Below are 57457 nucleotides of genomic sequence, written 5' to 3' on the forward strand. Positions count from 1 at the left end.
AGGCATGGCCCAAAACCCGCTCGGGATTGGTCGGCGGGGGCATGACAACCGCGTTCAGACGCGCAAACCCAAAGCGACCGTAATAGGGGGCATCACCGATCAACAGCACCCGCTCCCATCCTTCAGACGCCGCCGCCGCCATCGAAGTTTCGATCAAAACGGCCCCCAACCCTTCGCCCTGATGGGTCGGGTGCACGGCCACAGGGCCCAGCAGCAAGGCACGAGCCGCCCCAATACGAACCGGCCAAAACCGGATAGCACCACCGACAGTGCCGTCTGCATCACGGGCGACAAGGCTCAGGCTGGTCACCGAATCGACTCCATCACGAAGGCGGTACGACGACAACGCTTCGCGCCCGGGGGCAAAGCACAGGTCATACAGGGCCTCGACCTCCCACCAGTCGTCCGGGGTTTCTGTGGTCAAATGGAACATATGGTGCCGGATCGCAGGTCTCGTCAGGGGTGGTTGTCGCCCTAGCATGGGGGTAGTCCTTGCGCAAACCACCGATCAGGAGATTCCATGTTCTACCGCCCCGCCGATGGCCACGGCCTGCCCCACAACCCCTTCAACGCCATCGTCACGCCGCGCCCCATCGGCTGGATCTCGACACGCGGCGCGGACGGGTCGGACAATCTGGCCCCCTATTCGTTCTTTAACGGCGTGGCCTATGTGCCCCCACAGGTCATGTTTTCGTCGACCGGAACCAAAGATGACCGGGACGGCACCAAGGATTCCGTCTCCAACATCCGCGAAACCGGCGTATTTTGCGTGAACATCGTGGAATACGCGATGAAGGACGCGATGAACCAAACCTCAGGCCCATGGGAGGCCAGCACAGACGAATTCGAACTGGCCGAGATCGAAAAGGCCGAGTGCGGAGAGATCAACTGCGCCCGCGTTGGCGCAGCCCCAGCGTCCCTAGAGTGCAAGGTGACGCAAATCGTGCAAATCGAAGGGCCCTCGAACTATGTGGTCTTTGGCGAAGTGGTGGGCGTGCATATGCGCGACGACTGCCTTGTGGACGGCATTTTCGACGTGCTGCAATACCAGCCCCTGACGCGGCTAGGATATCGCGATTACGGGGTGATCCGGGACAAATTCAGCCTCAAACGCCCGGGCGAGTAAAGCTGCTTTGCAGCCATGATACGCGCCGGTCGCATCCGTCTTTGCACCGGGCTATCACACACGCAAGAGGTTGCCTACAATATGACCCCTCAGGACGCAAAGGAGCAAAGCTGCTACCGTATTATTCATATTTCTATGGAGAGATTCGATGGCTGTATTGAAAAGAGGCGCTAAGGGAAACCAGACCAAGAACGCTCAAAAGCTGCTTAACAGGAACGGAGCAAGACTGGATGAGGACGGGATTTTCGGACCTCTCACGGAAGCCGCCACAAAGAAGTTCCAGAAAAAGGTTAATCAAAAGCCCAGCGGTCAGATTGATCAAATGACGCTGGCGGCGCTGAACTATGGCAAGCCTCTGCCTGAAATGAAGACGTCGGACTACGTCAAGTTTATGGCGAAGCTCAAAAAGGACAAGGATGACAACGCCGATATTATCGCGATCAATCTGAACGCCAAGAACAAGCTGTATGATGCATATCTGACCATAAATAGGGAAACAGAAAAGGCATACGGAGCCTACTGCGCCAACGGACAGACTTGGCATGATATCTTCAAATTGGGCGGCGAGGTGGTCGTCATGCAGAAGCAGTTCGAAAAACTGCAGTTGAAGGATCCTGCCGCAGCGGAAAAACTTGCCAAAGAGTGCGCGGCCCTCGATGCAAAAATCCTGTCACTGGGGCAAAAAAAGTCTACCGCCCAATCGCAAGAAGGCCAGTGAAGCCCTAGGGCGGGCGGAAAAAGCCATGCAAGAGGCCGAAAAAGCCGTTAACGACTTCAGGAAAGCCATCAAGGCAGAAAAGGCTACTTGGTAGGCCACTAGGCAAGGCATTTTTACGTGGAGATCAGGACGCGCCGCTGTCGAACTTGCGCGTTTCGCCTGAAATCTGCAAAGACGTGATATGTTTCCAGACGCCTCCCGCTCCTATCCCGTCACCCTGCCTGATGGCTTGCACCATCAAGGTACCGTTTTTCTGGATCAGGTGATCAATCATCCGGGCTGGGATATAGGTGCCTACACCTATGCCTCCGATTTTGCAGCGCCCTCTGATTGGGCATCGCATTTGGCCCCCTACCTGTTCGGCGCGGGACCGGGTGGCCTGCGCATCGGGCGGTTCTGTCAGATCGCGCACGGGGTGCGGTTTTTGACGGCTGGGGCCAATCGCGCGACGGACGGGCTGACCACATTTCCGTTCCCCATCTTCGATCCCGCGCAAATCGCCACCTACCAACCCGATACGCGCGACACGGTGATCGGGCACGACGTGTGGCTGGGATATGGTGCGCTGGTGTGTCCGGGGGCGCGGATTGGGAATGGCGTGATCGTCGGCGCGGGGGCCGTTGTGCGGGGCGAGGTGCCCGATTTCTCAGTTGTGATCGGCAACCCCGGTCAGGTGGTCAAACGGCGGTTCTCGGACGAGGACTGCGCGCGCATGGCTCGGCTGGCATGGTGGGACTGGCCAGCAGAGCGCGTTGAGCTGGCCGTCCCGGCCTTGCTCGCTCATGATATCTCGGCGTTGGAACAGCTCTGAGCGGGCTTTTTGATGTAAAAACAGTTGGAAACCAACATGGATTCCGGCTCCGCCGGAACCGCGCCGTTGTAATTTCGATCCTCCAACTGCGTCCTTAGAGTGGACAGATTGGTTGCGACCGGATCCAAAAATTTGCACGACCACGGCACGATGCCCTATCCATTGTCGATAAGATCGCCTTGAAGACGCCACTTGGCGCGAAAGACTTGTTTATGCAGTACCATCTTGACGGCTTTCGCACCGGAGATCCTTCTATCGCCCCTGCCCGCGACTCCGTCGCCAAGGATGCCGTCGATGTTTTGATCGTTGGGTGTGGCCCTGCCGGGTTGACGCTGGCCACGCAACTCAGCGTTCTCAGTGGCATCTCGGTCCGTCTCATCGAGCGCAAACCCGGCCCGTTGGAGTTTGGTCAGGCAGACGGTATCGCGTGCCGATCGGTTGAAATATTCGAGGCGTTTGGGTTCGCAGAACGTGTGATCAAGGAAGGGTATCACGTCAACGAAGTTAGCTTTTGGAGACCGGGAACAGACGGATCATCGTTAGAACGTGCCGAGCGCATTCAGGATGTCGAAGACGATCTTTCTGAAATGCCCCACATCATCTTAAGCCAGGCGCGAGTTCACGATTTCTACCTTGAAACTATGGCAAAATCACCAAGTCGCCCGTCGCCGGATTACAGTCAGGAACTGGTTGCCCTGACCCGCGACGATGCCCACGATTTTCCCATCAAAGCAAAGATTGCCAATGTGGATCGCCCAGAAGAAACCCAAACCATTCGGGCGCGGTACGTGGTCGGCTGTGACGGCGCACGCAGCAAAGTGCGCTCCGAAATCGGGCGCGCGTTAGAAGGCAAATCGGCACGCCAGCTTTGGGGTGTGATGGATGTCTTGTGCACGACCAGCTTTCCCGACATCAGATTAAAATGTGCGATCCAGTCCGCGGATCAGGGCAGCATACTGATCATCCCGCGCGAAGGCGGCTATCTGGTGCGCCTCTACATTGAACTTGATGAATTGGGCCCTGATGAACGGGCGGCAGACCGGGGCGTCACATCAGACCAATTGATCCAGAAGGCCCGCAAAATTCTGTCTCCCTTTGACTTTGAGGTGGCCCAAGTCGCGTGGTGGTCAGCATATGAAATCGGGCAACGCGTGTGTGACGCCTTTGATGATGTCGCAAAGACAGAACGCGGGACAAAGCAGCCCCGTATATTCATCGCTGGCGATGCCTGTCACACACACAGTCCCAAGGCAGGGCAAGGGATGAATGTCTCTATGGCGGACGCCTTTAATCTGGGTTGGAAACTCGCCGCTGTTCTGCGCGGGCGATCCCCGGTCGCCCTGCTGGACACATATTCCGGCGAACGTCGCGCCAAGGCCCAAGAACTGATCGATTTTGACCGCGACATGGCGCGTCTGTTCAGCGAAAAACCGAAAACCGAAAAAGACGCGGCGCGTTTCCAAGCCTATTTCAAAAGACATGGGCGTTATACAGCGGGCGTCGAGACGCAATATGAGCCGTCTCTGATTACGGGCCCCCAGAACCATCAGCACCTTGCGTCGGGGTATCCCGTTGGCAAACGGTTCCACTCCGCTCCTGTCATTCGGCTTGGGGATGCCAAACCGATGCAGCTTGGCCATGTTCTCAGGGCCGACGGGCGTTGGCGCATTATCATCTTTGCGCCAGCCTCGGACACAGGCCGCACAGACGGTTCAGTCGGGACGTTGTGCGCGAACCTTGCGGACCTGATGAAAAACGTCACACCTGCAGGGCAGGATATCGACGCCGTCATTGACACGCGCGCTGTCTTTCAGACCGCTCACAGAGAGATGGATTTCTCGAAACTGCCAACGCTGCTGAGACCCTCAAAGGGGCAATTCGGCCTCACCGACTACGAAAAGGCGTTTTGCCCGGCACCAAGCCAAGGCGACATTTTCGATATGCGCGGCATAGACCGGATCGAAGGCGCAGCCATTGTGATCAGGCCGGATCAACATGTGGCTTTGGTAACGCCGATCACGGCGACCCAAGAAATCAAAGATTTCTTTGGCAATTTGCTGAGGGCCTAGACAGGTTCACTGCCAATCACGATGCACAGCCACCAGACCCAAACGGCCAAGCCTCAGTGGTCGCCCAAAATACCTGTACGCACGCCGTAATCCGTCGCAACCTCGTAGTCCGGGTCGTCGTCACTATCAACGATCAGGTGCCCTGCTTTGGTCAGCAACTTGTGGCAATCATGGGTCAGATGGCGCAACTGCACGCGCTTACCGGCATCCGCATACTTGCCCGCAACCGCCTCGATCGCCTGCAAGGCAGACTGGTCCACCACACGGCTGTCCGCAAAATCAACGATCACTTCGCGCGGGTCGGTCTCGACGGTGAACAGCTCGATAAACCCGGTGGCCGATCCAAAGAACAGAGGACCGTGGATTTCATAAACCTTCGCCCCTGCCTCGGTGACTGAATCGCGGGTCGTAGCGTGGATGCGGCGCGCGTTGTTCCACGCATAGGCCAACGCTGATACGATCACGCCGACGACCACCGCAACAGCAAGGTCTTCCATCACCGTCACGACAGTGACCAGCACGATCACAAACGCGTCCGTCAACGGCACCTTGCGCAGGATTTTAAGCGAGTTCCACGCAAACGTCCCGATCACCACCATGAACATCACACCCACCAGCGCAGCCAAGGGAATGAGCTCGATCACGGATGACCCCACAAGGATAAAGGCCAGCAAAAATAGCGCGGCAGAAATGCCAGCAATGCGCGTGCGCCCGCCAGATTTCACGTTGATCATCGACTGCCCGATCATCGCGCAACCGCCCATACCGCCAAAGAAACCCGTGGCCGTGTTGGCCACACCTTGGGCGATACATTCTTGGCTGGCCCCGCCACGCTGCTTGGTCAGATCACCAACAAGGTTCAGGGTCAAAAGGCTCTCAATCAGGCCAATCGCGGCGAGGATCACGGCATAGGGCAGAATGATCTGCAACGTCTCCAAGTTGAAGGGAACGGCCGGAATATGGAATTGCGGCAGCCCACCCTCAATGCTGGCCAGATCGCCCACACGGGGCACATCCAAACCAAAGCCAATCACGATGGCCGCCACAATCCCGATGCCCGCCAAGGGGGCAGGAATGAACCGCGTCACACGCGGCGACAGCCAGATGATCACCATCGTCAGGCCAACAAGGCCCAGCATCAAATAAAGCGGCAAACCACTCAGCCACTCACCCCCTGCCATCCCATGGCCTGAGGCCTCAGCACTGCCGGGCACCTTGAATTGCGTGAGCTGCGCGAGAAAGATCACGATGGCCAACCCATTGACAAAGCCCAACATAACCGGGTGGGGCACAAGGCGGATGAACTTGCCCCACTGCATGACACCGGCAAAAACCTGGAGCAATCCCATCAGCACAACAGTGGCAAACAGATACTCGACCCCGTGCTGTGCAACCAGCGCAACCATGACAACGGCCAAGGCTCCCGTGGCCCCCGAAATCATGCCCGGGCGGCCCCCAAAAATGGCCGTGATCAACCCCACCATAAAGGCGGCATACAAACCGACCAGCGGGTGTACCCCGGCGACAAAGGCAAAGGCCACAGCCTCCGGCACCAACGCCAGCGCAACCGTCAGACCCGAAAGCAGATCGGTGCGGATTTGGCCGGGCGTCAGCTTGACCTCGCCCGGCGCGATAGAGAAATCGCCAAAACGGGTGGAGGTGCGCATGTTCGAAAAATCGAAAAAGGCCATGGGAATCCTGTCTGCTTGTGGTCCTGCTTTCCGTGGGCCTTAACGGATCACTTCGCGAATAGCCATGCCAGCGCCCAGCCTTTGGGCGTGACGTAACAGGTGCGCTGAAAAAGTCACCGTATTCTTCGATTTACAGGGCAGTTCAAGGTTAACAAAAGGCCAAGATCAGCACGCGTGGCTCGAAAGCATATCCCAAGCGGGGCGAATTCTACGCCAGCCCAAAGGTTTAGTTGCAAGGGGTGGCCAGCCCAAGCGCCGAGATTCTTTGCCTGATAATCAGATGTAACACTGCGGGGCCGTCTGAGTGCGGTCCAACCATGACCTCGGATCAGAGCGGTTAGGCCTACGGCCCTTAGTCGCCGTTCATGTTCATTGCAGCAAACGGCTGCTTTTAGCCCAAAACAGACAGCCGAGTCTGGTCATGCTACGAAAAGATTAAATCGCTTGACCCGAAACGCCGCTTTCTATCAGGGTCGCTTCGGACACGTTCAGATGGGGCGAAGATTACGCTGAATTTCAGAAAGGCAATTGCAACCGTTTTGTTGGCAGTCGCCGCTTTGCTTTCCTTGGGCAATTTTACCGTTGCCCAGACCGCGACACAGCAAGGGTCTGTAAGCAAACCGGTTTTTGTCATGGTTCACGGCACGTTTCAGTGGGCCGGTCAGTATGAACCCTTAAGCATATTGCTGAGGGATGAGGGCTTTGAAGTGGTCGAACTGACTCTGACGGGTCTTGGCGAGAAAGAGCACCTTCTATCAAAGGAAACGGGTCTGTCTACGCACGTGTTTGATGTGTCAAACGCGCTGAGCTGGCGTGATCTAGACAACGTCATCCTCGTTGGCCACAGCTATGGGGGAACCGTGATCACTGGGGCCGCTGCGGAACAGCCAGACCGTATCAAACATCTGGTGTACCTGGATACCGTGCCTGCGGATGACGGCGAAAGCCTGATGACCAGCTTTTTCGACGCGGCCACAAGAGACGAAGTGGATGCGATGGTCGAGAAAGACGGGGACGGATGGCTTATTCCGAAAGACGGGTTGCGCGAAGCATTGCCAACGATGAGACCGCATCCTTTCAAGTCCTACACTGATCGGTTGGCGCTGCCAGACGGCACGCCGGACTTTCCGGGCACAATCATCGTGGCCAACGACAGCAACCCTTTCTTTCAATACATGCGCGCAGTCGAGGCACCGGCCCGTGTCGAAAAACGCGGCTGGAACCTGATCACGGTCGAAGGCCCGCATCAGTTGATGGAGGTAAGCCCGGCAAAAGAAACTGTGGCTGAAATTTTGCTAGCGATCGCCAGAAACTAGGGCAAGGCCCGACGGCTGCTGCGTCCCGCAGAGCGGTCGTTCACCCAGGCTGTAGCGAATGGCTGCTTTGAGCCCAATGCAGACTACGCTATACGCCAACAACCTCCGGACGAAGAGTGTAAAATATATACAGCACTTCCGCTTTTTCTGCGTCGCCCACACCGGAATTTGAAAGTGCCGCCATCAAGTCGTCTACGGCTGCCATATATTCATTGTCAGAAATATTCATGTGTTTGTGGGCACTCAACATGTCCTTTCCATCGTAGACTTGCGGCCCCCCGGACCCCGTAGAAAAGAAATCTGCTGCTTTCTTTTTCATACTATCCGCATCGCTGCCAGCAAACCGAGAAGAAATAAGGGGGTTGGCCATGTGATTATCGACAAGATCGGAGGCGATTTTGGAAATGCCCTTCGTACCGCCAAGGCGATCAAAAAGTGTCGCTGACATCGGTTTTCCTTTATTTTGTGAACAGAGGCTCGTAAATAGCCAGTACGAACAGAGCATTGTCCATAAAGTGGTCTCATAGCAAGGTTTATGCTGCGCATCGCTTGGCGTGGTGAGCCGTCAAAAGCCAAATTCTTTTGGCCACAAAAATGAAAAAAGTAATGTCGGCAATGTCCGCACAGCGGTCACTGGTGCAGGCCAAAGCGAACGGCGGCTTCGTCCCGCAAACCGGTCATTGACGCCAGCCACGACGAATGCCCGCTTTGTCAGAAAAACAAACATAGCGCCCAGAGCCGCACTAGCAAACGACGCCACTCTGTCACACAATCCTGTGCACACTCTGTCCGCACGGGGTGCACGGGTTGTGCATCGTGATTTTGCCTGTTTTAGTTGGTGCGATATCCGCGCAAGAGGCCCCCATGACCAAGACCAAAATCGCCGTAATTGGCGGCTCCGGCATTTATGACATCGACGGGCTCGAAGGCGCGGAATGGGTCAGTGTCGAAACCCCATGGGACGCGCCTTCTGATCAGATTTTGACCGGCACTCTGGATGGGGTCGACATGGCCTTTTTGCCCCGGCACGGGCGCGGGCATGTGCATTCCCCCACCACTGTCCCCTACCGCGCCAATATAGACGCGCTCAAGCGGATCGGAGTGACGGATGTAATCTCGGTCTCTGCCTGTGGATCGTTTCGCGAAGAAATGGCACCGGGCGATTTCGTCGTTGTGGATCAGTTCATTGACCGGACCTTTGCGCGGGAAAAGTCGTTCTTTGGCACCGGCTGCGTCGCGCACGTTAGCGTCGCCCACCCCACCTGCCCGCGCCTGTCACAGGCCTGCATCACGGCGGCCACGGAAACCGGTATTAACGTCCATTCTTCAGGGACTTACCTTGCGATGGAGGGGCCGCAATTCTCGACCCTCGCCGAGTCCAAAATGTACCGGGAAAGCTGGGGCGCGGACGTGATCGGCATGACGAACATGCCCGAGGCCAAACTCGCCCGCGAGGCCGAGTTGTGCTATGCTTCTGTCGCCATGATCACCGACTATGACAGTTGGCACCCCGATCACGGCGAGGTGGACGTCACGCAAATCATCGCCACACTCATGGGCAACGCAGACAAAGCCCGCAGCATGGTAGCGAAACTACCGGGTCTGCTTGGCAAGGACCGCGCCCCCTGCCCCCACGGCTGCGACCGCGCGCTGGAATACGCCATCCTCACACGTCCAGAGGCGCGCGATGTAGCGCTCATGGCCAAGCTTGATGCGGTGGCAGGACGGATACTGTAGCTCAGACACCAACCCGACCAATCAGATCCTCCATCTGATCCGTGCGCAACGCCCCCAGAACGGCATAGCGGCCCACGGCCAGACCTGGCGTACCGATAAAGCCCAAAGTCTTGGCAGCACGGGCAGACGCCAACAACCGGTCCGCGACCACATCGCCACCCATGTCACGGCCCAACCGCGCGCCGTCCAGCCCCGCCGCCTCTGCCACCGTGGCCATCCACGCAGGGGACGGGCGAAACCCATCCGACAACATCTGCGCGTAAAACGCGGCATACCCCCCTTGCAACCCCGCCGCCTCCGCCGCGCGGGCCACCAGCACAGACTGCGGGCCCAATAGCGGCAATTCATGCCAGCTGATCGCGATGTCAGGCGCAGAACCACGGGCAACAAGGCGCCCAATCAAACCACGACAATACGGGCAAAAGAAATCCGAAAAAACAGCAACAGGCACCGCACCGTCCATCCGGTCGCGGTGTACAACAGCGTCAAGATCAGCACCCGGCAAAGCAGGCGGGCCGACGTCCAACCCAATGGTCATCAAATCCGATCCAGAGGCCGCCGAAATCCCACCAAGGACTGCAAATTGCCAACCGGGTGCGGCCGCGACATCGTGAAACTCCAAAACGGGGCGGCGCACGCCAAAAACCTGCCAGCCGGCCACCAACGCCACCAAACCACCCACCGCCATAAGATCGCGTCGCTTCACCGATCCAATCTCCTTGCCTTCGGGCACAGCGTCCCATCACATGGCAACCAGATATGACACGGAGCCCAAGCATGCCAACCAACAAAACCGTGCGCGACTACATCCGCACCATTGTCGACTTCCCACACGAAGGGATCATGTTCCGCGACGTGACCACGCTGTTTGCAGACCCGCGCGGGTTCCGAATGGCGATAGACCAGATGCTGCACCCTTATGCGGGGATGCAAATCGACAAAGTGGTGGGGCTTGAGGCGCGTGGCTTTATCTTGGGCGGGGCCATCGCGCACCAATTGTCCGTGGGGTTTGTCCCGATCCGCAAAAAGGGCAAACTGCCCGGCGCGACGATCTCACAGGCCTACACACTGGAATACGGCGAAGCGATCGTGGAACTGCACGATGACGCCATTCAGGCAGGTGAAAAGATCTTGCTTGTAGATGACCTGTTGGCAACCGGGGGCACGGCAGAGGCCGGGATCAAGCTGATCGAACGGCTGGGGGGAGAGATCATCTCCTGTGCTTTCGTGATTGACCTGCCCGACATCGGTGGGCGGGAACGGCTCGAGTCGATGGGAATGGACGTGCACGCGCTTTGTGAATTTGAGGGCGAGTAATGGCCAAAAAAGTGACGGGAGGCGTTTATAGCTGGCAGGGTCCGTTCATTCGGCGCGAACTACAACTGTGCAACCGGGCAATGGATTGAAAAGATGTTTGAACAAATGGGGTAGTTCACCAGGAGCCAACCACATCCGAGACGCTACTTACCACGGAATCAGCTTACCAGCCGGAAAATTATGGTGTTAGATACAGCTATTACGTCTTCGGATATGGAGGGTTTAGTCTATGTGGAAACCTTTTGGGTGCTTAACAGCCTTTTTGGCTTTGCTAACGTCGACAGCCTTTGCGCAGTCCACTGAAACAGAGGATGCGGAAACCGATGCCGTATCAGAAGATGCGCTTTTAACGCAGGCTGAAGTGGAAAACTTGGTGGCGCCTGTGGCGCTCTATCCCGATACCCTGCTGATTCAGGTCCTCGTTGCCTCGACCAATCCAATGCAGGTGATCAAGGGTGATCGCTTGCTGGCCGTAAATGAAGGCGAAGACCCCGAAACCATCAAAGCGGCGGTCGAAGCAGAAGGTTGGGATGAAAGTGTCGAGGTTCTTGCCGTCGCATTTCCCGAAGTCATCGAAGACATGGCTCTCCACATCGAATGGACTGAAACCATGGGCGACGCGATGCTCGCCCAGACGGACGACGTCATGGCAGCGGTCCAAACCATGCGGACCCAAGCAATCAATTCTGGCGCACTGATCTCGGGCGAGGAACAGGTTGTTGAAGTGACGGAAGAAGAAGACATCGTCATTCAGCCAGCCGACCCAGAGGTCGTCTACGTCCCTCAGTATGATTCCGAAGTCGTCTATGCACAGGACAACAGCGATGTCGTCGGGGACGCCCTGACCGCAGGATTGATTGCCTTTGGGACCTACACCGTTATTGACGCCATCTTTGACGATGACGACGACTGGAATGACTATTGGGGGTGCCGGAACTGCGGTGGATGGGGCGGTGGCCCGATCTATCGCAACCCGGACATCGACATTGATGTCGATGGAAATGTGAACATCGGCAACAACATCGGGTCCGGCAATATCGGCGACCGCCGTCCGGATGGCGGCTGGAAACCCGATGACAACCGCACCAAAGAAGCACGCGACAAAATCTCGACAAAACGGGATGGCGAAGGAAAATCCAAACTGCCCGTAAAGAAATCTGAAAGCAATTCAGATGCCCTGCGCAGCAAACTGTCCGGGGCCACTGGCGCACCTGACATTTCCCGTCCCGGCGCTGCGGTGAAACCGGATGCCGTCCGCAAAACGATGCCAAAATCCAGGGATGGCAATATCTCGCGTGACAACCTCAAAGCGAACGCGCCAAAGGCAAGCAAAGCAAGCAAACCAGCCGCCGCAAAGAAAGCTGCAGTCAAAAAACCTGCCGCCAAGAAGGCCCCAGCCAAGAATGTGTCGAGACCCAAATCGGTTAAAAAGCCCAAGGCGATCAACAAAAAATCAGGTGGGAACAAAGCACGAAAAGCGTCCGGTCGCGGCAAGGCGAGTGGCGGCAAAGCGAGAAGAAGGGGCTGAAGACATGAATGCCATCAAAATTGCAGCAACAGTTACGTTGATCAGCTTTGTCGCGGGGGCGGGCGTTGCCGAGCCTGCGCGCTATGCCACGCCACAAGATGCGCTTGACGCCCTGATGACTGGGTTACGCGCGGCCGACAAGTCCGCCGTACTGACCGTTTTCGGTGAAGACGCGGCAGACTATCTGTCCGAAGGTGATCCGGTAGAGGATCAGATTAATCGGTTGGCCCTGATTGGCCTTTATCAAGAAGGGTATCGGTTCGAACCCCAAGAGGACAATTCAGTGATGATCGCCCTCGGAGTTGAGGGCTGGCTCTTTCCGGTCCCGATTGCCAAGGGTGCAGAGGGGCAGTGGTCTTTCGACAATGAAGCAGGGCGCGAAGAAGTGCGTTTGCGCGAAATTGGCGGAAACGAGCTCGAAATCATTGAACTTCTGGACGCATATGTCGATGTCCAACGCAACTTTCGCCAGACGGACATGGATGGCGACGGGGTCATGGAATTCGCGCAACAAGTGATCTCTTCTTCGTCCGAAGCAAGAGACGGTTTGTTTTGGCCCGAAGAAGATACGCTGCTGGGTGAGCTCTTCGCCCGCGCGTCAGCGACGGGATATAACGACGGCACTTCCGATCAACCACCAGAGCCGTTCTTTGGATACTATTTCCGCGTTCTGACCGAACAGTCCGATGCCGCGCCGGGCGGCGCCATGAGCTACATCGTCAATGGCAATATGGTGGGCGGGCACGCCATGCTGGCCGTTCCCGCAGTCTATGGCGAAACAGGTCTGCACAGTTTCATGGTGTCGGAAAACGGCGTGATCCTCGAGGCGTTACTGGGAGAGGACACCCTTGAACTGGCGTCTGAGATGACGGCATTCGATCCAACAGATGAATGGACGCCCGTAACGGAGTGATCCCTTTGGGATTGCGCAGTATCCGCCCATGGAGCCACATGGGCGGATACTGCGTCAGGTGCGCAGAACAGCGCCCGGGTTCATTATGCCCAGTGGGTCCAGTGCCCCCTTGATCGCCCGCATCGTGGTCAGTTTTGTTGGATCGCCATAGCGCTCCAGGTCATCGACCTTGAGCCGTCCGATTCCATGTTCGGCGCTCACCGACCCGCCCATCTCATGGACCAGATCATGGAGCACCCTGTAGACCTGTTCCTTTTTGTTTCCATAGTCCGCCCGGCTTTTCCCCGGCAGAGGGAAGACATTGTAGTGCAGGTTTCCATCCCCAACATGGCCGAAACAATTGATCCGGAAATCACCCAATGCCGCGAGCCGCGCCCCACCCTCTTCGATGAAATCTGCCAACACCCCAAGCGGTAGAGACATATCATGCGAAGATATCGCCCCGATGCGCCGGTTGGCCTCGGGGATACTTTCGCGGATGGTCCAGAAATCTGTGCGCTGGCCCTCGTTCTGGGCGATCATCCCATCAGCCACCAACCCCGCCTCAAGCGCCGTTTCAAACAGGTGCTCAAGTGCGGCCTCGGCCGAAAGCCCCCCCGACAACCCCAATTCGATCAGCACGCTCCACTGGGGCGCCTCTTCCCACGGGTTGCGTACCTGCGGCATCGTCTCAGCCAGAAATGCAAAACCTTGGCCGTTGATCAGTTCAAAGGCGGTCACACTTTCCCCGACCTGATCACGCGCCATGGCCAGCAAGGACAGCGCCGCACGCGGCGAAGTTACTTGCAACAAAGCCGTGCCCCGATGCTGAGGTTGCGCGAACAATTTCAATGACGCGGCAGTGATGATGCCCAGCGTTCCTTCGGCCCCGACCAAAAGATTGCGCAGATCATAGCCAGTGTTGTCTTTGCGCAGCCGACTGAGCCCGCGATAGATTTCGCCCGACGGCAGTACGGCTTCGATCCCCAGGCACAGATCGCGTGCATTGCCATAGCGCAAAACCGCCGTCCCCCCGGCATTGGTAGACAGAACGCCACCAATGCGCGCAGATCCTTCGGCTGCCGTCGACAGAGGGAAAAGCCGGCCCGCATCGCTTGCCGCAGTTTGCACATCTGCCAGTACCGCACCCGCTTCCGCCACCAAGACATTCTCGTCTGGAAACACATCCCGGATGGCCGTCATCCGATCAAGGCTCAGGATCAGCGGCAAAGGTCCGTCTGGTGCCAACTGCCCGCCAACCAACCCGGTGCCGCCACCGTAGGGAATGACGGGCACGTGGGCCGCCGCCGCTGCGCGGACCAATGTAGCAACCTCTTCGACGCTGCGCGGGCGTGCCAGCAACCCCGCCGCGCCGTGATAACGCCCCCGCGGTTCTTGCAGATGCCCCGCATCCGGTTCAGCGAACCTGTCCGCAGGCAAGGTTTTGCGCAGATCCGCCGCGCGTTCAGGTGTCAATGAATTCAGCATGACCCGGACCCTTTTGGAGACTGTGGTGGCACCAGCTTTGGCGCGGTGCCTAAGGCTACTCAGCTTGTACTGTCAGCCATGCCGGGCGCAACACCATAATCGTGGGCCTGCTTGGCAGCCGATCAAGCGACACGTCCAGTGCAGGACCACCCACGTCGACCACCTGAAACGTGTCGCGCATCCCGTCGAGGAAATGGTTCAGCGTGAAGTCCCCGAACCAATGCATCGGGATCACGATGGAGGAGCGCAGGCGATCAATAATGCGCATCATAGTGGGTAGGCTCACAGTGTTGCCGCCATCCACCGCAGCCATAACCACGTCAAGGCGCCCGATGGCGGCATATTGTTCGTCGTTGGGTTCATGATGCAGGTGCCCCAGATGCCCAATGCACAGACCTGCCACCTCAAAGACGAAGATCGAATTTCCGTTATCCTCAATCCCCGACCACTCCGACCGGATGTCGGTAGATACATTGCGCACCAGCACCTCACCCAGATCGACACGGTGATCGATGCCCTGTCCAAACTCACCCCACCCGGGCAAAACATGCGGAATGGCTGGGTCAGGAAAGGCCGTCCAGTGGGTCTCATGTGCGTGGTTCATGGTCACAACATCCGGGATCATCGGAGCAGACCCGGTAAAGCCCGTGTAATCCGTCACCATGTTCAGCCCTCCGGCCGTCCGGATGAGGAAAGAGGCGTGGGCGATGTAGTGAATACGTACGGTTTCGGCGGCCACATCGACATTGTAGCTGGCCTTGTGGACGTACTGTGCCCCGTTGATATCATTTGCCAGCGCAATACAGTGGCTGGGCGCGCGGGTCTCCTGTGCGGCGAGCGTGGCCGGCAAAAGCGTGAGGACAAGAAGGAGCACGACGGGTCGCATGGTCTGAGCTTAGAGCGAAAAAGCAGTTTTTCAAAAGTATTGGCGAAATTCTGTGTCAGAATTTCATCCCGCGTCAGTTCGACCGCGCCGATCCATACGCAGACTTGCGTAAAGAACATGCGTTCTCCAGCGCCCGTCAATCTGAAGATAGCTTTGGGCGACGCCCTCATATTTGAACCCGCAGGTTTCCAGCAATGCCCTTGAGGCGGCGTTCTCCGGCAGGCAGGCGGCTTCGATCCGGCTGAGGTCAAGGCGGGTGAACGCATGGTGCACCACAGCCAGAATCGCCTCGCGCATGTACCCTTGCCGGGCAAATTGCACGCCCGTCCAATACCCAAGGGTGCCTGCCTGTGCCGGGCCGCGCCGGATGTTATCAAGCGTGATCGCACCCATCAGCGCGTCATCCTTACGTCGGAACAGAAACAGCGGCAGGGCCGTCCCCGCGGAAACGGATCTTTGTGCCCAATACACGCGATTGGTAAAGGCCTTGCGGGTCAGATGATCGCTGGCCCAGCTTGGCTCCCACGGGGTCAGATGGTCCGCGCTTGCTACCCTGAGCGACGTCCAGGGACGGAAGTCAGAATGAGACGGCGGGCGCAGCGACATGCGCTCGGTCTCGATCTGCAATTTCCGTTTTGTTAGCAGCATCAGGCGGCGCGGCGCTCCTCTAGAGCATCCCGGCTCGGGGCTGCGTCCACCGGGCCATAAAGCGCCATGGCCATCGGTGCCTTGCACGCCATCTGCTCGGCAAAGTCACGGACGTCTCGGACAGTGATCGCATCAATCAATGCTACGCTCTCTTCCAAGGGTGGCACACGGTCCCAGATTTGCACTAATCGGGCCAAGCGTTCTGCACGGTTGGATGGGCTTTCCAACCCCATCAGCAGCCCCGCCTTCATCTGTGTGCGCGCACGGTCCACTTCAGACTGACTGATATCACCCGCGGCTCGTTTCATCTCGTCGACGGTGATAGTGGCAAGGTCCGCAATCTGGTCCGCTGACGTTCCTGCATAGATCGTGGTCATGCCGGTATCCGCATAGGCTCCGGCCTGGGCGAAGATTGTGTAGCACAGTCCCCGGTTCTCGCGGATTTCCTGAAACAAGCGCGAGGACATGCCGCCTCCGAGGGCACTAGCGTAGACTTGCGCCGTGTAAATTGCGTCGTCCCTGTAGCCCGGAGACTCAAAGGCCAGAGCGAAATGGGCTTGTTCCAACGATTTTCCCTGACGAACCTCACCGCCCGCAAAGCGTGCCGTATCCGCGATCAGCATAGGGCGACGCGGTAGTTGGCCAAAGGCCTCTTCGGCCATCCGCACAAGCGCGTCGTGATCGACGGCTCCTGCTGCGGACAGGATCATCTGTTCGGGGCCATAGTGCTGACCAACAAAGCGGGACAGATCAGAGCGATCAAAGGCCGAAACACGTTCGCTTGGTCCAAGGATCGTGCGGCCAAGGGGTTGTTCGGGATAGGCCTGCTCTTGCAGCCAGTCAAAGATCACATCGTCAGGCGTATCGAGCGCCTGCCCGATCTCCTGCAGGATCACGCCACGCTCGACCTCAATCTCACCTTCGTCAAAAATGGGGTTGAGCAGGATGTCCGACAGAACATCCAAAGCCAGCGGCACATCGTTTTCCAGCACACGCACGTAGTAGGCCGTCACTTCGCGGCTGGTATAGGCGTTGATATAGCCGCCAACGTCCTCAATGGCTTCGGCGATTTGCAACGCAGTTCGCTTTTGCGTGCCTTTGAACGCCATATGCTCCAGAAAATGCGCGATGCCGTTCTGATCGGGCGCTTCATGCCGTGCACCTGCACCCACCCAGATGCCGATAGAGGCCGAGGCGAGGCCGGGCATATTCTCAGTAACGATGCGGAACCCGTTGGACAGGGTATGTGTCTGCGTGCTCAATTCAGTGATCTCATTTCGCGCGGTGTTCCTTGATATGGTCCTTGAGTGCCTGAAGGTCATTGGGCACCCGGGTCAGCCGTTCTGGACGCTCATACAGGTCTGCCATGCGGGGGGGAAGAGGGGGACGTATGCCCGTCGCTGCCTCGACTGCATCCGGGAACTTGGCCGGATGCGCGGTGGCAAGCGTGACCATTGGTGTGCCAGCCTCGATGTGGCTAGCGGCAACGTGGACCCCTACGGCGGAATGCGGGCACAATAACTCGCCCGTGTTCGCCAGCGTGCGGGTGATCGCTTGGCTTGTCTCGCCCTCGGATGCACGCCCGGAGTCAAAATGATCCTGCAAGGCCTGCATCGCGCCTTGGCTTACCTCGAACCCACCTGCCTTAAGCTCATCCATCAACTGCGCCACAGCCCCGCCATCGCGCCCATACGCGTCAAACAGCGCGCGCTCAAAGTTGGAGCTGACCTGAATGTCCATGGACGGGCTGATTGAGGGGATCGTATCGCCTTTGTGATACCCCTGCCCCGACAGCGCGCGATGCAGAATGTCATTCTGGTTGGTCGCAACTACCAACCTGTCGATGGGCAACCCCATACGTTTGGCAATGTAGCCGGCAAAGATGTCGCCGAAATTACCCGTAGGCACGGTAAAGCTGACCTTGCGTGTTGGCGCGCCAAGCGATGCAGCGGCCGAGAAATAATATACCACCTGCGCCAGCACCCGCGCCCAGTTGATCGAATTGACCCCGGCCAGCTTCACGCCATCGCGGAATTCAAAGTCGTTAAACATGTCCTTGAGGCGGGCCTGACAATCGTCAAAGTCCCCGTCGAGCGCCAACGCATGCACGTTCGCCTCAACCGGCGTCGTCATCTGGCGGCGCTGCACCTCACTCACGCGATTGTGCGGGTAAAGGATGAAAACATCCACGTTGTCCAGCCCCCGGAACGCCTCGATGGCGGCCGACCCCGTGTCTCCTGAGGTTGCGCCCACAATCGTCACCCGCTCGCCGCGGCGCGCAAGGGCCGTCTGGAACAGCTGGCCGATCAGCTGCATTGCAAAGTCTTTGAACGCCAAAGTCGGCCCGTGGAAAAGTTCGAGCAGGAAGTGGCCCTGATCCAGTTGCACGAGCGGTGCGCGCGCTGCGTGGCCAAAGCCTGCATAGGCGCGGTTAATGCAGCCCCTGAATTCCGCATCGGTGAAGGTGTCGCCGACGAAGGGACGCATCACGGTATAGGCAATCTCTTCGTAGCTTTGCCCAGCCATCCCGGCGATGGAATGGGCGTCCATCTGGGGAATTGTTTCAGGCACATAGAGGCCACCATCGCGGGCGAGACCAGTCAGCATAGTGTCCTCAAAGGTCAAGCTTGGCGCCTGCCCCCGGGTCGAGATGTATTGCATCGCTCTTAGCCTTTCGCGACGGGGCGGCGGGTGCGCCGCAGGAAATACAAAGTCATGCCCACCCAGATGACGGCCAGCGAAAACCAAGTGATGGCGTATTGCAGGTGATCGTTGGGAATGCCAGCACTGTCTACAGGCCAGGGCGTCACGCCAAGGTCTGTTTCCGGCGCATCACGCAGGACGACCAGCACCGGATCGGTGCCAAGCGCCGCGGCCATGGCAGGCACATCACGGGCAAACCAGATGTTGCCTTTGGTGTCCGGGTCCGGCGTAAACCCGTCCGCCTCTTGCGGAGCATCGAGGTTGCCAATGAGTGTAAGCAAGTCTTGGGACACGTCCGACACGTCGCGTGCCTGCAGCTGCCAGCCCGTGTCGATCAGAATGGAAGCTCCGTCATCGGTGCGGAACGGGCGAATAATGCGGTAAACGGCGCCTGTCGTCTTGCGCGACGCGAGTATGCGGATATGCGACCGCCCGAAATGGCCGGTGATCTCGACCGGGGCATAGCGAAGGAATTCCGGATCAAGCGCCTCAGCCAGTGGCACAGGGTCCGCACTGATCTGCGCCTCGATGCGGGCCAGCATGCCCTGTTTCCACACCAGACGCTGGATTTGCCAAACGCCGAGGCTGACCAGAATAGCCATCCCGATCAACCCTATTGTCAAAAGAAACCAGAGGCGCCCCATCGGCAGCGTGTCCCCGTTTAACGTGAAAAGCGCGCGGAACCCGCGCGCTTTGTCTGTGCCAAGTGTGGCTGCGGCTTAATGGGTGCCGGGCATCTGTGCCACGCCCCAGATATAGACGGCCAGGAACAGGAACAGCCAAACAACATCAACGAAGTGCCAGTACCATGCGGCAGCTTCAAAACCGATGTGCTTTTCAGCGGTGAAGTGACCCTTCATCGCGCGCAACAAGCACACGAACAGGAAAATCGTGCCGATGATCACGTGCGCCCCGTGAAACCCAGTAGCCATGAAGAATGCAGAGAAGAACGTGTCGTTGCCGAATTCCCAGCCTTTGTAGAGCAGGTAGGAATATTCGTAGGCCTGCAGGCAGGTGAATGCGACGCCCAGTACAACCGAAATGGCCAAACCGTTGATCACATCTTTACGCTGGCCGCCGTGCACAAGCGCGTGGTGCGCCCATGTGACAGCACAACCCGAAAGCAAAAGGATCAACGTGTTGATCAGCGGGAGGTGGAACGCATCCACATGGTAGATTTCGGGGCGGACATATGTGGTGCCCACATATTCGCTCATCGGATAGATAGCGTCTTTGAAAAAGGCCCAGAACCAAGCGGCAAAGAACATGACCTCAGACATGATGAACAGGATAAATCCGTAGCGCAGACCGATACGCACGACAGGCGTGTGATCTCCGATCCGGCTTTCTGCTACGACGTCAGTCCACCATCCGAACATGACATAGAGTACCGCGACGAACCCAGCCAGAAACAGGAACGGTGTAACATCGTGCATCCAAAGGACGGCGCCAAACAACATAGAAAAACCGGCCAAAGCGCCAAGCAAAGGCCACGTTGATGGCGAGAGGATGTGATAGTCGTGATCTTTTGCGTGGGCCATGTGTCCCGTCCCTTAGTTCAGATTTGTATCGTTGGCCTGTTCCACAGCTGCATAGCCTTCGGGCAGGTCGATTTGGTAAAACGTATAGCTGAGTGTGATCGAGTGCACGTATTTTGCGTCCCGATCGGTGACAATTTCTGGATCGACGTAAAACGTAACAGGCATCTGGACGCGTTCGCCCGGCGCCAGAACCTGCTCTTCAAAGCAGAAACAGTCGATTTTCGAAAAGAAGCCGCCAGCCTCATACGGGGCGACGTTGTAGCTGGCTGATCCGGCAATGGGGCGGTCCGTGGGGTTGTAGGCCTCATAAAATGCCAGCCCGGTCTCTCCGATCCGCAATTCCATTTCGCGCACGACAGGTTTGAACTCCCACGGCATGCTACGCTCGAGCGACGCGTCAAAGCGCACCTTGATAGTTTGCTCAAGAATTTCGTCCGAGGCCACTTCGCTTACGCCAGTCGTCCCACCAAATCCGGTGACCCGACAAAACCAGTCATAAAACGGCACAGATGCCCACGCGAGCCCGCCCATGAAAACAACAAGGCTGAGGGTTTGGACAACCGTCTTTGCGGGACCGGACAAACGCATCACTGCCCTTCCTCGATCCGGGGCATCTCGAAATCGCCGCCTGTGATCTTAACGAAGGTCAGCGCAAGGATCAGCACCACAAAAGCGGCCAGCATCAGCCCAACGCCGATATTACGGCCCTTGCGGCGCTGGTGGATTTCATGCTCGGCGCGGATGCTCATGCCCAGATACCCCAAGCGGCCGGCAGCAGCGCCTCAACCAGAATCGCACCGAAGTGCAGGAACAGATACCACAGCGACAAGCGGAACACGGATTTTTCGACTTTGTAATCGTCCGCCTCAGCCTGCGTCTCGTCCCGACGCCAGATGTCATAAGCCCCTTTGAGGAACAGCGCATTCAGCACCAGCGCAACCGCCAGATAGACAGGACCACCGATAGAGGTGAAAGCCGTTCCAACGGCAAGCACAACCAGCGGGATCGTGTAGGCTAAGATATGCTTACGCGTTGACTTACGTCCGTGGGTCACCGTCAGCATGGGCACGCCAGCGTCGTCGTAGTCAGACTTCATGAACAGTGCCAGCGCCCAGAAATGGGGCGGCGTCCACATAAAGATCAGCGCAAACATCAACCACGGCTCGATCGACATCGACCCGGTTGCGATTACCCAACCGATCAAAGGGGGAAACGCGCCCGCGGCCCCACCAATTACAATGTTCTGCGGCGTCAGGCGCTTCAGCCACATCGAATAGATCACCAGATAGAAAAAGATGGTGAAGGCAAGCAGGCCAGCTGCCAACAGGTTGGCGCTGAGCGCCAGCATCATCACCGACATACCAGACAGCGCAAAACCGAATACTTTTGCTTCATCCGGTGTGACTTTGCCCGACGGAATTGGCCGTTTAGACGTGCGGCGCATCACGCCGTCAATGTCCGCATCCCACCACATGTTCAAAGCACCGGATGCCCCTGCCCCAATGGCGACGAACAAAATGGAAGCGAACGCAATAACAGGATGGACCTGCACAGGTGCCGCCAACAGACCGACAACAGCCGTAAAGACCACCAACTGCATCACGCGCGGCTTCAGCAGGGCGAAATAGTCACCCAAAGATACCTCGGCCTCTTGCGGCTGGGACTGATAGCTTATGTCGGTCATCGGCACCCTTGCGGTTCAGCGGCGATGTAGGGCGAAGAGAACCTCCGCCTTACAGGATCAGTTGGAAGCGACAGTCAGTGACTTCGGCGTACCTGCGAATTCTGCCTTCGCGTCGGCCAGCCATGCGGCATAGGCCTCTTCGCTCACCACTTTGACGGTGATTGGCATGTAGGCATGGGCGATACCGCACAGCTCGGAACACTGCCCGAAATAGATCCCTTCCTTTTCCGCTTCAAACCACAGCTCGGCGAGACGACCAGGCACAGCGTCCTGCTTCACACCAAAGGCCGGGATGGTCCAGGCGTGGATCACGTCTGCTCCGGTCACTTGTACAACGATGGTTTTTCCGACTGGGATGACCATGGCGTTGTCCGTGGCGAGAAGGAAATCCTCGCGGGCATAGCCAGCTTCAACCAGTGCAGCTTCAGTTTCGGGCGTCAGCGAGTTGTCCCCGCCTGTGGCCGGTGCACCGATCATGTAGGCGTCAAAGCCAAAGCCTTCGTCCACATACTCATAGCCCCAGAACCATTGGTATCCGGTCGCCTTGATTGTGATGTCTGCCTCAGGGATCTCTTGCTGATGGAACAGCGTGGGCAAGGAAAACGCGCCGATGAACACAAGAATCACAATCGGAATAGTGGTCCATGCAATTTCGATAGGCGTATGGTGCGTGAAGGTCGCAGCCTCCGGGTTGCGCTTGCGGTTGTAGCGGATAACCACCCACGCCAGCAGGGCCGTCACGAACAGAGTAATCGCCGTAATAATGACCAGGATCATACCATCCAGCCATTGCAGGCGGCGCGCCACTTCGGTGGCGGCAGGCTGAAAGCCCATGGCGCCGTCCACTGGGCGGCCAATCACTTCGAGCCCATCCTGGGCCCAAGCGGGGGCAGCGGCCATAGCGGCACACAAGCCCGATATCGAGAAAAGCTTTTTCATGTCGTCGTCCTGATCTTTTTGGAGCGATCCTTGGGATGCCGAGAGGGCGAATACGCGCACCGCACCTTCCCCCCGTTGTATTGGTGACACTTACAATCATATCTGTGTCACAAGATAAAGACTTAAGGGGCGCGTCAAACGGACGCTTGCAGGGTTTCTTTCCCACCCCAAACTGCGCAGGAGCATACCATGACAGACGCCCCATTCGCCCCTCTGGACACAGAAGTGGACCGTGACACAGCTCTGGATGTGCTGCGCGCCGCCACAGAAGGGGCCGATGATGGAGAGTTGTTCTTTGAACAACGCCGCTCCGAAGCACTGGTTTATGACGACGGACGCCTGAAAACGGCCAGCTATGACGCCGCCAAGGGGTTTGGCCTACGTGCAGTTCGGGGTGAAGTCTCGGGCTACGCCCATTCGACTGAGATCAGCGAAACTGCTTTGCGCCGCGCTGCAGATACGGCGCGTCTGGCCGTTGGTGATGGTGGGGGCATGATGGCGGATGCCCCGCAGGCGACCAATCGTCATCTCTATACCGCAGACGATCCCATCGCGGGGGCGACCTTTCCAGTCAAGCTTGAAACCCTGAAGGAGGTCGATGCCTACCTGCGCGATCTTGATTCGCGTGTCGTTCAGGTCTCCGTATCGCTGGCTGCGTCGCTGCAAGAGATCGAAATCCTGCGTGCCGATGGCCACACCGTGCGCGACGTGCGCCCGATGAGCCGTCTCAACATCTCAGTCATTGTCGAGGCCAATGGCCGCCGCGAAAGCGGCAGCGCCGGAGGTGGCGGAAGGGTCGGCCTTGACGGGTTGATCGACCGCGCTGACTGGCAGGCCAAGGCGCGTGAGGCTCTGCGTGTGGCTGTGGTCAACCTCGATGCGGTCCCTGCCCCGGCTGGCGTGATGGACGTGGTCTTGGGCCCCGGCTGGCCCGGCATCCTGTTACACGAGGCCATCGGTCATGGGCTGGAGGGGGACTTTAACCGCAAGGGCAGCTCAGCCTTTGCAGGTTTGATGGGCCAGCAGATTGCAGCGCCCGGCGTCACTGTACTAGATGACGGTACAATTCCTGACCGACGCGGGTCCATCACCGTGGATGACGAAGGCACACCTTCGGCCAAGAACATATTGATCGAGGACGGGGTACTGGTCGGCTACATGCAGGACCGCCAGAACGCGCGGCTGATGGGCGTGGCTGCGACCGGCAATGGGCGGCGCCAAAGCTATGCTCACGCGCCGATGCCTCGTATGACGAACACCTACATGCTGGGCGGTGAAATCGCCCCCGGTGACATCCTGGCCGACCTGAAGGATGGCATTTACGCTGTCGGGTTTGGCGGCGGACAAGTGGACATCACAAATGGCAAGTTCGTCTTTTCCTGCACTGAAGCCTATCGCGTTGCAAACGGCGTAGTGGGTGCGCCCGTCAAAGGAGCCACACTGATCGGAGATGGGGCCACTGCCCTGAAACAAATCCGCGCGATCGGGAACGACATGGCGCTGGATCCCGGTATGGGCAATTGCGGCAAGGCCGGACAGTGGGTGCCTGTGGGGGTCGGTCAGCCGACCCTGATGATTGGTGGGCTAACGGTAGGTGGTTCAGCCGCCTGATACCTGCAGCGAGTCGCAAGTTGTCAATGCACGGTTAACGGTGGGTGCATCTAACTCGCTATTTTGGGGGGAGTACGCGGGATAGGTATCGTTCCGCGTCAGTTCCGATCGCTATAAAGTTGTATGGAATAGCCGAGCAAAATCAATGCGCAACAGGTTTTCCATTCATTGGTCAAGTTCCCTTCACCCCTTGTTAACCTTGCGGAATCTATAAGAATTACAGCAACGGACGGAGCAACGGATGACTGAAAAGGATACCCATCCTTCTTCCACTCACCCCCCACTCCCACCCACCTCGGAAGATGACCAGTTCTCATGTCTTCGTCTGTTGCGCTCACGCCGGGTCGGCATATCGACGTATCAACGTCTGCTGATTGAACACGGCACCGCGCAAAACGCGCTGGCCGCGCTGCCTGAGGTGGCGCGCGCCGCGGGCGTTTCGAAATACACCGTTTGCCCCGAAGGCGTGATACATGCCGAGCTGAAGGCAGGCCGTGCCGCAGGCGCGCAGCTGATCGCACAAGGCAGCCCGGACTATCCCGACATTTTGAACGATTTGCGCGATGCCCCGCCTTTTTTGTGGGTCATTGGTGATGTCGGCTCACTCAACAAACCCGCGATCGAGCTTGTGGGCGCGCGCAACGCCTCGTCCTTGGGCACTCGCATGGCACGCGGATTGGCGCGCGATCTGGCGGCCGCCGGGTATGTGGTTGTCTCCGGCCTTGCGCGCGGCATTGATGCTGCCGCCCATCTGGCGACACTCGACACCGGCACCATCGCCGTGCAGGCCGGCGGAGTGGACACGATTTATCCCGCTGAAAACGCCGAACTTGCGCACAACATCGCCTTGAAGGGAGCGCGGATCAGCGAACAACCGATGGGCCTGCAACCCATGGCGCGTCATTTTCCGGCGCGCAATCGATTGATATCTGGGCTGGCCCAAGCCACCGTCGTGGTTGAGGCCGCGGCAAAATCTGGCAGCCTGATCACGGCACGCGACGCCCTTGATCTGGGACGTGACGTGCTGGCCGTACCGGGCAACCCGTTGGATGCCCGCGCATCCGGTTGCAACATGTTGATCCGGGATGGGGCCACTTTGGTGCGGGACGCCGCTGACGTGCTTGAGGCACTGGCCCCCATTACACCGCGCGCGCCCGAATTGCAGTTGGAACCACCCACCGAACGCGCCCAGGACACCCGAACATTGCAGGAAACCGCCACACTCCACAGTGAGATCCTGTCGCGCCTCGGCCCCTCACCTTTGGCCGAAGATCAGTTGATCCGCGACATAGGCGCTCCACCCTCAAGCGTGACCCCGGCACTGGTCGAGCTGGAACTGGATGGCAGCATCAATCGCGCCCCCGGCGGCCTTCTTTCGCGCACCAGTTAGATGAACGAAACGCGCACCGATTGACATTCCTGACTTGCACCCCACATCTTGCGCGGCCATAGAGCACGCAGTTTTTCCCGTCCGAGGTAGATCCGTTTAATGCCCGTCGTCGTTGTCGAATCCCCAGCTAAAGCCAAGACAATCAACAAATATCTGGGGGACGACTATACGGTTCTCGCCAGTTACGGCCACGTGCGTGACCTGCCTCCCAAGGACGGATCCGTCGACCCTGACAACGGATTCGAGATGTTGTGGGAGGTCTCAAGCGACTCCAAAAAGCACATGAAGGCGATTGCTGACGCCCTCAAAGACGACAACGCCCTGATCCTCGCAACCGACCCCGACCGCGAAGGCGAGGCGATCAGCTGGCACCTGCAGGAAGCGCTGACCAAGCGCAAGTCGATCAAGAAAGACACACCCGTCAGCCGCGTAACGTTCAACGCTATCACGAAGGCCGCCGTGACCGACGCCATGGCCAACGCGCGTCAGGTCGACATGCCGCTGGTAGAAGCCTACCTTGCTCGCCGCGCGCTCGACTATCTGGTCGGCTTTAACTTGAGCCCCGTTTTGTGGCGTAAGCTGCCCGGGGCCAAATCTGCTGGCCGCGTCCAGTCTGTCTGTCTGCGCATCCTCACTGAGCGTGAGATGGAAATCGAAGCGTTCCGCAACCGCGAATACTGGTCGGTCAAAGCTGTACTCGCGAGCCCGCGTGGACAGGAATACGAAGCGCGGCTCACCAGCCTTGCAGGCAAAAAGCTCGAACGCTTTGACCTCGAAAACCAGACGCAAGCCGAAATGGCGGTTCAAGCCATCACCAGCCGCGCGCTCAAAATCCAGTCGGTAGAGGCCAAACCCGCCTCTCGCAACCCCTCCGCCCCTTTCATGACCTCGACCCTGCAACAAGAGGCCAGCCGCAAGTTCGGCATGGGTGCCCGCGCCGCGATGAGCACAGCCCAGCGGCTCTATGAAGCCGGATACATTACTTATATGCGGACTGACGGCATCGACATGGCGCCTGAGGCTGTCACCATGGCGCGCGATGCGATCAAGGATCGATATGGTGCGGACTATGTCCCCGACAAACCCCGCATCTACAAAAACAAGGCCAAGAACGCCCAAGAGGCCCACGAATGCATCCGCCCTACCGACATGGCCAAGGATGCCGACGCGCTGAACATCATGGATGCGGACCAACGCAAACTCTATGATCTGATCTGGAAACGGACCCTCGCATGCCAGATGGAAGGCGCGCGCCTCGAACGCACCACGGTCGAAATTGGCAGCGATGACGGCCAGGTTGGCCTGCGTGCCACGGGTCAGGTTATTCTCTTTGATGGCTTCCTGCGCGTTTATGAGGAAGGGCGCGATGACGAGGTCGTCGATGACGACGACAAGCGCTTGCCGCAACTGAGTCAAGGCGAAGCTGCCGACAAGCGCGGCGTCACTCCCGAACAGCATTTCACCCAGCCCCCGCCCCGCTATACCGAGGCGACCTTGGTGAAGCGAATGGAAGAGTTGGGCATCGGTCGCCCATCCACCTATGCCAGCATCGTTACCACCATTCAGGACCGCGGCTATGTGCGCAAAGATCGCAACCGCCTGATCCCAGAAGACAAGGGACGGTTGGTGATCGCCTTCCTCGAAAACTACTTCCGCCGCTACGTGGGCTACGACTTTACCGCTGACCTTGAAGAACAGCTCGACGACGTCAGCGCAGGCGATCGCGACTATAAAGATGTATTGGGCCGCTTCTGGACCGATTTCAGTGCGGCGATTGCTGAAACTTCCGAATTGCGCATCACCGAGGTGCTCGAAAAGATTAACGACGTGCTGGAACCTCACCTGTTCCCGCCCATGGAAGACGGCAGCGATCCGCGCCTCTGCCCGAATTGCGGCGCCGGACGGCTTAGCATGCGCACCGCACGTTCTGGCGGGGCCTTTATCGGTTGCTCGAACTATCCTGAATGCCGCTATACCCGCCCGTTTGGTCCACCCGACCCCGAAGCGGAAGCAAGCGCTATTCCCCCTGAGGGCAAGTTGCTGGGTGAAGACGCCGGCGACGAAATCCGCGTCTTCAAAGGTCGCTTTGGGCCATACGTCCAGCGTGGACCTGTGACTGAAGAGAACAAAAAACCTCCTCGCCAGTCCATTCCCAAAGACTGGGCCCCAGAAGAGCTGGAGTTGGAGCGCGCCGTAATGCTCCTGTCCCTGCCCCGCGAAATTGGGCCGCACCCAGAGGACGGTGTGATGGTCTGGGCCAATATCGGGCGCTATGGGCCTTACATCAAACACGCCGAAAGCACGTCAGATCGCGGGGGCACCAATGCCAACCTCGAAGGCATCGACGAGGTCTGGACCGTGGGTATGAACCGAGCAGTGCAACTGCTGGCCGAAAAACTGGCCAGCCGTGGCGGGCGCGGTGCTGCGGCCAAACCCCTGCACGAACTCGGCGAACACCCCGACGAAGAGGGGCCTGTATCCGTGATGAAGGGCAAATACGGGCCTTACGTCAAATGGGGCAAAGTGAACGCAACCATCCCGAAGGGTACCGAACCCGAAGACGTCACAATGGACATGGCAGTTCAACTTATCTCCGAAAAAGCGCCTGCCAATAAAAAGACCGCGAAGAAGAAGCCAGCGCCCAAAAAAAAAGGCAACTAGCAAAAAACAGGTGGCCAAAAAGGCGTCTTGAATTATGTATATGGTTTAGGCCATGCAGTATGCCGCAGTACACAACGCTTTGCGTTGACTTTGCTTAGGTGTGGCGGCAGTCTTTTAATGCGCGAACGACATGCCCTGGCAAGGGGGCTGTGGGGGGAATCAGATGAAAAAGATTTATGGTTCGGCGGCGGACGCCCTCGAGGACGTGCTGTTTGACGGCATGTTTATTGCGGCAGGTGGCTTTGGCCTGTGCGGTATTCCCGAACTTTTGCTGGATGCGATCAAGGACGCTGGCACCAAGGATCTGACCTTTGCCTCCAACAATGCGGGCGTCGATGATTTCGGGATCGGGATCCTGCTTCAGACGCGTCAGGTCAAAAAGATGATCTCGTCCTATGTCGGCGAGAATGCGGAATTCATGCGCCAGTACCTGTCCGGCGAATTGGAATTGGAATTCAATCCCCAAGGTACCCTGGCCGAACGGATGCGGGCGGCAGGCTGCGGCATCCCAGGTTTTTATACAAAGACCGGCGTCGGCACGGTCATCGCGGACGGGAAAGAGCATAAGGATTTCCCGACGGGCCCCGATGGTTCTCCCGAAACCTATATTATGGAGACAGGCCTGTTTGCCGATCTCGCCATCGTCAAGGCATGGAAAGCGGACGCAACCGGCAACCTCGTGTTCCGCAAAACGGCGCGTAACTTCAATCCTCCGGCTGCGATGTGCGGCAAGATCTGCGTGGCCGAGGTAGAAGAGATTGTACCGACAGGCTCGCTCGACCCCGACACGATCCACCTTCCCGGCATCTACGTGCACCGCCTGATCGAGGGCGCGCATGAAAAGCGTATCGAACAACGCACCACGCGCGCAGCCTAAAGGAAGAGGATCGCGACAATGCCAGACACCATTGAACAGCTACTCGACCATAACGTGGCCTTTGACGGCTACAACCGCGCGCAAGTTGCGATAGTCGTGACCAATCCGTTCATCGACGGCAATCCGATCGTCTATGTAAACGAAGCGTTCACCCGCTCCACGGGCTATGCGCGCTCGGCATCGGTAGGGCGCAATTGTCGCTTTTTGCAAGGCGAGGAAACTGACAAAGCGGATGTCGACAAATTGCGCCACGGCATTGAGAACGAACAGACTGTCACCGTCGACATAATGAACTACCGCGCCAACGGCGAAAAGTACCGCAACCGGCTGGTGGTTTCTCCGCTGCATGATGACAGCGGCAATCTCCAATATTTCATCGGAATACAGAAAGAGCTGCGTGAAGGGGACACCGACCAGTCGGTCGAAGAGATCAATGAAGCGTTGATCGAAATCCAAAACCGGGTTGCCACTGACCTGTCTATGGTCATCGGCATGATCCGCCACCAAACGGGGGCTACGTCTGCGCCAGAAGAATTCATGGCTCTGAACCGGCGGATCGAATCTCTGCAACTGCTTTATGAAGAGATGAAGTTGGCGGATTCGCAATCCAACCGTAATAGCATACAGATGGGCAGTTACCTGTCCCGTCTTTCTTCAGCCATCGCCCACACGACAGGCCGCCCCGGTGTGCGGATGAACTTACAGATCGAACCGCTGGAAGTACCCATTGAAACAGCGACTCGTGTTGGACTGGTCCTGTCAGAAGTTCTCACCAATGCCTTCGAACACGCCTTTGATCGGTTGGACAGTGGCCTTGTCGAAGTGCGGATGAGCCAGCTTAGTGCAGGAGGCTTGCGCCTGATCGTCTCGGATGATGGCGTCGGCGTACCCCGAGACATGCTTTGGCCCGACCGTCGAACCATGGGCGGACGCATCGTGTCTGGTCTGATTGAAGGGCTTGAAGGCACATTGGATCTGGGCAGAGGGGCTGCAGGCAGCTTCATTACCATCGACGTGCCTGCAGGCGCTGACTTATCTCATCACTAAGGGGCGACACATGCCGTGGGATCGCAACCAAATGGCAGCTCGTGCTGCCCAAGAACTCGAAGACGGCTGGTACGTCAATCTGGGGATTGGCATTCCGACGCTGGTTTCCAATTACATTCCGGAAGGGATTGAGGTCACACTCCAATCCGAAAACGGTATGCTGGGCATGGGCCCCTTTCCCATCGAGGGCGAAGAAGATGCTGATCTGATCAATGCAGGCAAGCAGACCATCACCGAACTGCCACAGACCGCGTATTTCGACAGCGCGCAAAGTTTTGGCATGATCCGCGGCGGCAAAATCGCGATGGCAATCCTTGGCGCGATGGAAGTGGCCGAGAACGGAGATCTCGCGAACTGGATGATCCCCGGCAAACTGGTCAAAGGCATGGGCGGCGCCATGGACCTCGTCGCAGGCGTGGGCCGCGTTGTGGTCGTGATGGATCACACCAACAAGCATGGCGACAGCAAAGTGCTGCGTGAATGCACTCTGCCGCTGACCGGCAAAGCCGTGGTGGACCGCATTATCACCAACCTCGGCGTGCTTGATGTGGTCGGAGGTGGCTTGCGTATCGTTGAGACCGCCGATGGTGTCAGCGAAGAAGAACTACGCGCGGCGACCCAGGCCACGTTGGTCTGATTGCCCGAGTTCGTCATCCAACGGGAAGACAGCGATACCAAAGGCCGCTTGTTTCTGATCCACGAGGGATCAGACGCTGAGCTTACTTACTCGATCCTGCCGCCGAAAACCCGCATTGCGGATCATACGGGTGTGCCCGATGCGCTGCGCGGGACCGGTGCGGGCCTTGCTCTGGTGGAACGGCTGGTTCTGGATGCACGGACCGAGGGGTGGAAAATCGTGCCGCTTTGTCCATTTGTGAACAGCCAACGGGCCCAGCATCCAGAATGGGCGGACGTGTTTAACGTCTGAGCGGGGACGATTTCAAAACTAGGAAGACGGACCAGAACTTTCTCAAAACCCCTTCGGCGTCAGTTCATCGCTGCAAACACACAACCATCTGTGACCAGCACGGGGGGCGTAATGCAAAGACCTCGGGCCAGTTGAAATGTCGCCAGTACCTTGGGCACATAGTCGCGGGTCTCTGAATACGGGGGCACGCCCTGATGTTTGCGGACAGCCCCTTCGCCAGCATTGTATCCCGCCAGGACCAACACGGGGTCATTGTCAAAATGGCCCATAAGCCAATCAAGGTATTTGACGCCACCGGCGATGTTCTCAGCTGCTACAAAACTGTCGTCTACTCCAAAGCGGTCTGCCGTGGCCGGCATCAACTGCATCAACCCTTCGGCCCCCGCCCCGCTCTTTGCGTCCGGCTTGCCGCCCGACTCGACCATCATCACGGCCAGAACAAGCGCCGGAGAGACCTCGGTATCAATCGTTGCTTTGAGAATTTCTATCCCTTGCGCCTGAGCCAATGCTTGTATCTGCTGAAGCCGTGGCACCGGCACAGGGGCCTCTGCCCGCGCAAGAGCGCGCATGGCTTCATCGAGACGCCCCGGACCAGAGTCCGCAATATCAGGCGAGATATCGCTCCAGAACCAGTCAAAGCGGGACAAGCGGGGCTGCGGGTTCGCCTGACTTTCATCTGGAACAACCGCGACGGCCTTTTGCGTCGGCTCAATCTGAATGTTGATCCGCTTTTTGGTCCCGGCGCTGGGGGGTTTGACCCGTTTGGCTGAGAATTGCTTGAAAGAAGGGGGTTCTTCCGCGCCAATGGGCCCAACGCCCATGGTTACAGCCAAAAAGGCTGCGCAAATCACAGATCTAATCATACTGTTTCGCCTCAAGGGTTCGGTTCTTCGACCGTTATTGAAGCCAATATCGCAAAAAACCCGAACTCAAACCAGCTTTGTTCACGCCAAATATGGCCAGTTTGCCTTATTTGCCACGCCCATTTCGTAAATCAAACATCAACAAAACTTTTTACCTAAAAAAAATCCATACAATTCAGCCTACTAACAAAATTTTTAGAACTTTATTTGAGCAGACGTGAAATGCTCAATATGCCGCCAAATTCGTGCCCCAATCCAACGTCTATATAACGGCATACCAAGTCGGACAGAGCCAATGAGAGAGAGCGGCTCACAAAGGACGGCAAGGTTAATGTAAAACTACTGATCCTTTGGAGGGACACTACAATGATGAACTTTATCAAAAACTTCCGTAAAGACGAAGACGGCGCCGTAACAGTTGACTGGGTTGTTCTGACAGCCGCTGTTGTTGGCCTGGCCGTTGCAGCTTACACGTCGATCGAATCTGGCGCGACTGAGCTGACAGCTGACACCGACACATTCCTGCAGGGCCAAGACCCTAACTAAGTTGGTCTGACCTGACGGTTAATCTTACACGGGGGGCCGCGACCGTTTCCGGACGCGGCCCCTTTGTGCACCCTGCCACCAGTGTTATGCGTTTGAAAGGTGTCCAGTTATGACCCGATTTATCAAGAAATTTTCCCGCGAAGAAGCTGGCGCAGTCACTGTCGACTGGGTTGTACTGACTGCTGCAGTTGTCGCGTTGGCGGCAGGTATTGTGGCGGTTCTCATTGATGGCTCCGCCGGAGTGTCAGCTGGTACAGAAGCCTTTATGACCGACTTTGAGTTCTAAGTTCGCCACAAAGACTGCCGGACGCCGACCAGACTCGAGCGGTTCATTGATCACAAGTTTGGGGCGTCGCGCTTTGCCGCCCCACTGCAGCATGCACTTTTTTACGAAATCCCCCGCGCCCAGCTCGGGGTTTTTGTCCTTTGCGAAGGGACATTGCAAAACGCCACACAGGCACCCCGCCCTGTCCTGAAAAATGCCACATTCTGGTGACACTTCTTCTCTCAAGAGGTTCTCTCCGTTCCGGAGATCGTGGACCCAATCATGAGGTAGCAAAAATGCGAATGGTTTTCGGATTGGTCTTGTTGGCCGGGATCGCCCTTGCGGGTGGTGCTGTATACATGGCCAAAAATTACATCGGACAATATCAGACCGCGCTGGCCAAAGAACGGGCTCAACGCGAAAAGATCGTCCCAACGATTCCCGTTTATGTCGCGGAACGCCCCCTGAAATACGGTGAAGCGCTCACGATGGAAGACGTGCGCACCGTGGATTGGCCTGAAAACGCGATTCCCGAAGGTGCCTTCACCGAAGATAACCCCATCTTTGCCGAAGGTGAGACTGCCGCTCGTGTGGTGTTGCGCACAATGGAGAAGGACGAAGCCGTCCTCGAAGTCAAAGTCACTGCGCCCGGTGAAGAAGCAGGCCTGACGTCCCGCCTGGAACGCGGCATGCGCGCCTTTGCGATCAAAGTTGATGTGGCATCCGGTGTTTCCGGCTTCTTGCGTCCAGGCGACCGTGTCGACGTTTACTGGACCGGCCGGGTAGCTCAGACCCTCAGCGCAGACCGCGGTGAAGTAACCAAACTGATCGAACCTGGTGTCAAGCTGATCGCCATCGACCAGAATGCAGCTGGTGACCTTGATGGCGCCAACATTGCGCAGACAGTTACCGTTGCCATTGCCCCTGCTCAGGTGGCGAAATTGGCACAGGCGCAATCAAGCGGCCGCCTGTCGCTGTCGCTGGTTGGTGCCGAAGATGATACGATCGCTGGTGCAATCGAAGTCGACCAGCGCGCGCTCCTTGGCATCGCAACACAGGAAGTTCAGGCCGAAGTGGCACAGGAAAAGACCTGTTCCATCCGCACACGGCGCGGAGCCGAAGTGGTTGAGATCCCGATCCCCTGCACGAACTGATCTCAAAAAATCAACAACTTATAGGGGCGTTTCCATAGGAAGCGCCCCTTTCGCTTGTGTCGTCTGTTGCCAGTTATCCACATAAACGACCATCCTGAACCCATTGATTCTTGCAATAAAAACCAAACTGCCGCATGGTGCCTCCAATAAGCGGGCAAACGACCCGTACTACACGCGGGCAACAAGACCCGACACCGAGGCGTGATCAAAAAGGCAGGTCACATGTACATTGACGGAATTTTCAAAGCGACCCTTCTTGGGTTGTCTCTTGCGATCAGCCCCATGGCTATTTCTGCTGCACAGGCGGAAAACCTACGAGTGTTGCGCACAGAAACCGAAGCGACGCTGAACGTCCCCATGAACCGGGCCGTTGTTGTCGAAAGCGAAGAGCCTTTCGCCGAACTCAGCATCGCCAACCCGGCCATTGCGGATATCTCCTCGCTCAGCGACCGCACTATATATGTGCTGGGGAAAACGCCGGGTCTGACAACGCTAACCCTTCTTGATGCGAACGGCCGCTTGATCACGAACGTGAACGTTCGGGTCGCAGCGGACATTTCGGAGTTCAAAGAACGGCTGCGCCAGATCCTTCCCGGAGAAAAGATCGAAGTACGCACCGCGAACGACGGGATTGTGCTGTCGGGGGTCGTATCGTCCACCTCACGCCTCCAACGCGCGCTTGATCTGGCCGAACGTTACGCCGAAGGCCGCGTTTCCAACCTGATGAGCGTCGGTGGCGTACAACAGGTGATGCTCAAAGTGCGTTTTGCAGAGATGAACCGCTCGGTTTCCAAGTCGCTCAGCTCATCTTGGGCCATAGGTGGCACTGGAGCTGGGGGCGATGTCGGCATCTCTGGCGGCAGCGGCACCAATGTTGGCGCGCTCGGAACCGCCAACGCTCTTGGTGGTAATACCCCACTCTCAAACGATAACGCGGGTGCCATCCTGTTTGGCTGGAACTGGGGCAGCACTCAAATCGGGCTTTTGATCGAAGCGCTTGAGGCGAAGGGCGTTGTGCGCACTCTGGCTGAGCCAAATCTGGTTGCTTTGTCCGGTCAAGAGGCGAAATTCCTTGCGGGCGGCGAGTATCCTGTCCCGGTCAGCCAGGATAACGGCGTGATCACCATCGAATTCAAACCTTTCGGCATCGAGTTGAACTTTATCCCCCGCGTGGTGGACGAAGACCTGATCAATCTCGAACTTGAAGCGGCGGTATCGGCCATCGACCCCACAAACGGCTTTGAGGTGGACGGGTTTGAAATCGACGCCTTCTCACGCCGCGAAACATCAACCACTGTGGAAATGCGCGATGGCGAAAGCTTTGCAATCGCTGGACTTTTGGAAGACAACTTTGTCGATAACTCCACCCAGTTGCCCTGGATTGGCGATGTGCCGATCCTTGGTACACTGTTCCGCTCAGCAGATTACCAGCGCAATCAGACCGAACTGGTGATCATTATCACGGCGCATCTGGTGTCCCCCGTTAACGGAGACATCCTCGCGCTGCCCACAGATCGCATCAAGCCACCCAGCGAAGCCGACTTGTTCCTTTATGGCCGCACGGCCGCCGGAACACGCGTCCCCCAAACGGGTGCCGCAGGCGAGGTTGCCAAACAGGACTTCTCCGGCTCATATGGCTACGTGTTGGATTAAGGACAGGTTGCTATGAAACCGATCATCACCGTCGCATTGACAAGCAGTCTGGCGCTATCGGCATGTGGCGCATCTCAAGACCCGGTCTACACACAGTTCTATCGTGAAGCCGGATCATTGGTCGATACAGGCCAATTCGGGAACGCCACTGCCAGCAACACGCTGATCATGACCGGCGAAGAAGGCTATACTTTCGATCTGGCCAACCGTTTCGCCTCCGAAGTGATCACAACAGTGAACTTCTCGTTCAACTCGTCTCAACTGGACGGCGGTGCCCAAGACGCTCTGCGGCAACAAGCCAACTGGATCCGTCAGTTCCCGGAAGTTCGCTTCAAGGTCTTTGGACATACCGACGCGGTTGGTTCTTCGGGATATAACAAACGGTTAGGTCTTGCGCGGGCTAATGCGGTTGTCCGTTTCCTTTCCACTCAAGGCATTGATCGATCGCGCCTCGAGGCCGTCGCCTCCTTTGGCGAAACACAGCCTCTGATCGTGTCGCAAGGGCGCGAACGTCGCAATCGGCGCACAGTGACCGAAGTGTCAGGTTTCGTGAAAACAAACCCGGCTGTATTGGACGGCAAGTACGCTCAGATCATCTATCGCGATTACATCCAATCTGCACAGGCACCGAGCCAGCTGAGCGGTATCACCGGAGCCGATTTGCGCACCGAACAGTAATCCCCCTACCCTTCCGCATTCAACTTAGGCGCGCAGACAATCCTTGTCTGTGCGCCTTATCGTTCCAAGATACCAAACAATTGGAGTTTTTTAGCCCAAATCTCGCCTGAATTGACTGCGACAACAGCCTTCTAAGAACACCTATGTCCAATGAAAATTGGGCTCAGGGGCATCAGTCAGCCGGGCGCAACACCGCTTTGACCCAGACTTTTGTTCCGTAATTGAAGGACACGTGGGCAATGAGCAGTGTAATGCCGCAACCAGAGACAGCGCCAATTGTGGCCTGTACCATCAGCCGAGATGTACAAAACTTCGATCTGCTGATCGAAGATATGGAACAAGCTCTGGGCGAAGCGTGGGGCGATCTGGGATTTGCCGAGGCACTGGCCTTTTTCAACCAACCCGAAGCAGAAGCGATGGAGTTCGTCGCGCTGGCCCTTGATGATGCGGATGAAGACAACCTTGTCCTCATGGGCGAGATCATTAGCCATGCCAAAGCCCGCGATATAAAAGTCATCCTGATTGCCGAGGATGTCACACCCGCATCCCTGCACCAGCTGTTGCGCAACGGCGCAGACGAATTTGTCCCCTACCCCCTGCCCGAGGGTGAGTTGCATCTGGCCATCGAACGTTTGCGCGCACCTGCCGCACAGCTTCCCGCCGACACTGAGCGGACGGCTCAACTCAAGACTGGCGCAAACAAAGAAGGAGCGGTGTTTGTCGCCCACGGCGTCGCCGGAGGTACAGGATCAACAACGCTTGCGGTGAACCTTGCCTGGGAACTGGCCTTGCTCAATCCCAGTGAGTCACCGAATGTGTGTTTGTTGGACTTTGATCTCCAGTTCGGTTCGGCATCGACGTTTCTGGACCTGCCCCGCCGCGAGGCCGTGTTCGAAATGCTCTCGGACACCGAAGCCATGGACGACGAGATCTTTGGCCAGTCTCTGCTGACCTTTGAGGAAAAGCTGCAGGTGCTTACAGCGCCCGCGGACATGATTCCACTGGATCTGATCACACCTGAAGACATCAGCCGCGTCATCGACATGGCACGTGCGCATTTCGATTATGTCGTGATCGACATGCCATCGACCCTCGTACAATGGACCGAAACAGTTCTGTCCTCAGCGCACCTCTATTTCATCACACTGGAACTTGATCTGCGCTCAGCCCAGAATACGCTGCGCTTCAAACGCGCGCTTCAGTCCGAAGAACTGCCGATCGAAAAGCTGCGCTATGTGCTCAACCGCGCGCCAAAGTTCACTGATTTGGGTGGCAAGGCACGGGTCAAGCGGCTGTCCGAAAGCCTCGACATCGCTATTGAAGTGCAACTGCCGGAAGGCGGCAAGCCAATCACGCAAAGCGCGGATCACGGCCTGCCTTTGGCGTCTTCGGCCGCAAAAAATCCGCTGCGCCGCGAGATCGCCAAGCTGGCCGCGTCCATCCATGAATTGAGCGAAGATCAAAGCCAAGCGGCGTGATCTGACAACCCGGGGGTTACTCGATGTTTTCGAAATACAAAAAAGAAGCACCAGCCAAGGCCGCTGCACCCGCCCCAAAAGTGGAAGAGGCGCCAAAAGCCGACGCACCCAAAAGGATTGCGCGCAAAGCCAATGCAAGCGTTGCCGCCGTTGTCCCCATGGACAAAGAGCGCAAGAAAAAGGAGCGGATGGGCGAGATTAAACTCGAACTGCACCGCGCCTTGCTCGACAACCTCAACCTCTCGGCGCTCGAGTCAGCGACCGAGAATGACCTGCGCCAGGAAATTCAGGCCATTGCGGGTGAATTCCTGCAGGAAAAGAACATCATCCTGAATCGTGAAGACCGTCAGATCCTCAACCAGGAACTGTTTGACGAGGTGATGGGCCTTGGCCCCCTCGAAACCCTTCTCCAGGATGAGACAGTCAACGATATTCTGGTCAACGGCCCACAGCAGATCTTTGTGGAACGGTCAGGCAAGCTGGAACTGACCGACATTACGTTCAAGGACGAACGCCACTTGCTGCGCATCATCGACAAGATCGTGTCCGCCGTGGGTCGCCGTGTTGATGAATCCAACCCTTATGTTGACGCCCGCTTGCAAGACGGTTCGCGTTTCAACGCTATGGTGCCGCCCATCGCAGTGGACGGCTCGCTCGTCTCCATTCGTAAGTTTAAAAAGGACAAGTTGGGGATCGACGATCTGGTCAACTTTGGCGCCTTTACCGAAGAAATGGCAGCCTACCTTCAGGCGGCTGTGGCCACACGTCTGAACGTCATCGTCTCGGGTGGTACCGGTTCAGGTAAAACAACGACGCTCAACGCCTTGTCTTCATTCATCGACAACAACGAACGTATCCTGACAATCGAGGATACGGCCGAACTCCAGCTGCAACAGACACATGTTGGCCGGATGGAAAGCCGCCCACCCAACGTCGAGGGCAAAGGCGAAGTTTCCCCACGCGACTGTCTGAAAAACGCCCTGCGGATGCGTCCTGACCGCATCATTGTGGGTGAGACACGTGGCGAGGAAGTCATCGACATGCTCCAGGCCATGAACACCGGCCACGATGGATCAATGACCACGATCCACGCCAACTCGGCGCGCGACGGTGTGTCCCGTCTCGAAAACATGATCGCGATGGCGGGTATCGAAATGCCGCTCAAGGCTGTGCGCTCACAGATTTCTTCGGCTGTGAACCTGATCGTACAGGCCTCGCGCTTGCAAGACGGCTCACGCCGCATGACCTCAATCACCGAGATTACCGGGATGGAAGGGGATGTGATTTCCATGCAGGAAGTGTTCCGTTTCCAGCGCGTCGGCCTCACACCTGAAAACAAGATCATCGGTCACTTCACTGCCACCGGCGTGCGTTCACACTTCTCCGAACGCTTCCGTATGTGGGGATATGACCTGCCCGCCAGCATCTACGAACCCATCGCTGCAGAATAAGAGGCCCGAGCAAAATGAGTGCAGAACCAATTATCTACGGGTTAATCTTTATCGGCGTGCTGGTGCTCGTCGAAGGGATCTATCTGGTTGCCTTTGGCAAATCCATCAGCCTGAACAACCGGGTCAACCGCCGCCTCGAGATGCTGAACAAAGCAGGCGGGCGGCGCGAAGAAGTGCTGGATCAGCTGCGCAAGGAAATGCAGCAGCACATGGGCGCACGCTCTATCCCGCTTTATTCTCTGCTGGCCGACAAGGCGCAAAAGGCCGCCATCGCTTTTACCCCGAAACAACTGATCATGATAATGGGCGGGCTGAGTGCTGTGGCCTTTGTTGGGCTCTCAGTCGGCACGGAAACAGAACCTCCCGTGCGCATTCTGCTGTCGGTTGGCATCGGCATCGGGGCGGTGTTCTTCTGGGTGTCCTCCAAGGCGAACAAGCGGATGGCGATGATCGAAGAACAACTGCCAGACGCTGTGGAACTTATGGTGCGCTCCTTGCGCGTCGGGCACCCCTTCACGTCCGCAATCCAGATCGTCGCCAAAGAGGTGCAGGACCCGCTGGCCTCCGAATTCGGCGTCATCGCAGACGAAAGCGCTTTTGGCCGCGACGTGGGCGAAGCGCTCAAGGCCATGGCCGAACGGCTCGACATGCAGGATTTGCGCTTCCTCGCCGTGGCCGTGACAATCCAGCAGCAATCCGGTGGTAACCTCGCCGAGATCCTGATGGGTCTGGCCAAGGTGATCCGTGCACGCTTCCGCCTGTTCCGCCGGGTGAAGGCTATCACGGCCGAGGCCAAATGGTCCGGCAAGTTCCTGTCCGCCTTCCCACTTGTCGCCCTCGTCGTGATCAACATCGGCGACCCGCATTACTATGACGAAGTCCGCGACCACCCGTGGTTCATCCCAGCCTGTTTCGTCGTCGGCATCTTCTTGTGCGTCAACCTTGTGGTGATGCGCGTCCTGACCAACATCAAAGTTTGAGGAACCCGTATCATGGACGCAGTGCTGCAACCCATTAACGACATTCTCGGGCCCCTCGGGCCAATCATCATCGTCGGTGTGCTTGGTGTGATGATGATAGCCATCGTCATCGTTATGATGATGCGCCAACCCGAAGACCCGCTGGCCAAACTCAAGAAAAACACTCATGCCAAGAAAACTGGCAACCAAAAGGAACGCCTGCGCCAGGGTGCACGCAACGAACAGCTTGAACGCTTCTCCAAATTTCTCGAACCCGAGGACGTGGCAGAACTTTCCAAGCGCCAGTTAATGCTGCGTCAGGCGGGGTACCAGTCTCGTGACTCGGTTCGCATGTTCCACGCTGCGCAATTCATTCTGGGTGTGCTGGGTCTGGTTGCTGGCGTGATTTACACGAACTTCGTGGTCGGCACTGACAATATGACCACCCAAAAGATCATCATGTGGACGGTCGGCCCCGGCGGCGTCGGATACTACCTGCCACAATACTGGATCACCCGCCGGGTCGAGGCCCGCAAGGAACAGATCACTCAGGGTTTCCCAGACGCGCTCGACATGATGTTGGTCTGTGTTGAGGCCGGTCAGTCTCTCGATCAGGCTATCACGCGGATCGCCGGAGAATTGCGCGCCTCCTTCCCCGCACTTGCGGACGAATTCCAAGTTGTGAGCTACGAAATGAAAGCCGGTAAGGACAAAGTCACCGTTCTTAACGACATGGGCGAACGCTGCGGCGTGCAGGACGTCGCCTCCTTCGTGACCGTTCTGGTTCAATCGGCGAGCTTTGGTACGTCAATCGCGGATGCCTTGCGCGTCTTTGCTTCGGAAATGCGCGACAAGCGTGTGATGCGGGCCGAAGAAGCGGCAAACAAGCTGCCGACTAAGATGACGCTAGCGACTATGATGCTGACGGTTCCGCCGCTGCTGATCATTCTTGTGGGCCCCTCCGTGCACGGCATTACGCAGTTGGGCAACATGGGGAACTAGCCACAGCGCATTTTCATGTTAAAAGACAAGCACCGTGCGGGAACACCTCGCGCGGTGCAGTCGTATAAAAAGGTCGAAAAGGCCGTATAATGTCAGGCATCCGGGCTCTGCCCGCCCTCTTGATCGCTCTTATTCTTGCCGCCTGTGCGCCGGCAAGCATCGACGTGTCTCAAACAGGTCCCTTTGCTCCGGGCGTTGATCTCAAGGCCGAAGCCGTCAGTGGGGTCGAGGTCGGCCACCGCCTGATCGCCGCAGGAGAGTTCGAACTGGCCATCAAAGCCTTCAACCGGGCGGCACTGGATCGGGGAGGGTTTGACGGCGAAATCCTGTCCGGACTGGGCACTGCCAACCTTGGGCTGGGGCGATTGGGACAGGCCGAGACCCTGCTTCGGCGCGCCACAACTGAATTCGATCCCTTCCCCGAGGACCTCAACAACCTTGGCGTTGTGCTGATGGAACAGGGCGAAAACGCCGAAGCCGTGCTGGTTTTGAAAAAGGCATTTGCATTGGATGACGGAGAAAGCACACTCATCAGGGATAATTTACGCACAGCACTCGCAAAAGCAGAAAATCCTGATAGTCTAGAAGCCAAAGAGAACCGGTATAATCTGGTCCGACGAGGCAGAAGTGACTTTCTAATACAATCTGCCGATTGAGTTTGAGGTGCGCCACTAAGGCGCGTGGGATGCGACCGGGCAAAAAAGCACGGCGTGAACGAGCAGGAAAAAGGACGCAAACATGCGCCACCCCGTATTTTTGGCTGTCTCTCTGGCAGGGGCTTTGGCCCTGTCCGCGTGTGAACAGAAATCCGCTGACGAGACCGTTGAACGCGCCTTTCAGGACGTAAATGTCATCGACGAACATGGTCTGAGTGACGTGATGCTGACCGTCGCTGACCCGAATGAGGCGGTGACCTACTTCCAGCGTACGGCCTCGCAAAACCCTGACCGGATCGAGGTCCAACGCGGCCTGGCCTCCAGTCTCGTGCGCGCCAAACGCTACAACGAAGCGGCGCCAGCTTATGCACGTGTGGTCGAGCTGGAAGGTGCAACCAATGACGACCGCGTCGACTACGCGGACACGCTCTTGCGCGCAGGCGACTGGGCGCGGGCGGAACAGGAACTCGACAAGGTGCCCCCCACGTTCGAGACCTTCAAGCGTTACCGCCTTGAGGCACTGATTGCCGATAGCAATGAAGAATGGAAAAAAGCTGACAGCTTCTACGAAATCGCTGCGGGCCTCACCACACGGCCCTCAGGCGTTTTGAACAACTGGGGCTATTCCAAACTGACGCGCGGCGACTATGCGGATGCAGAACGTCTGTTCACCGATGCGGTGCGCCAGGACCCCAAGCTGTTTACGGCCAAGAACAACCTCGTCCTCGCGCGTGGCGCGCAGCGTAACTATGCTCTGCCTGTTATCCCGATGGACCAGAAAGAACGTGCGCAATTGCTCCACACCATGGGCTTGACGGCTGTGAAACAAGGTGACGTGCAGACCGGCAAGTCGCTGCTGCGTGACGCCATCGAAACGCATCCCCAACACTTCGAAGCCGCCGTCAGATCCCTGAGCGCGCTCGAAAACAACGGTTGATCTGATGTCACTGCCTGCGCTGGTGGCGTGGTGGGTCCTGCCCTTCGTGCTGCCACTGTGCATCTACGTGGCCTACACTGACCTTTCGCGGATGAAGATCACCAACCCCACGGTGATTGCCATTGCGGCGGTCTTTGTGGTGCTGGGCCCTTTCCTTTACCCCTTTGACACGTACCTGTGGCAACTCGCTCAGCTCACAATCGTTCTGGTGGTCGGCATCGTGCTGAACGCTGCTGGCGTCATGGGCGCCGGGGACGCCAAGTTCCTGGCCGCCGCCGCACCCTATATCGCACCGCCCGACCTCCGCCTGTTGATGGCGCTATTTGCTGCTGTTTTGCTGGCCGCCTATGCCGTTCACCGGATTGCCAAGGCCACACCATTGCACAAAATGGCCCCCACATGGGACAGTTGGAACACAACAGGGCGTAAGTTTCCCATGGGTTTTGCCCTTGGCCCCACCCTTGCGCTTTACCTGTGTCTTGCTGCGGTGCACGGGTCTTGACGGTATATCGCCACAATTTGGTCTGAAACGCGGGCTAATCTCTCGCGAAACAATCAGACCACAGGCCCGCCCGATGAATATGCAAGTCGCAGACGTGATCGCCCCTCCGGCCCCCAAACGGCTGGAAGAGATGAAACTGCCCATCGTGCTGATGCGGGATATCCTGCTGAAAACGATGTTCCGCAAAAACCTCGATATGGTGTCAGACCTGTCGCCGGCACTGTGCCTGCCCATCCCGGTTGTCCAAGAGATCATCGACATGTGCCGCGATCAACGCCTTATGGAGGCGACCGGGACACTTAACGCCAACAACGGCAACGAAATGGGCTATCAGCTGACGGATGCGGGCAAGGCGCGCGCACTAGATGCGCTGGCACAATCCGAATATTTCGGAGCGATGCCCGTGCCGCTTGATGTGTACCGCGAGCAGGTTCAACGCCAGTCGATCCGCAACATCATGGTCACCCGCACGCAACTGACCGGGGCCATGGGCCATTTGGTCTTGCCACCAGACCTTCTGGACCAGCTTGGGCCTGCCGTCAGCGCCGGGCGCTCAATCCTGATGTATGGCCCTCCCGGTAACGGTAAGTCCTCGATCTCAAACGGTATTCGCGACGCGCTTGGTGATCAGGTTTATGTGCCGCGGGCAATTGAATATGCGGGTCAGGTGATCACGGTCTATGACCCGATCGTACACGTTCTGTCCAAGGATCAGGGCGACTCAGGCACGGCTCTGCGCCGCCGCACGCCCCATGACATGCGTTACGTCAAATGCGAACGCCCCACGGTGGTCACAGGCGGTGAATTGAATCTGTCGATGCTGGACCTCGTCTATAACCCGACAGCCAAAACCTATCAGGCTCCGCTGCAGCTGAAATCGACCGGCGGCATCTTCATCGTGGACGACCTTGGTCGTCAGGCTGAAAGTCCGCAGGCGCTGGTCAACCGCTGGATCGTTCCCCTGGAAGAAAGCAAAGACATCCTCGCCCTACAATCGGGTGAGAAATTCGAGGTGCCGTTCGACACGCTGGTGGTCTTCTCCACCAACTTCCACCCCAACGAAATCTTCGACCAAGCCGCCCTGCGCCGGATCTTCTTCAAGATCAAAATCGACGGCCCGAGCCAGGCGAACTTCCTGAAAATCTTTGCCATGGTCGCCAAGAAAAAAGGGATGGCCCTGAATGAAGAAGCATTGGTCTACCTGCTGAAGGTTAAGTACCCGACGATCCAGAACATCTACGCCAACTATCAACCGAACTTCCTCGTCGACCAGATGGTGGCGACCTGCAATTTCGAGGGGATCGACCGACAGATGACGCCCGAACTCATCGACCGGGCGTGGGCCAACATGTTCGTCAAGGACGAGCACATCGTCAAATGATCGGGGTTGCGGGCTGTGGGCGCATGGGTGCGCCCATGCTCGACGCGCTGCGCGATGGCACGGCTCATGCAATGGGCTTTGACGTGGTGGCCAAGGATCCAGACTACATCACGAGTGATTTTGATGCATTCGTTCCACAGCTAGAGACCGTATTCACCGTGGTGCGAGATGCCGACGAAACCGACGCACTCCTCTTTGATACACAAAACCTGATCGCAGCGGCCCCGGTTTTGCGCCGCATCTTTATCTGCTCCACGCTGTCGCCGCGCTATGTACACGCATTGCGCGCTCGCGTGTCTGACCACATCACCCTGATTGATGCCCCCATGTCGGGGGCACAAGCAGGCGCTGAAGACCGTAGCCTCAGCTTCATGCTGGGCGGTGCACAAAGCGATATCGACGACGCCATCCCGCTGCTGTCGCTGATGGGTCGGCACTTTCACCATATGGGTCCCTTCGGGTCCGGCATGCAGGCCAAAGTGCTCAACAACCTGTTGGCCGCCTCGCACACGGCGATGACACGACTGGTTTTGGATTGGGCGGATGCGGCCGGGCTCGACACAGACAAACTTCTGGCGCTGATCAAAACGTCCTCGGGGCAAAATTGGCTGGCCTCCGGATTTGAGACGATCGAGTTTGCCAAGGATGGGCACGCGGCCGACAATTCCATCGGCGTTCTGGTAAAGGACGTCGCCGCCGCGTTGGATGCAGCCCCAGATGGCGCGGACATGACTCTACCCAAAATCGTTCAGGCCGCGATCCGTAACCTCACCCCGCGCGACTAAAGCCGCAACGTTCATAGCATTAAGCAGAGCGATTTGTGCACCATCGGTGCACCGAGCGTGCATCGCCAAATTCGGAACTAAGCCTAAATAAAAAACGAAAAACCGCCAACACCCATCCAAATTCTCGATTTCGAGTAACCCCCGGTGGTTGGCGCTGTAAGGCGACCGGGGGCTGGCCCCCAATCCAGCACCTGCTAGATGTCACTACATGACCGCGTTGCCCGACATCTTCTCAAGCTGGTTCGCCTCCAAAGGGTGGTCCATCCACCCACACCAGCAGCAGATGCTGGACCGCGCCAATGAACCCGCCTTGCTGTTGATCGCCCCGACAGGCGGGGGCAAAACACTCGCCGGTTTCCTGCCGACATTGGCAGAACTCAGCGATGGTGCACACGAAGGTTTGCACACGCTCTACATCTCGCCGCTTAAGGCCTTGGCCGCAGACATCAAACGCAACCTGCGCACGCCCGTGGCCGAGATGGACCTGCCCATTCGCATCGCAGACCGTACCGGCGATACCAGCCAAACCCAAAAAAAACGCCAGCGCGCCGACCCACCCCACATCCTTCTGACAACTCCAGAAAGCCTCTCACTTTTAACCAGTTACGAGGACGCGCCGCGCATGTTCGCAGGCCTCAAACGGGTGATCGTCGACGAAATCCACGCCCTCGCAGAAAGCAAACGGGGTGACCAGATGTTCCTCGCCCTGTCGCGCCTGCAAGCGATTTGTCCCGACCTGCGCCGTGTAGGGCTGTCGGCCACAGTAGAAAACCCTAACGCCATCGCCCACTTGCTGGCGCGCCACCCGGATCCTTGCCAGATCATCAATGCTGACCCCGGCCCGGCTCCGGACATCCAGATGCTTGTGACTGAGGACGCCCCCCCTTGGGCCGGTGGAGGCGCAAAATATGCCATTCCTGCTGTGTTGCAGCAGGTAAAGGCTCATAAAACCACGCTAATTTTTCACAACACACGAGCACAGGCCGAACTTTACTTTCACAACATCTGGCTCGCCAATGACGAAGGACTGCCCATCGGCATCCACCACGGCAGCCTTGATCGCCAGCAGCGCGAAAAAGTCGAACAGGCGATGGTCGCGGGCGACCTCAAGGCCATTGTGTGCACCGGCACGCTTGATTTGGGCATTGACTGGGGCGGCGTGGATCTGATCATCCAGATCGGCGCCCCCAAAAACGTCAAACGGCTGGTGCAGCGGATCGGGCGCGCCAATCACCGCTACAATGCCCCCTCCAAGGCGCTGCTGGTCCCTGCAAACCGGTTCGAGGTGGTCGAATGCGTCGCCGCCCTCGAAGCGGTCAAGGAAGGCGCACTTGACGGCGACCCTCGCGGCCCCGGCCCACGTGACGTGCTCTGCCAGCACATCCTGATTGTTGCAGCGGCAGGCCCCTTTGACGCCGACGCTCTTTATGGTGAAGTGGCGACAACCGGCGCCTATAGCACTCTGACCAAAGAAGAATTTGACGCTTGCCTCGATTTCTGCGCCACGGGAGGCTATGCACTGCGCGCCTACGATCAGTGGAAGCGACTGCAACAGCGTGCCGATGGTCTGTGGCAACTGCGCGACCCGCGCGCCGCCCAACGGATTCGTATGAACATCGGTACCATTCAGGACACCGACACGCTCAAAGTCCGGTTCAAAGGACGGGGCGGCAAGCCCTTGGGCGAGATCGAGGAAGGATTTGCCGCCACCCTCACACCCGGCGACACCTTCCTGATTGGCGGTCAGATTGTGCGCTATGACTCACTGCGCGAAATGACGGTGCAAGTGACCCGAGATGCCGCCAAAAAACCCAAGATCGCGACCTTTATGGGAACGAAGTTTGCGACCTCCACCCAACTGAGCCACCGCATCATCGAGATGTTTCAACGCGATGCATGGCCGGACCTGCCCCCGCACACATCCGAATGGCTCGCGCTTCAGCGCAAAGTTTCCCGCCTGCCCGAACCGGGCCGCCTTTTGATCGAGAGTTTTCCTCATGACGGGCGCGCGCATACGGCCGTCTACGGCTTTGCTGGGCGCAACGCCATGCAAACGCTCGGGCTTTTACTCACCAAACGGATGGAGGAAACAGACCTCAATCCGCTCGGCTTTCTGGCCACGGATTACGCGACGTTGATTTGGGGGCTTGATCCGATCACAGACCCTGCGCCGCTTTTCGAAATCGAAGGCCTGCGCGACGGGCTGGAACGGTGGCTGGCGGGCAACGCGGTCATGAAACGCACTTTTCGCGCTTCGGCGACCATCGCCGGATTGATCGAGCGTAACCTTCCGTCTGCGCGCAAGACCGGACGGCAGGCAACGTTCAGTTCAGACATTCTTTACGATACATTGGCAAAGTACGATCCCGACCACCTGATGCTGGACATCACGCGACAAGAAGCGTTGCGGGGTCTCGTAGATTTTGGCCGGATCGAGGAAATGTGTACCCGTATCGGGGATCGAATTGATTTGATCGAGCACGACCGCGTCACACCGCTGGCCGCGCCCCTGTTCCTCGAGGTTGGCAGAGTGCCCATCAAGGGGCTGGCCGAGGAAAAACTGCTGGCTGAAGAAGCGGACCGCCTGATGAACACCGCAGGCCTTGTACCCGATCCACCCAAACGGGCGTGGCGCGCTCCCTTCTGATTGGCCTGAGACACAAACCCTTGTCCGGAATGCTCCAAGTCGTAAGGCACATCTTGATGCGCCACTGCCGCATGTTTATGAACAAAGTATGAACATGCATGATCTCACCTTTGCGGGAACCGAGCTCAAAGCCTTGGGGTCGGGCGCGCTGTTCTGGCCAGCGCAATCCTTGCTTTGCGTTTCTGATCTGCACTTCGGAAAATCTGAGCGCATCGCGCGTCGTGGCGGTGCGCAACTGCCACCTTACGAGACACGCAATACGCTGACCCGGCTGGCCGCCGACCTTGACCACACACAGGCACGCACTGTCATCTGCCTTGGCGACAGCTTTGATGATCTGAGCGCAGCCCGCGCCCTGTCCGAGGAGGACAGACTGTGGATCACCCGCCTTCAGGCAGGCAGGCATTGGGTCTGGATCGAAGGCAACCACGATCCCGGACCCATCGAATTTGGCGGCACCCATTTGGGCGAACTGACCGAAGGGCCTCTCGTATTTCGCCATATCGCTCAAGCAGGCGTGCGCGGCGAAATCTCGGGCCATTACCATCCCAAGGCAACTCTGCCCACCCGTGGACGGGCCATCACAAGGCCCGCTTTTCTGATCGACGCAGACCGCATCGTCATGCCCGCCTATGGCACCTACACTGGTGGTTTGCGCAGTAATGACAATGCTTTAACCAACTTGATGCGCTGTGATGCAACGGCCATCCTAACCGGGCCACGCCCCGTGCAGATTCCAATGCCTAGAGGTGCGATATGAAAGACCGGATTGCCGCCAGCTTTGCCCGCCAATCCATGATGCAAACCTTTGGAGCGACTCTGGATGCCATCACGCAGGGCCATGCAACCCTCTCCGCGCCGATCCTGCCCGGCAGTCGCCAACAGCAGGGGTTTGCCCATGCGGCCCTGACCTTTGGCCTTGGAGACAGTGCGGCAGGTTATGCGGCCCTCACCACCATCCCCGAGGATCAAGAGGTGGTCACGGCCGAAATCAAGATCAACCTGACCGCCCCGGCAACCGGAGATCGCCTGATCGCAAAAGGCCGGGTCATCAAACCCGGCCGCCGTCTGATTGTCGTCAGTTCAGAGGTGTTCGCCGTCACCGATGGCGTCGAAATCCTAGTCGCCGTTTTGCAGGGCACCATGGTACCTGTACGCGCCTGATAACTTGCCTAGGCCGCCAGCCCTTCGGGCTCGGGCAAGCCATTGGCGCGACAGCACGCCGTCACTGTGTTGGCCAACAGGCAGGCGATGGTCATCGGGCCGACGCCACCCGGCACGGGGGTGATCGCACCGGCCACAGCAGAGCAGCTTTCAAAGTGGCAATCGCCGACCAAACGGGTCTTGCCCTCACCCTTTTCAGGTGCATCGATCCGGTTGATGCCGACGTCGATGACTGTCGCGCCCGGTTTAATCCATTCCCCGGTGACCATTTCAGGTCGGCCAACGGCAGCTACCACAATATCTGCGCGGCGCGTCACCTCTTGAATGTCCTTGGTCCGCGAATGGGCAATGGTGACAGTACAGCTGTCGCCCAGCAAAAGCTGTGCCATAGGCTTGCCAACGATGTTGGAACGGCCAACGACGACTGCGTTCAGCCCGGACAGGCTGCCATGATGGTCGCGCAGCATCATCAAACAGCCCAAAGGCGTACAGGGTACCATCGACTTTTGGCCCGTCCCTAGCAGCCCCACATTCGAGATATGGAACCCATCCACATCCTTGGCAGGGTCGATGGAGTTGATGACAAGGTCCTCGTTCAGGTGCTTGGGCAAAGGTAGTTGCACCAGAATACCGTGAATGGACGGATCAGCATTCAGATCGGCAATCAGAGACAGCAAATCGGCCTCTGACGTGTCTACATCCAGCTTGTGTTCGATGCTGTTCATGCCGACTTCGACGGTCATCTTGCCTTTTGAGCGAACATAGACTTGGCTGGCTGGGTCCTCGCCCACCAGCACAACGGCGAGGCCAGGTGTGATCCCATGTGCACTTTTTAATGCAGTGACATGTTCTGCCACTTTTCCGCGCACCGTCGCGGCAAAGGCCTTTCCGTCAATGATCGTCGCGTCCATCTGCATCCCTTTCTAGTTTCGTTCAAAGGTGACCAGATGCGCCCATGTTTCGCCATCGCTGATGACCAGCGTTTCGAATTCCATGATTTGCAAAAGGTCATAAAAGGTCGCCACAGTCTCAAGATCCTGTTGGCGGAAAAATTCGTTGTTGCGCATGTTGGAGGTCATTTGCGCCAACACTGCGCGCGCCCGGTAGATGGTCGAAAACACATCATCGTCCAGAGCGACCACGTTGAGATGTTTGGAATCCGAACCCTTGGCAAAGAACACAAATCGGGGGCTTTCGGGTGCCGCCAACTGCGATGCCGTCAGATTGGTGATAAAGCCGACGCGCACATCTTTGCTGGATGGTGGGCCCTCACGAATGACACGTGTGAACACTTCGGACGACGAAATCTCAGGGTAGTAATAGCCCTCGTAGCGTTCGTTGGCCGCTGCCATCGTGGCGGCCAGTGCCAGTGCCATGGCAGCAAGGGTGCGGATCATCATCTGTCTTTCCTCCGGTTAGGTCCCGCTCAGGCTGAAGCGAGCGAGACACCGGGTCAATTCACTTGGTGCCCTGTCCCCAAATCGTGACAGGGCCGTGAGGCAGTTGTTGCGCCCGACCTAGTTTAGAACAAACCTTCTATCTGGCCTGCGTCGTTGAGGTGGATACTTTCGGCGGACGGCACACGTGGCAGGCCCGGCATTGTCATGATCTCTCCACACACGGCAACGATAAATCCGGCCCCTGCGGACAAACGCACTTCACGCACCGGAACCGAGAACCCTGTTGGCGCACCGCGCAAGGTTGGGTCAGTCGAGAACGAGTACTGCGTTTTCGCCATGCAGACGGGCAGGTTTCCATAGCCCTGCTGTTCCCACAGCTTCAGCTGATCGCGGATCTTTTGATCCATGAGGGCTTCGTCTGCGCGGTAAATCCGCTTTGCAATGGTTTGGATTTTGTCAGCCAGCGACATCTCATCAGGGTATATCGGTGCGAAGTTGGCTGTGCCCGCATCGGCGAGTTCGGCCACTTTGGTCGCCAGATCTGCGGACCCTTCGGAACCCAATTCCCAATGGCGCGACAGGATGGCTTCGGCCCCCTGTTCAGCCACAAAATCTTTGACCGCCTGCACTTCGGCGTCTGTGTCTGTGACGAAGTGGTTGATGGCGACAACGACCGGCACGCCGAAGGACTTGAGGTTTTCGATGTGACGTCCAAGGTTCGGACAACCTGCCTTCACCGCGTCGACGTTTTCGACCCCGAGGTCCGCCTTGGCCACGCCGCCATTCATCTTCATTGCACGTACTGTGGCGACACAGACGACGACGGAAGGGGACAGCCCAGCCTTACGGCATTTGATGTTCATGAACTTTTCAGCGCCAAGGTCCGCGCCAAAGCCTGCTTCAGTTACCACGTAGTCTGTAAGCTTCAGCGCCGTGCTTGTGGCAATCACAGAGTTACAGCCGTGCGCGATGTTGGCGAACGGGCCGCCGTGGACAAAGGCGGGGTTATTCTCCAGCGTTTGCACGATATTTGGCTGCATCGCGTCCTTTAGCAGGACGGTCATCGCGCCGTCCGCCTTAATGTCGCGGCAGAACACCGGGCTGCGGTCGCGGCGATAAGCAACAATCATGTCGCCCAGACGTTTTTGCAGATCCGAGAGGTCCTTGGCCAGACACAGGATTGCCATGACTTCGGACGCCACCGTTATGTCGAATCCAGCTTCACGTGGGAAGCCGTTTGCCACGCCGCCGAGAGACGCAGTGATCTGACGCAGCGCGCGGTCGTTCATGTCCACAACGCGACGCCACACGACGCGGCGCACATCGATCTCAAGCTCGTTGCCCCAATAGATGTGGTTGTCGATCATCGCGCTCAGCAGGGAGTGCGCCGAAGTGATCGCATGAAAGTCGCCTGTGAAATGCAGGTTCATTTCTTCCATCGGCACGATCTGAGCGTAACCACCACCGGCGGCGCCGCCTTTCATCCCAAAGTTTGGACCCAGCGAGGCTTCGCGGATACACACCATCGCCTTTTTGCCGATGCGGTTCAGGCCGTCACCCAGACCCACCGTTGTCGTGGTCTTGCCCTCGCCTGCAGGGGTCGGGTTGATCGCTGTTACGAGGATCAGCTTGCCGTCAGCGCGGTCTTGCACAGAATTAATGAAGGACTGGCTGACTTTGGCCTTGTCGTGGCCGTAGGGCAGCAGGTCGGCGCTTTCGATGCCAATCTTGGCCCCGATCTCCTGGATCGGTTTCTTTTGCGCTTCGCGCGCAATTTCGATGTCGGATTTGTAGGCCATGATGATCCTCGGTAAGTCAAATGAGCAGGTCTGTCGTGAACTGCATACAAGCGCATGCCCATACCTGATGCGTGCGATTCCGACATTTCAGCGCGACAGAGCGGCCAGCATGCGCATCATCGTTTCGTTTCGGAAACGATCAGTCCGCTGCTGGAACCGACTCGCGCGCCTTCATCGTCTTTTCAAGAACTGAATTTGTCGCAACCAGTTTGCTGCGAATATTGCCCGAAAAAGCCAGATCGAGGTGGGGCGAGATGTCCGGGTTACGCTTGACCAGACGGCGCAATGCATCGGACGAAGCACTGAAGTAACGGGTGGGTTGATTGAGCCGGACAGACGCGCTCGCAGGTCCGCTGGTCATGCAGGCCATTTCGCCGATGAACTGTCCGGGTCCCACCTGAGCGATGATTTGACCACCCACATCCACGTCCACTCCGCCACTTGCCAGATAGGTGAGTGCATCGACCGGCATACCTTGCTGGGTCAACAGATCGCCAATTTCTCCGTCCTGCCAAGAGCCCGTGTCCAACAGTTTTTTGCTTCGATGGGACGCAGTGTCGGAAAGTGGTTGGTTAGGAGCTTTTGTTCTTCAGCGTTGAAGCGCAGCATATTCGTGAGGAACCAGACGCGCGCGATACCCGCAATGGACAGCGTAATCCAACTGATCTGGACGATAGCCGAAAACATGTTCCAGTCGCGGAACAGCGAGACGAGCACAAGCGCGGCCGCCATCAGGTTTAGACCTGCGTAGGTATAACTGGAGCCCTTGAGCAAGCCCAATTGCAGCAGCCCGTAGGAACCCAAATAAAAAGCGACACCGCCATATCCCGCGATTTGGTAATAATCGAGCACGCCGCGAAATCCCAAGATACATTCAATAGCGCAGAACCTGCCAGAGGTCTGCGCGCAAATGCAAGCGTTCTCATTCGAGGAGTTCTAGTGCACGGCGCCCCCGCCTCATGCTTGATCATGTGCACGGTTCGTCCAAAACGAAGGAACACACTTAATGCGTCCCTGCTCTACCCTGCCTGAATGTCCGCCTGACGGGCCCAAAGGGGTTGATCCGGGACATGCAGCACCAAGGTATCCCCGACCGACAGGCGGCCCCCATACTCCATCCAAGCCGTTACACCGCGCAGCCCTGTAGCGGCAGGTTTGAACCGTTTGCCAAACCCCTCGGCCTCTTTTTCGATCTCGCGGCCGGGGTAGATGCACGGGCGGTTTTCCATATCAATGGTGATTCCGGCACCCGATGGCGCCATCAGCCGCGAAGACGGCGGGACATGGGAAAAATCAGGGATGCCTTCAATGATCATCGAGGCACCCAACCACGCCGGGTCAATTGCGTCCATTTCCATCTTGCCGGCGATTTCTGCCATTTCCTCAGCGCTCAGGATGGTGAGTTGGCGGACATTACGAATTTCCGTGCCCCGTGCGTACTGCGTTTTGACCCGAGTACAGGCCGGACGCGTGGGTCCGCCATGCGTTTCGCCGGGAAAGCCGTCTAGCGTAGCCTCGACAGTCTCGAACGGCGTTGCGCGCAACGTGTCCCCTTGGCCTGTGACGCGGCCAAGCCACGTAATCCGCGCTGAAAAGGACGTCGGTTTGAGGGCAGGCATTCTGGCTCTCCTTCATGTTGAGCGCATTTCTATGTCGATCAGTACGCCAGACACCAATGACAAATTGTGAGCAGTACTTCAAAGCCCGTGATGGAACTACGCGCCGTTTCAGCGCCTTGCCCTAAACGACTGCCCAAGAAAAAAGCCCGCCGAAACTGGCGGGCTTTTCTTAAGTCTTGGTCAGACGGTTCAGGTGCTTGGCTCAGGCTCCATCCCACCATCACCAGACGGGCCAGATTTCTTTTTAGCCTTGGGGATCGCAGTCAGGCTGGGTTTTTCCTCTTCGACTTTTGATCCACCATCTTCATCGTCCGGGCTATGGGGTGGTTCGCCGCGCATCACACGCTCAATCTCTTCACCTGTGAGGGTTTCGTACTCAAGCAGGCCTTGGGCCAGACGCTCAAATTCTTCCTCGTTCTCGGTGATGATCTTCAACGCCCAGTCATAGCCGTCTTGAATGAACTTCTGAACTTCCTGTTCGACCGTTTCCTTGGTGTTGGCCGAAACCGAGAAGCCAGCCGTGTTTCCCTGATAGCCTTGGGCGGCTTCCGAATAGTCGATATTGCCAACCTTGTCCGACATACCCCATTGCAGCACCATTGCACGGGCCAGTCCACTGGCCTGCATGATGTCACCCGCAGGGCCGTTAGAAACAGAGTCGGGTCCATACTTGTGGATCTCGGCTGCCTTGCCCGCCATAGTCATGGCCAAGCGCTGGTGGCATTCATCCTTGAACATGTTCAGCCGATCAATTTCGGGCAGGCTCATCACCATACCCAAGGCGCCACCGCGCGGAATAATCGTGGCTTTGTAGACCGGATCACACTTAGGCAACTTCATACCGACCAGCGCGTGACCAGCCTCGTGGTAGGCTGTCATTTCCTTTTGTGCAGCGGTCATGACCATGGAACGCCGTTCGGGGCCCATCATAACCTTATCCTTGGCGCTCTCAAAATCGATCATCGTCACAAAACGCCGGCCCACGCGGGCTGCCATCAGTGCCGCCTCGTTTACCAGGTTGGCCAAATCCGCACCGGAAAACCCTGGCGTACCGCGCGCAATGATACGCAGATCAACGTCAGGGCCTAGCGGAGTCTTGCGTGCATGCACGGCCAAGATCTTTTCGCGTCCCTTGATGTCTGGGTTGCCTACCGTGACCTGACGGTCGAAACGACCGGGGCGCAGAAGCGCGGGGTCCAGAACGTCCTTACGGTTGGTGGCCGCAATGATGATCACGCCCTCATTGGCTTCAAATCCGTCCATTTCGACCAGCAACTGGTTGAGCGTTTGTTCACGCTCGTCATTGCCACCGCCATAGCCCGCGCCACGATGGCGACCAACAGCGTCAATTTCATCGATGAACACGATACAGGGCGCGTTTTTCTTGGCCTGTTCGAACATGTCGCGCACGCGGGACGCGCCCACACCAACGAACATCTCAACAAAGTCAGAACCAGAGATGGTGAAGAAAGGCACGCCCGCCTCACCCGCAATCGCACGAGCAAGCAGTGTCTTACCAGTACCTGGAGGGCCGACAAGCAAAGCACCTTTGGGGATCTTGCCGCCAAGGCGTGAAAATTTCTGCGGGTTGCGTAGGAACTCAACAATTTCCTCAAGCTCTTCCTTGGCCTCGTCGATGCCGGCCACGTCGTCGAACGTGACACGTCCATGCTTTTCCGTCAGCATCTTTGCCTTGGATTTTCCAAACCCCATGGCGCCACCTTTGCCGCCACCCTGCATCCGGTTCATGAAATAAACCCAGACACCGATCAGCAGCAGGAACGGCAACAGCGAAACAAGGAATGTCTGAAAGCCAGACTGTTGTTGCTGTTCTGCTCGTACCGGGATGCTGTTTTCGATCAACAGGTCGGTAACGGCTGCATCTTCAGGCTTGATCGTGACGAAATCTTCGGCACCACGACGGAACCGTACCTGTTCGCCATCCAGTGTGACGTTGCTGACTGAGCCGTCCTCAACCGCACTTACAAACTCGGAATAGCTGACTTCTCGGCTTTGAAGCGTGTTGCCCGACCCGCCAAACAGGTTGAACAGTGCCAAGATCAGCAAAAACAAAACCACCCAAAAGGCGATGTTACGTGCGTTTCCCAAGGAAAATCTCCTGATACATCTTGCTGTACGGGCGTTCCCTACAGCGCTGGTCTTAAGATAGATAGGATATCGCGAGGTTCAATGCGATAATAGTGCGGCAAAAAAGGCATCCTGCCCTCCGTCAAGCTCCGCGACCCACTCTGGATCGTGTTGCACAACCGGCGCGGCGATCATGCGACCCTCATACCACACCGACGGCGTCACGGCGAGGGCTGCGCGGGGAATGCCCAATTCGCGCCAGTTTGGAATATCAGAAAGCGGCGCGGTTCCGAGCGCGCGAACCTCGATATCCGGATCATCCTCTGGCCCGGTGACCAGCCAGCGGTCATCCCACATGTCCCCCACCTCCGAACTAACGTCCTTCAAGGCGTTCAGTTCGCGAAAAACCCAGATGACGTCGCGCTCTACCAGCACCTGACACCCCTCAAGGGTGGCGCCGCTGCTGGCACGCACCGCTTCCAACACTCGGGCAACCGCGTCGCGGCGCGGAGGGTAAGCGCTTTGCGCAATCCACGTAATGGCGTGCACGATCAGGCGGCGACCGATTTCTTCGGGCAACACCCGAAACTTGGTCCGTTCGATGGCGATTGCCCCAAATAAAAGCGAAGCAGCGTCCTGCGCTGCCAAAAATGTCTGCCAATCCAGTGCCTCGCGAGCACGCGACATGTTCTGAGCAACATCCGCAAGCGTATTGGCCTGCACCCCGAGGCTACCCAAAACCGTCAACGCATCTCGTACCCGGATACGTTCGAAATCACGGTTCTCGTTGCTGGGATCTTCACACCAGTCGATCTGGGCAGC

At 57.7% G+C, this 57457-nt stretch carries 56 protein-coding genes and 1 pseudogene (2 of these 57 only partly in view); 33 read left to right on the plus strand and 24 right to left on the minus strand.

All coding sequences use genetic code 11. The annotated features are described in order from the left end of the window. Positions 1–433, minus strand: the 5' portion of a protein-coding gene (locus tag ABJD00_RS04720; protein WP_413830020.1) for a GNAT family N-acetyltransferase. 53 nt of this gene lie to the left of the window's left edge; only the first 433 of its 486 coding nucleotides appear in the window; the start codon lies at positions 431–433; its stop codon lies beyond the left edge, outside the window. Positions 434–520: 87 nt separating this feature from the next. On the opposite strand from ABJD00_RS04720, the gene ABJD00_RS04725 reads away from it, so the two are divergent. The 4 genes from ABJD00_RS04725 to ABJD00_RS04740 all read left to right on the plus strand — a co-directional run bounded on the left by ABJD00_RS04725 (position 521) and on the right by ABJD00_RS04740 (position 4724). Next, positions 521–1126 (plus strand): flavin reductase family protein, encoded by a 606-nt coding sequence (locus ABJD00_RS04725; RefSeq protein ID WP_413829896.1) that lies wholly within the window; start codon positions 521–523, stop codon positions 1124–1126. A 148-nt stretch (positions 1127–1274) separates the two neighbouring features. Further along, positions 1275–1844, plus strand: a complete 570-nt coding sequence (locus ABJD00_RS04730) for a peptidoglycan-binding domain-containing protein (protein ID WP_413829898.1) — start codon at positions 1275–1277, stop codon at positions 1842–1844. Between the two features lie 181 nt (positions 1845–2025). Then, positions 2026–2655 carry a CatB-related O-acetyltransferase gene (locus ABJD00_RS04735; RefSeq protein ID WP_413829900.1) on the plus strand — a complete coding sequence of 210 codons (630 nt, stop codon included), beginning with the start codon at positions 2026–2028 and terminating at the stop codon, positions 2653–2655. Positions 2656–2867: 212 nt separating this feature from the next. Further along, positions 2868–4724: an FAD-dependent monooxygenase gene (locus ABJD00_RS04740; RefSeq protein ID WP_413829902.1), complete on the plus strand. Its 1857-nt coding sequence runs from the start codon at positions 2868–2870 to the stop codon at positions 4722–4724. A 53-nt stretch (positions 4725–4777) separates the two neighbouring features. On the opposite strand, the gene ABJD00_RS04745 is transcribed toward ABJD00_RS04740, so the two are convergent. Beyond that, positions 4778–6391, minus strand: coding sequence for a SulP family inorganic anion transporter (locus ABJD00_RS04745; RefSeq protein ID WP_413830022.1), 1614 nt, complete (start codon positions 6389–6391; stop codon positions 4778–4780). 590 nt (positions 6392–6981) lie between these two features. Here ABJD00_RS04745 and ABJD00_RS04750 point away from each other — a divergent pair. Further along, positions 6982–7731, plus strand: coding sequence for an alpha/beta fold hydrolase (locus ABJD00_RS04750; protein WP_413830024.1), 750 nt, complete (start codon positions 6982–6984; stop codon positions 7729–7731). An 88-nt stretch (positions 7732–7819) separates the two neighbouring features. On the opposite strand, the gene ABJD00_RS04755 is transcribed toward ABJD00_RS04750, so the two are convergent. Then, positions 7820–8179 (minus strand): group I truncated hemoglobin, encoded by a 360-nt coding sequence (locus tag ABJD00_RS04755; protein WP_413829904.1) that lies wholly within the window; start codon positions 8177–8179, stop codon positions 7820–7822. A 416-nt stretch (positions 8180–8595) separates the two neighbouring features. Here ABJD00_RS04755 and ABJD00_RS04760 point away from each other — a divergent pair, with 416 nt between their 5' ends. Then, positions 8596–9468, plus strand: a complete 873-nt coding sequence (locus ABJD00_RS04760; protein ID WP_413829906.1) for an S-methyl-5'-thioadenosine phosphorylase — start codon at positions 8596–8598, stop codon at positions 9466–9468. Between the two features lies 1 nt (position 9469). Here the strand turns inward: ABJD00_RS04760 and ABJD00_RS04765 are convergent, their stop codons facing one another. Then, positions 9470–10174, minus strand: a complete 705-nt coding sequence (locus ABJD00_RS04765; protein WP_413829908.1) for a DsbA family protein — start codon at positions 10172–10174, stop codon at positions 9470–9472. Between the two features lie 71 nt (positions 10175–10245). On the opposite strand from ABJD00_RS04765, the gene ABJD00_RS04770 reads away from it, so the two are divergent. The 3 genes from ABJD00_RS04770 (at position 10246) to ABJD00_RS04780 (ending at position 13226) form a co-directional block, all read left to right on the plus strand. Beyond that, on the plus strand, positions 10246–10785 hold the full coding sequence (locus tag ABJD00_RS04770) for an adenine phosphoribosyltransferase (protein WP_413829910.1): 540 nt from the start codon (positions 10246–10248) through the stop codon (positions 10783–10785). A gap of 229 nt (positions 10786–11014) precedes the next feature. Next, positions 11015–12313, plus strand: coding sequence for a DUF3300 domain-containing protein (locus ABJD00_RS04775; RefSeq protein WP_413829912.1), 1299 nt, complete (start codon positions 11015–11017; stop codon positions 12311–12313). A gap of 4 nt (positions 12314–12317) precedes the next feature. Beyond that, positions 12318–13226, plus strand: coding sequence for a DUF2950 family protein (locus ABJD00_RS04780; protein ID WP_413829914.1), 909 nt, complete (start codon positions 12318–12320; stop codon positions 13224–13226). A gap of 54 nt (positions 13227–13280) precedes the next feature. Here ABJD00_RS04780 and ABJD00_RS04785 read toward each other — a convergent pair whose 3' ends face one another. From ABJD00_RS04785 to coxB, 11 genes are all read right to left on the minus strand, one after another. Continuing rightward, complete coding sequence (locus tag ABJD00_RS04785) at positions 13281–14693, minus strand: FAD-binding oxidoreductase (protein ID WP_413829916.1); 1413 nt, start codon at positions 14691–14693, stop codon at positions 13281–13283. A 55-nt stretch (positions 14694–14748) separates the two neighbouring features. Further along, a complete protein-coding gene (locus ABJD00_RS04790) occupies positions 14749–15579 on the minus strand; it encodes an MBL fold metallo-hydrolase (RefSeq protein ID WP_413829918.1) in 831 nt (276 codons plus the stop codon). 63 nt (positions 15580–15642) lie between these two features. Then, a complete protein-coding gene (locus tag ABJD00_RS04795) occupies positions 15643–16227 on the minus strand; it encodes a GNAT family N-acetyltransferase (protein WP_413829920.1) in 585 nt (194 codons plus the stop codon). After that, positions 16227–17489, minus strand: coding sequence for a M16 family metallopeptidase (locus tag ABJD00_RS04800; RefSeq protein ID WP_413829922.1), 1263 nt, complete (start codon positions 17487–17489; stop codon positions 16227–16229). Before ABJD00_RS04800 ends, ABJD00_RS04795 begins: the two co-directional genes overlap by 1 nt. A 10-nt stretch (positions 17490–17499) precedes the next feature. After that, entirely contained in the window at positions 17500–18888 is a 1389-nt protein-coding gene (thrC, locus tag ABJD00_RS04805; protein WP_413829924.1) for a threonine synthase, read from the minus strand. Between the two features lie 5 nt (positions 18889–18893). Next, positions 18894–19574: an SURF1 family protein gene (locus ABJD00_RS04810; protein ID WP_413829926.1), complete on the minus strand. Its 681-nt coding sequence runs from the start codon at positions 19572–19574 to the stop codon at positions 18894–18896. A gap of 75 nt (positions 19575–19649) precedes the next feature. Then, positions 19650–20471: a cytochrome c oxidase subunit 3 gene (locus ABJD00_RS04815; protein WP_413829928.1), complete on the minus strand. Its 822-nt coding sequence runs from the start codon at positions 20469–20471 to the stop codon at positions 19650–19652. Positions 20472–20483: 12 nt separating this feature from the next. Beyond that, on the minus strand, positions 20484–21059 hold the full coding sequence (locus tag ABJD00_RS04820; protein WP_413829930.1) for a cytochrome c oxidase assembly protein: 576 nt from the start codon (positions 21057–21059) through the stop codon (positions 20484–20486). Beyond that, positions 21059–21220 carry a cytochrome C oxidase assembly protein gene (locus ABJD00_RS04825; RefSeq protein WP_108838320.1) on the minus strand — a complete coding sequence of 54 codons (162 nt, stop codon included), beginning with the start codon at positions 21218–21220 and terminating at the stop codon, positions 21059–21061. The genes ABJD00_RS04820 and ABJD00_RS04825 overlap by 1 nt, the downstream gene beginning before the upstream one ends. Beyond that, positions 21217–22155 carry a heme o synthase gene (locus ABJD00_RS04830; RefSeq protein ID WP_413829932.1) on the minus strand — a complete coding sequence of 313 codons (939 nt, stop codon included), beginning with the start codon at positions 22153–22155 and terminating at the stop codon, positions 21217–21219. Before ABJD00_RS04830 ends, ABJD00_RS04825 begins: the two co-directional genes overlap by 4 nt. 57 nt (positions 22156–22212) lie before the next feature. Beyond that, on the minus strand, positions 22213–23094 hold the full coding sequence (gene coxB / locus ABJD00_RS04835; RefSeq protein WP_413829934.1) for a cytochrome c oxidase subunit II: 882 nt from the start codon (positions 23092–23094) through the stop codon (positions 22213–22215). 189 nt (positions 23095–23283) lie between these two features. Between coxB and tldD the strand changes: the two genes are divergently transcribed. From tldD to ABJD00_RS04870, 7 genes and pseudogenes are all read left to right on the plus strand, one after another. Beyond that, positions 23284–24705 carry a metalloprotease TldD gene (gene tldD, locus ABJD00_RS04840; RefSeq protein ID WP_413829936.1) on the plus strand — a complete coding sequence of 474 codons (1422 nt, stop codon included), beginning with the start codon at positions 23284–23286 and terminating at the stop codon, positions 24703–24705. Positions 24706–24946: 241 nt separating this feature from the next. After that, positions 24947–26095 carry a DNA-processing protein DprA gene (gene dprA, locus ABJD00_RS04845; protein WP_413829938.1) on the plus strand — a complete coding sequence of 383 codons (1149 nt, stop codon included), beginning with the start codon at positions 24947–24949 and terminating at the stop codon, positions 26093–26095. 99 nt (positions 26096–26194) lie between these two features. Continuing rightward, positions 26195–28787: pseudogene (topA, locus tag ABJD00_RS04850) on the plus strand (type I DNA topoisomerase). Between the two features lie 132 nt (positions 28788–28919). After that, the gene (locus tag ABJD00_RS04855; RefSeq protein ID WP_413829940.1) at positions 28920–29633 is read left to right on the plus strand and encodes a CoA transferase subunit A; all 714 of its coding nucleotides are present in this window, start codon (positions 28920–28922) and stop codon (positions 29631–29633) included. An 18-nt stretch (positions 29634–29651) separates the two neighbouring features. Then, positions 29652–30680 (plus strand): PAS domain-containing protein, encoded by a 1029-nt coding sequence (locus tag ABJD00_RS04860; RefSeq protein ID WP_413829942.1) that lies wholly within the window; start codon positions 29652–29654, stop codon positions 30678–30680. Positions 30681–30690: 10 nt separating this feature from the next. Further along, positions 30691–31317 carry a 3-oxoacid CoA-transferase subunit B gene (locus ABJD00_RS04865; RefSeq protein WP_413829944.1) on the plus strand — a complete coding sequence of 209 codons (627 nt, stop codon included), beginning with the start codon at positions 30691–30693 and terminating at the stop codon, positions 31315–31317. Continuing rightward, positions 31318–31608, plus strand: coding sequence for a GNAT family N-acetyltransferase (locus ABJD00_RS04870; RefSeq protein ID WP_413829946.1), 291 nt, complete (start codon positions 31318–31320; stop codon positions 31606–31608). A 59-nt stretch (positions 31609–31667) separates the two neighbouring features. Here the strand turns inward: ABJD00_RS04870 and ABJD00_RS04875 are convergent, their stop codons facing one another. Then, entirely contained in the window at positions 31668–32471 is an 804-nt protein-coding gene (locus ABJD00_RS04875) for a lytic transglycosylase domain-containing protein (protein ID WP_413829948.1), read from the minus strand. A 366-nt stretch (positions 32472–32837) separates the two neighbouring features. Between ABJD00_RS04875 and ABJD00_RS04880 the strand changes: the two genes are divergently transcribed. The 17 genes from ABJD00_RS04880 to ABJD00_RS04960 all read left to right on the plus strand — a co-directional run bounded on the left by ABJD00_RS04880 (position 32838) and on the right by ABJD00_RS04960 (position 49729). Continuing rightward, complete coding sequence (locus tag ABJD00_RS04880; protein WP_413829950.1) at positions 32838–33017, plus strand: Flp family type IVb pilin; 180 nt, start codon at positions 32838–32840, stop codon at positions 33015–33017. Positions 33018–33126: 109 nt separating this feature from the next. Next, the gene (locus ABJD00_RS04885; protein WP_413829952.1) at positions 33127–33303 is read left to right on the plus strand and encodes a hypothetical protein; all 177 of its coding nucleotides are present in this window, start codon (positions 33127–33129) and stop codon (positions 33301–33303) included. 275 nt (positions 33304–33578) lie between these two features. Next, positions 33579–34436: a Flp pilus assembly protein CpaB gene (gene cpaB, locus ABJD00_RS04890; protein WP_413829954.1), complete on the plus strand. Its 858-nt coding sequence runs from the start codon at positions 33579–33581 to the stop codon at positions 34434–34436. Positions 34437–34658: 222 nt separating this feature from the next. Then, positions 34659–36089 carry a type II and III secretion system protein family protein gene (locus tag ABJD00_RS04895; protein WP_413829956.1) on the plus strand — a complete coding sequence of 477 codons (1431 nt, stop codon included), beginning with the start codon at positions 34659–34661 and terminating at the stop codon, positions 36087–36089. A 12-nt stretch (positions 36090–36101) separates the two neighbouring features. Continuing rightward, positions 36102–36767, plus strand: a complete 666-nt coding sequence (locus ABJD00_RS04900; protein ID WP_413829958.1) for an OmpA family protein — start codon at positions 36102–36104, stop codon at positions 36765–36767. A gap of 239 nt (positions 36768–37006) precedes the next feature. Beyond that, positions 37007–38245, plus strand: a complete 1239-nt coding sequence (locus tag ABJD00_RS04905) for an AAA family ATPase (RefSeq protein WP_413829960.1) — start codon at positions 37007–37009, stop codon at positions 38243–38245. A 23-nt stretch (positions 38246–38268) separates the two neighbouring features. After that, positions 38269–39696 carry a CpaF family protein gene (locus tag ABJD00_RS04910; protein WP_413829962.1) on the plus strand — a complete coding sequence of 476 codons (1428 nt, stop codon included), beginning with the start codon at positions 38269–38271 and terminating at the stop codon, positions 39694–39696. Between the two features lie 14 nt (positions 39697–39710). After that, a complete protein-coding gene (locus ABJD00_RS04915) occupies positions 39711–40676 on the plus strand; it encodes a type II secretion system F family protein (RefSeq protein ID WP_413829964.1) in 966 nt (321 codons plus the stop codon). Positions 40677–40688: 12 nt separating this feature from the next. After that, on the plus strand, positions 40689–41657 hold the full coding sequence (locus ABJD00_RS04920) for a type II secretion system F family protein (RefSeq protein ID WP_413829966.1): 969 nt from the start codon (positions 40689–40691) through the stop codon (positions 41655–41657). A gap of 89 nt (positions 41658–41746) precedes the next feature. Further along, entirely contained in the window at positions 41747–42313 is a 567-nt protein-coding gene (locus ABJD00_RS04925; protein ID WP_413829968.1) for a tetratricopeptide repeat protein, read from the plus strand. Positions 42314–42395: 82 nt separating this feature from the next. Further along, complete coding sequence (locus tag ABJD00_RS04930; protein WP_413829970.1) at positions 42396–43250, plus strand: tetratricopeptide repeat protein; 855 nt, start codon at positions 42396–42398, stop codon at positions 43248–43250. 4 nt (positions 43251–43254) lie between these two features. Beyond that, positions 43255–43752 carry a prepilin peptidase gene (locus ABJD00_RS04935; protein WP_413829972.1) on the plus strand — a complete coding sequence of 166 codons (498 nt, stop codon included), beginning with the start codon at positions 43255–43257 and terminating at the stop codon, positions 43750–43752. A gap of 73 nt (positions 43753–43825) precedes the next feature. Beyond that, positions 43826–45133, plus strand: a complete 1308-nt coding sequence (locus tag ABJD00_RS04940) for an ATPase (protein WP_413829974.1) — start codon at positions 43826–43828, stop codon at positions 45131–45133. Further along, positions 45130–45918 (plus strand): NAD(P)-dependent oxidoreductase, encoded by a 789-nt coding sequence (locus ABJD00_RS04945; protein WP_413829976.1) that lies wholly within the window; start codon positions 45130–45132, stop codon positions 45916–45918. The genes ABJD00_RS04940 and ABJD00_RS04945 overlap by 4 nt, the downstream gene beginning before the upstream one ends. 208 nt (positions 45919–46126) lie before the next feature. Continuing rightward, the gene (locus ABJD00_RS04950) at positions 46127–48565 is read left to right on the plus strand and encodes a ligase-associated DNA damage response DEXH box helicase (protein WP_413829978.1); all 2439 of its coding nucleotides are present in this window, start codon (positions 46127–46129) and stop codon (positions 48563–48565) included. A gap of 88 nt (positions 48566–48653) precedes the next feature. Continuing rightward, entirely contained in the window at positions 48654–49325 is a 672-nt protein-coding gene (gene pdeM, locus ABJD00_RS04955) for a ligase-associated DNA damage response endonuclease PdeM (RefSeq protein ID WP_413829980.1), read from the plus strand. Further along, positions 49322–49729: a PaaI family thioesterase gene (locus tag ABJD00_RS04960; RefSeq protein WP_413829982.1), complete on the plus strand. Its 408-nt coding sequence runs from the start codon at positions 49322–49324 to the stop codon at positions 49727–49729. The genes pdeM and ABJD00_RS04960 overlap by 4 nt, the downstream gene beginning before the upstream one ends. 8 nt (positions 49730–49737) lie before the next feature. Here the strand turns inward: ABJD00_RS04960 and folD are convergent, their stop codons facing one another. From folD to tilS, 8 genes are all read right to left on the minus strand, one after another. Beyond that, positions 49738–50640 (minus strand): bifunctional methylenetetrahydrofolate dehydrogenase/methenyltetrahydrofolate cyclohydrolase FolD, encoded by a 903-nt coding sequence (folD, locus tag ABJD00_RS04965; protein WP_413829984.1) that lies wholly within the window; start codon positions 50638–50640, stop codon positions 49738–49740. A 12-nt stretch (positions 50641–50652) separates the two neighbouring features. Next, a complete protein-coding gene (locus ABJD00_RS04970; RefSeq protein WP_413829986.1) occupies positions 50653–51129 on the minus strand; it encodes a hypothetical protein in 477 nt (158 codons plus the stop codon). Between the two features lie 122 nt (positions 51130–51251). Next, positions 51252–52928 (minus strand): formate--tetrahydrofolate ligase, encoded by a 1677-nt coding sequence (locus ABJD00_RS04975; RefSeq protein WP_413829988.1) that lies wholly within the window; start codon positions 52926–52928, stop codon positions 51252–51254. 139 nt (positions 52929–53067) lie between these two features. After that, positions 53068–53457, minus strand: coding sequence for a cyclic nucleotide-binding domain-containing protein (locus tag ABJD00_RS04980; protein ID WP_413829990.1), 390 nt, complete (start codon positions 53455–53457; stop codon positions 53068–53070). After that, positions 53412–53780: a CBU_0592 family membrane protein gene (locus tag ABJD00_RS04985; protein ID WP_413829992.1), complete on the minus strand. Its 369-nt coding sequence runs from the start codon at positions 53778–53780 to the stop codon at positions 53412–53414. The genes ABJD00_RS04980 and ABJD00_RS04985 overlap by 46 nt, the downstream gene beginning before the upstream one ends. 167 nt (positions 53781–53947) lie before the next feature. Continuing rightward, on the minus strand, positions 53948–54547 hold the full coding sequence (locus tag ABJD00_RS04990; RefSeq protein WP_413829994.1) for an MOSC domain-containing protein: 600 nt from the start codon (positions 54545–54547) through the stop codon (positions 53948–53950). A gap of 189 nt (positions 54548–54736) precedes the next feature. Further along, positions 54737–56656 (minus strand): ATP-dependent zinc metalloprotease FtsH, encoded by a 1920-nt coding sequence (gene ftsH, locus ABJD00_RS04995; RefSeq protein WP_413829996.1) that lies wholly within the window; start codon positions 56654–56656, stop codon positions 54737–54739. A 78-nt stretch (positions 56657–56734) separates the two neighbouring features. Beyond that, positions 56735–57457, minus strand: partial view of a tRNA lysidine(34) synthetase TilS gene (gene tilS / locus ABJD00_RS05000; protein ID WP_413829998.1) — the 3' portion only. The gene runs 525 nt beyond the window's last position; only the last 723 of its 1248 coding nucleotides appear in the window; its start codon lies off the right edge, out of view; the stop codon is at positions 56735–56737.

This window comes from Tateyamaria sp., assembly GCF_039945315.1.
GTDB lineage: Bacteria > Pseudomonadota > Alphaproteobacteria > Rhodobacterales > Rhodobacteraceae > Tateyamaria.

Bases quoted from the DNA above. Each gene is read 5' to 3' on its own strand.
- tldD (WP_413829936.1), top strand. From the start codon at position 23,284: ATGACAGACGCCCCATTCGCCCCTCTGGACACAGAAGTGGACCGTGAC.
- ABJD00_RS04725 (WP_413829896.1), top strand. From the start codon at position 521: ATGTTCTACCGCCCCGCCGATGGCCACGGCCTGCCCCACAACCCCTTC.
- thrC (WP_413829924.1), bottom strand. From the start codon at position 18,888: ATGCAATACATCTCGACCCGGGGGCAGGCGCCAAGCTTGACCTTTGAG.
- ABJD00_RS04935 (WP_413829972.1), top strand. From the start codon at position 43,255: ATGTCACTGCCTGCGCTGGTGGCGTGGTGGGTCCTGCCCTTCGTGCTG.
- ABJD00_RS04875 (WP_413829948.1), bottom strand. From the start codon at position 32,471: ATGATTAGATCTGTGATTTGCGCAGCCTTTTTGGCTGTAACCATGGGC.
- ABJD00_RS04975 (WP_413829988.1), bottom strand. From the start codon at position 52,928: ATGGCCTACAAATCCGACATCGAAATTGCGCGCGAAGCGCAAAAGAAA.
- cpaB (WP_413829954.1), top strand. From the start codon at position 33,579: ATGCGAATGGTTTTCGGATTGGTCTTGTTGGCCGGGATCGCCCTTGCG.
- ABJD00_RS04900 (WP_413829958.1), top strand. From the start codon at position 36,102: ATGAAACCGATCATCACCGTCGCATTGACAAGCAGTCTGGCGCTATCG.
- ABJD00_RS04825 (WP_108838320.1), bottom strand. From the start codon at position 21,220: ATGAGCATCCGCGCCGAGCATGAAATCCACCAGCGCCGCAAGGGCCGT.
- ABJD00_RS04960 (WP_413829982.1), top strand. From the start codon at position 49,322: ATGAAAGACCGGATTGCCGCCAGCTTTGCCCGCCAATCCATGATGCAA.
- ABJD00_RS04925 (WP_413829968.1), top strand. From the start codon at position 41,747: ATGTCAGGCATCCGGGCTCTGCCCGCCCTCTTGATCGCTCTTATTCTT.
- ABJD00_RS04885 (WP_413829952.1), top strand. From the start codon at position 33,127: ATGACCCGATTTATCAAGAAATTTTCCCGCGAAGAAGCTGGCGCAGTC.
- ABJD00_RS04865 (WP_413829944.1), top strand. From the start codon at position 30,691: ATGCCGTGGGATCGCAACCAAATGGCAGCTCGTGCTGCCCAAGAACTC.
- ABJD00_RS04780 (WP_413829914.1), top strand. From the start codon at position 12,318: ATGAATGCCATCAAAATTGCAGCAACAGTTACGTTGATCAGCTTTGTC.
- ABJD00_RS04775 (WP_413829912.1), top strand. From the start codon at position 11,015: ATGTGGAAACCTTTTGGGTGCTTAACAGCCTTTTTGGCTTTGCTAACG.
- ABJD00_RS04755 (WP_413829904.1), bottom strand. From the start codon at position 8,179: ATGTCAGCGACACTTTTTGATCGCCTTGGCGGTACGAAGGGCATTTCC.
- ABJD00_RS04760 (WP_413829906.1), top strand. From the start codon at position 8,596: ATGACCAAGACCAAAATCGCCGTAATTGGCGGCTCCGGCATTTATGAC.
- ABJD00_RS04790 (WP_413829918.1), bottom strand. From the start codon at position 15,579: ATGCGACCCGTCGTGCTCCTTCTTGTCCTCACGCTTTTGCCGGCCACG.
- ABJD00_RS04740 (WP_413829902.1), top strand. From the start codon at position 2,868: ATGCAGTACCATCTTGACGGCTTTCGCACCGGAGATCCTTCTATCGCC.
- ABJD00_RS04905 (WP_413829960.1), top strand. From the start codon at position 37,007: ATGAGCAGTGTAATGCCGCAACCAGAGACAGCGCCAATTGTGGCCTGT.
- ABJD00_RS04855 (WP_413829940.1), top strand. From the start codon at position 28,920: ATGAAAAAGATTTATGGTTCGGCGGCGGACGCCCTCGAGGACGTGCTG.
- ABJD00_RS04830 (WP_413829932.1), bottom strand. From the start codon at position 22,155: ATGACCGACATAAGCTATCAGTCCCAGCCGCAAGAGGCCGAGGTATCT.
- ABJD00_RS04920 (WP_413829966.1), top strand. From the start codon at position 40,689: ATGGACGCAGTGCTGCAACCCATTAACGACATTCTCGGGCCCCTCGGG.
- ABJD00_RS04970 (WP_413829986.1), bottom strand. From the start codon at position 51,129: ATGATGATCCGCACCCTTGCTGCCATGGCACTGGCACTGGCCGCCACG.
- ABJD00_RS04735 (WP_413829900.1), top strand. From the start codon at position 2,026: ATGTTTCCAGACGCCTCCCGCTCCTATCCCGTCACCCTGCCTGATGGC.
- ABJD00_RS04770 (WP_413829910.1), top strand. From the start codon at position 10,246: ATGCCAACCAACAAAACCGTGCGCGACTACATCCGCACCATTGTCGAC.
- ABJD00_RS04895 (WP_413829956.1), top strand. From the start codon at position 34,659: ATGTACATTGACGGAATTTTCAAAGCGACCCTTCTTGGGTTGTCTCTT.
- folD (WP_413829984.1), bottom strand. From the start codon at position 50,640: ATGGACGCGACGATCATTGACGGAAAGGCCTTTGCCGCGACGGTGCGC.
- ABJD00_RS04730 (WP_413829898.1), top strand. From the start codon at position 1,275: ATGGCTGTATTGAAAAGAGGCGCTAAGGGAAACCAGACCAAGAACGCT.
- dprA (WP_413829938.1), top strand. From the start codon at position 24,947: ATGACTGAAAAGGATACCCATCCTTCTTCCACTCACCCCCCACTCCCA.
- ABJD00_RS04880 (WP_413829950.1), top strand. From the start codon at position 32,838: ATGATGAACTTTATCAAAAACTTCCGTAAAGACGAAGACGGCGCCGTA.
- ABJD00_RS04810 (WP_413829926.1), bottom strand. From the start codon at position 19,574: ATGGGGCGCCTCTGGTTTCTTTTGACAATAGGGTTGATCGGGATGGCT.
- ABJD00_RS04745 (WP_413830022.1), bottom strand. From the start codon at position 6,391: ATGCGCACCTCCACCCGTTTTGGCGATTTCTCTATCGCGCCGGGCGAG.
- ABJD00_RS04860 (WP_413829942.1), top strand. From the start codon at position 29,652: ATGCCAGACACCATTGAACAGCTACTCGACCATAACGTGGCCTTTGAC.
- ABJD00_RS04815 (WP_413829928.1), bottom strand. From the start codon at position 20,471: ATGGCCCACGCAAAAGATCACGACTATCACATCCTCTCGCCATCAACG.
- ABJD00_RS04990 (WP_413829994.1), bottom strand. From the start codon at position 54,547: ATGCCTGCCCTCAAACCGACGTCCTTTTCAGCGCGGATTACGTGGCTT.
- pdeM (WP_413829980.1), top strand. From the start codon at position 48,654: ATGAACATGCATGATCTCACCTTTGCGGGAACCGAGCTCAAAGCCTTG.
- ABJD00_RS04795 (WP_413829920.1), bottom strand. From the start codon at position 16,227: ATGCTGCTAACAAAACGGAAATTGCAGATCGAGACCGAGCGCATGTCG.
- ABJD00_RS04940 (WP_413829974.1), top strand. From the start codon at position 43,826: ATGAATATGCAAGTCGCAGACGTGATCGCCCCTCCGGCCCCCAAACGG.
- coxB (WP_413829934.1), bottom strand. From the start codon at position 23,094: ATGAAAAAGCTTTTCTCGATATCGGGCTTGTGTGCCGCTATGGCCGCT.
- ABJD00_RS04945 (WP_413829976.1), top strand. From the start codon at position 45,130: ATGATCGGGGTTGCGGGCTGTGGGCGCATGGGTGCGCCCATGCTCGAC.
- ABJD00_RS04915 (WP_413829964.1), top strand. From the start codon at position 39,711: ATGAGTGCAGAACCAATTATCTACGGGTTAATCTTTATCGGCGTGCTG.
- ABJD00_RS04930 (WP_413829970.1), top strand. From the start codon at position 42,396: ATGCGCCACCCCGTATTTTTGGCTGTCTCTCTGGCAGGGGCTTTGGCC.
- ABJD00_RS04910 (WP_413829962.1), top strand. From the start codon at position 38,269: ATGTTTTCGAAATACAAAAAAGAAGCACCAGCCAAGGCCGCTGCACCC.
- ABJD00_RS04785 (WP_413829916.1), bottom strand. From the start codon at position 14,693: ATGCTGAATTCATTGACACCTGAACGCGCGGCGGATCTGCGCAAAACC.
- ABJD00_RS04820 (WP_413829930.1), bottom strand. From the start codon at position 21,059: ATGCGTTTGTCCGGTCCCGCAAAGACGGTTGTCCAAACCCTCAGCCTT.
- ABJD00_RS04950 (WP_413829978.1), top strand. From the start codon at position 46,127: ATGACCGCGTTGCCCGACATCTTCTCAAGCTGGTTCGCCTCCAAAGGG.